Below are 57,671 nucleotides of genomic sequence, written 5' to 3'. Positions count from 1 at the left end.
ACGCCGTCGATCGGGGACACGTCATAGCCGGCAATGCCGAGCAGACGCTGGATGCCGGCGAGGCGGGCCTGCTCGTCATCATATTCCGCGCTTTCGGCGAGATAGGCGGTCAAGCTGCCGTCATCGCTTTTTGTCGGCGTCACCTGGGTGAACGCTGCCGGGGTCTGCCCGGCACGGCATTGCCGGGCGGCAGCGATCACGAAATTGTCGGTCGTTGCCACGCAGAGCTGGTCATTGCCGTTTGCGGCGATCGGCGATGCGCCATAGAGGCTGAGCGCGCGCGCGTGGAGCAGGATACGCTCCGCGGTCATCGCGCCCTGCAGCACCACGCGGCAGGTGGCCGGATCGAGCCTGAACCATCCCCGCGTCGCCGTCGCCGCCTTCTCATCGATGCCGATCGCAGCCTCGACGACGTAGCTCATGCGATTGCAGAGCTTGAGGTCGGCGCGGGCGGGCGTGGTGAAGGTGAGAAGAGGGAGGATGACGGCCAGGGCGAGCGCAACGCGAGTCCGGAGGGGTTTCGCTTGCCAACGAATCTCCCCGACGTCATGGCCTGGCTTGACCCGACCATCCACGCGTTTGTCTCCATCGGAGGGAAAGTCATGAATGCCCGGGTCGAGCCCGGGCATGACGATCTCCAAGGTTGCGACGGCCTTGCCCATCACTTGTGGATCAGCGTGCCCGTGCCCTGGTTGGTGAACAGCTCGAGCAGCACCGCGTGCTGCACCTTGCCGTCGAGAATCACGACGCCCTGCACCCCCTGCTCGAGCGCGTAGATGCAGGTCTCGACCTTCGGGATCATGCCGCCGGAAATGGTGCCGTCGGCGATCAGCTTGCGCGCATCCTTTACCGACAGCTCCGGAATCAGCTTCTTCGACTTGTCGAGCACGCCGGGCACGTCGGTGAGCAGCAGCAGGCGCTTGGCCTTCAGCGCGCCGGCCACCGCTCCGGCAAAGGTGTCGGCGTTGACATTGAAGGTCTGACCTTCCTTGGAGGTCGCGAGCGGAGCAAGGATCGGGATCAGCTCGTAGCCGATCAGCTGGTTCAGCAGCGTCAGGTCGACCTTGTCGGGCTCGCCGACGAAGCCGAGATCCACCACCTTCTCGATATGGCTGTCCGGATCGACCATGGTGCGTGTGGCCTTGACCGCGCGCACCATGTTGCCGTCCTTGCCGCAGAGGCCGACGGCCTTGCCGCCGGCTTCGTTGATGTAGCCGACCAGCTGCTTGTTGATCGAGCCGGCAAGCACCATTTCGACGATCTCGATCGTCGCAGCGTCGGTGATGCGCAGACCGGCGGCAAATTCGGAGACGATGCCGAGGCGTTTGAGCATGGTCGCGATCTGCGGCCCGCCGCCATGCACCACCACGGGGTTGATCGCGGTTTGCTCGAGCAGCACGATGTCGCGCGCGAAGGCCTTGGCGGTGTCCTCGTCACCCATGGCGTGGCCGCCATATTTGATGACGATGGTCTCGTCGTCATACTCCTGCATGTGCGGGAGCGCCTCGGACAGGATGCGGGCCTGATCGAGCGGGCTGATGGTGGTCGCGTCGGTCATGTCGGGGATCTCGGCTAGCGGGGCGTCGCCGCGCGTTCTATCCGATTGCCGCCTGCTGCGCAAAGCGCCGGATCAGGCGCGCCGGGGCCACAACGCGCAGATCGCGAGCGCAATCCAGCTCGCAATTTGCAGGCTGCCGCCGATCGGCGCCGCAAACGGAAACAGCCGGTCGCCGGCGAACTGTCGCATCAACAGGTCGCCGGCGAAAAGCGCCGGCCCGAGCGCGAAACCGAGGGCCGCGATCAGCCCGATGCGCCGATGAATGACGCCGCGCTCGGCCAGCGCGACGGTGCCGAGCAGAGCGCAGGCGTGGAACAGCAGCATCATGGAGGCGGTGGTGAGGCGGGATGCGTCGGCATCATGCGCGGCCTTGGCCGCGAGCGCCACGCCGGTGGCACCCATCAGCCCGGCCAGTGCGATCAGGAGACGCCAGAGCCGCGTCATGCGCCGCGCTCCTCCAGCAGGCGCGCCATTGCGGCGCGCAGCTCCGGCATGCCCGTTCCGGAGCGCGATGACGTCGCCAGCACCTGCGGGAATGCCGCCGGATGCTTGGCCAGCGCGGCCTCGGTCTCGGCGATGCGGGCGGCGAGCTCCGGCGGCTTGACCTGGTCGGCCTTGGTCAGGACCAGCTGATAGCTGACCGCGGACCGGTCGAGCGTCTTGAAGATCTCCTGATCGACCTCCTTGAGGCCGTGGCGGGCGTCGATCAGCACATAGACGCGGGCAAGCGAGGCGCGGCCGAGCAGGAATTGGTGGATCAGCTTGGTCCAGGACGCGACCTTGGTTTTGGCCGCGGCGGCGTAGCCATAGCCGGGCATGTCGACCAGGCGCAGCGGCGCATAGTCAGGTCCCTCGAAGAAGATCAGCTCCTGCGTGCGGCCCGGCGTGTGCGACGTCCGTGCCAGCGCGTTCTGGCCGGTCAACGCATTGATCAGGCTGGACTTGCCGACATTGGAGCGGCCGGCAAAGGCGATCTCGATCTGGCCGGACATCGGCGGCAGGCTCGCGATCGAGGGCGAGGCATGGGTGAACCGCCAGGCCTGCGCGAACAGCTTGCGGCCCTTCTCGATCAGGCGCTCGTCGGTGTCGTGGCTGGTGGTCATCAATGCTTTTGCCTCGTCATTGCGAGCGAAGCGAAGCAATCCAGGGTCACAAGGGAAGTCTGGATTGCTTCGTCGCTGCGCTCCTCGCAATGACGGCCGCGGCTCAAGCCGCCTTACTCGTCGTCACGCCGCTTTTTTTTTAAACGTGCCGCGGATGTTGTCGAACAGCTCCACCTTGACGCCATTGCGGCGCATGATGAAGCCCTGCTGCAGCACCGACAGCGTGTTGTTCCAGGCCCAGTAGATCACCAGACCGGCCGGGAAGCCCGCGAGCATGAAGGTGAAGATGATCGGCATCCAGTTGAAGATCATCGCCTGGGTCGGATCCGGCGGCGCCGGGTTCAGCTTCATCTGCACCCACATGGTGATGCCCATGATGATCGGCCAGATGCCGAGCGCCAGGTAGTGGCCGAACAGGGGCAGCTGGGTCGGATCAAACGGGATCAGGCCGAACAGCGTGAACAGATTGGTCGGATCGGGCGCCGAGAGGTCCTTGATCCAGCCATAGAACGGCGCATGCCGCATCTCGATGGTGACGAACAGCACCTTGTAGAGCGAGAAGAACACCGGGATCTGCAGCACGACCGGGAGACAGCCGGCGACCGGGTTGATCTTCTCCTTCTTGTAGATCTCCATCATCTCCTGCTGCTGCTTCATCCGGTCGTCCGGATAGCGCTCCTTGAGCGCCTGCAGCTGCGGCTGGATCGCCTTCATCTTCGCCATCGACGCGTAGGACTTGTTGGCGAGCGGGAAGAACAGGAGCTTCACCAGCACCGTCACCAGCAGGATCGAGATGCCGAAATTGCCGAAGAAGCGGAAGAAGAAGTCGAGCGCCAGGAACATCGGCTTGGTCAGGAAGTAGAACCAGCCCCAGTCGATCAGAAGATCGAAATGGTTCAGCCCGAGCTGCTGATTGTAGCCGCCGAGCCCGCCGATCGGGAAGTTGATGCCGACCACGCCGGCTTCCTTGGCACCGGCGAACAGCCGGGTGGAAACGCTGGCCGCGCCGCCGGCCGGCACGGTCTGCGGGGTCTCGACATAGTCGGTCTGGTAACGATGCTGGTTGTCGACCAGCTTCGACGAGTAGTTCGCCGTCAGGCGGGCATCCGTCATCGGCAGCAGCGCCGTCGCCCAATATTTGTCGGTGATGCCGAGCCAGCCATTGGTGACGTCGAACTTCGCCGCCTTGTCGTCGTCCATCTTCTTGTAGGTGTATTCCTGCAGTCCCTTCTCGCCGAGATAGCCGATCAGGCCTTCATGCAGGATGTAGTAGCCCGACACGTGCGGCGTGCCGTGGCGCGAGATCAGGCCGAAGGGATACAGCGTGACGGGCGCGCTGCCGGCGTTGGTGACCTCATCCTTGATGGTGAAAAGATAGTGCTCGTCGACCGAGATGGTGCGCTTGAAGGTCAGGCCGTCGGCATTGGTGGTGCTCAGCTTGACCGGGGTCGTCGGCGTCAGGGCGTTGGTGCCGTCCTGCTGCCACACCGTGTTCTGGTCGGGCACCTGGACCTTGGCGCCGGGCGCGCCGACCCAGCCGAACTCGGCGTAATAGGGCTCGGCGGTGTTGGACGGCGAGAACAGCACGATCGCGGGCGACTTCGGATCGACGGTCTCGCGATATTGCACGAACGCCAGGTCGTCGATGCGCGCGCCCTTGAGCGAAATGCTGCCGCTCAGCCGTGGGGTGTCGATCTTGACGCGGGGCGTGGCGGCGATGGCGGCGTCACGCGCCACCACGCCGGTGGCCGTGGTCGCCGCGCCGCCCGGTGCGCTCGGGCTGCCTGAGGCCGCGGCATTGGGCTGAGGGGTGGCAGACGGCGTGGCTTCGGGCTGCACCGCGGGCGCCTGCTTCTTGGCGAGCTCGGCCTGCATCTGGGCCTGCGCCCGCTGCTTCTCCATCTGCGGTCCGTTGTAGAAGACCTGCCAGAGGATCAGCACGAGGCCGGACAGAATGACGGCGAGGATTGTGTTGCGATTGTCGGTCATCGTTTTCTTATCGTCTCGTCGTTCAATCCGGTGTGCGGGAATGCGCGTCCGGTGCGGGAGCATGGCGCCGGTTCGCATCCGACGGTTTGCGCGGCTGCGGCTTGGCCTGCGGCCGGTCGAGGCGGCGGAGGGTCGTCTGGAGGTCGTCGAGCATGGTTTGGAAGTCGCGCGACAGCGCATCGCGGCGCCCGATCAGCACATAATCGCTGTGCGGCCGCATCGACAGGGGATCGAGCCGTTTCACAAGCTCGCGCAGCCGCCGACGGATGCGATTACGCTCCGTGGCGGTGCCATTGTTCTTGGTGACGGTAAAGCCGATTCGGACCGGGCCCTGGTCCGCGCGCTCACGGCGCTGAACCACGAACGCAGGGCTGTTCGCCCGCGCGCCATCGGCAACGGCGAGAAAGTCCGCCCGCTGCCGCAGCCGATCCATAATGGAAATCTCCGGGACGGAGGCCCTGGCTTCAGGCGCTCAGACGCTTGCGGCCACGTGCACGACGGGCGGCAAGAACCTTGCGACCGCCGGTGGTGGCGAGGCGAGCGCGGAAGCCGTGACGGCGCTTGCGCACCAGTTTGCTCGGTTGATAAGTCCGCTTCACGGTCGTTCTCCGCTGACGGGCAATTTGCCAGTTGACAATTTGCCTGCTTGAAATGTCGAGGATGTCCGGTGATGCTTCCTGGCCCAAGCGGGCCGCTGGCGGCCCTCAGATCGAGCCGCCCCGGGCGAGCCGGGTCATCGCGGACGGTTGGCGCGGCTTATAAGGGAGCGTCCTGCCTTCGTCAATCGCGGCAAGGCTTTTCCGAGGTCTTTAGAATTTGCCCGAGAATGTGCCGGGCAAGCGCAGGCCGCCGCTCAGTGATATATCGACAGCGCAGGAAATGCGCGAAAATAGCCCCCGCTCGAAGGGGTTTCTTCATCGGACATCGCATGGCTTCGGGTTCCATTGTGAATGGATCGGACCGGAACATGAGCGATCCGTAATTTGACCGGACTCCGGTGCAGTCCCATCTTGCAGTCACGTAAGGGTGGGGGTGCCTCTTACAGGGACGACACGTGTCAGAGAGCGACAACCAGCCGATCCTGGAGCGTCTGCGGCCGAAACGGTCGCGCCGGCTCGGCTTGTCCGGCAAGTTGCTCCTGTTAACCATTCCGCTGGTGATGATCGCGGAGGTACTGATCTATGTGCCCGCCATCGCCAATTTCTGGACCAACCGCCTGAACGATCGGCTGGCTGCCGCGAATACCGCCGCGCTGGTACTCGATGCTGCCCCCTCCGGTATGGTTCCAGATTCCTTGGCGCGCCAGATCCTGACCTCGATCAATGCCCGCGGCGTCGCCATCAAGATGGGCCAGCAGCGTCGCCTGCTTGCCAGTGCCGACCTGCCGGCGTCGATCGATCATGATTTCGACATGCGCGACATGACCGTGTGGTCGTCGATCGTCAACTCGCTGAAGATGATGACTGAGACCGGCGATCACACCATGCGCGTGATCGGGCCTGCGCCCGGGCGTGCGCAATTCATCGAGGTCGTCACCGACGAGAAGCCGCTGCGCCGGGCGATGTATCGTTTTTCCCGCAATCTGCTCGGCGTGTCATTGTTGCTCGCCGTTCTCACCGCGGCATTGGTCTATCTCGCCCTGCATTTCCTGTTTGTCCGGCCGATGCGTCGCCTGACAGCCAGCCTTGTCGGCTTCCACGAAAATCCCGAGAGCGTTGCGCGCATCATCGTGCCGAGCTCGCGCTCCGACGAGATCGGTGTTGCTGAGCGCGAGCTCGCAGACATGCAGCGCGATCTCGTGTCCATGCTGCATCAGAAGAGCCGGCTCGCCGCGCTCGGTCTCGCAGTTTCGAAGATCAATCACGATCTGCGCAACCTGCTCGCCTCCTCGCAATTGCTGTCGGATCAGCTTGCCAGCGTGCCCGACCCGCGGGTGCAGCGCTTCGCGCCGAAGCTGATGCGTTCGCTGGAGCGGGCGATCGCGTTCTGCCAATCGACCCTGTCCTACGGCAAGGTGCAGGAGCCGGCGCCCGATCGGCGCCTGGTCGCCGTCGAGCCCGTGGTCGCAGAGGTGCGCGAGACGGCCGGGTTGTCGCCGGACGCCTCGATCACCTGGGTCGCCGCGATCGAGCGCGGGCTCAAGATCGATGCCGATCCGGACCAATTGTTCCGCGTGCTGCTCAACCTGGTGCGCAACGCAGCGCAGGCCTTGGACAGCCTCTCCGGTGACGTCGGCGTCCGCCAGATCCGCATCACCGGTCGCCGGGAAGGCTCCGTGACCATCCTGGAGGTCTCCGACACCGGCCCGGGTGTTCCGGCCAAGGTCCGCGAGCATCTGTTCGAGGCCTTCCGCGGCGCTGGCCGGCCGGGCGGTTCGGGGCTCGGCCTTGCGATCGCGGCCGAGCTGGTGCGGGCCCATGACGGCGACATCCAGCTGGTGGAAGGCACGCTGGGGGCCACCTTCCGGATCACGATTCCCGATCGGCCGGTGGAGCTGCAGACGTTCTGGACCGAGCGCGCCAGCGCCTGAACCAGGCCCATCATTGAGCCGGTGCGCGGCAACGGGGCGGTCCGTCGGCCCGGCCGCTGGTTTCCTCCCCTTTTTGCAGGGATGGCGCGCAAGCCACCCGTCTCTCGGGGCATCATGGCGTGTGCATTCGTTCCAGGGCTCCGGGACCGTGAACTCCGGCCGACCGGCGGCCGCAGAACAATGGTCGTAAAATGTCCCCGTCAGCCTTGCCAAGCGGCCTCTGAGCCGTTAGTCAGGGGCCCTTCGCGAGGCCTGCCGGCTTTCTGCCGCTTCGGCCTTGTGGGATCCGTCCGTGATGGACTGACCGTCACGGATCGGAACCTGCCAGACGCGAAAACGCGCCCGTAGCTCAGCTGGATAGAGCATCAGACTACGAATCTGAGGGTCGGACGTTCGAATCGTTCCGGGCGCGCCATTCCGGTCCCAAACCACGAACGTTTTGGAGGGGGCTGGGTTTGCCGAGAATAGCCGCTCTGACGGCTTCCTTGCTGCCGACGATTTTCACCGATTTGTCACCGACAATGATAGCGCCGATCAGCGTGCGCAGATACGCCTTGCGCGCGGGCGTTTCGCCATTATCGAGGAGATCGGTCATGAGATTGCTGAACGCAGCAACCTTTTCAGGGTCAATGCTGGCCGATGGCAGCGCTTGCGATGCTGCGTGGTCATAGGCCGCTTGAGCCTTCTCGCGGTCGGCTTTGAGTTCGACGATTCGCTCGCGAAGAAGATCGTCGAGTTCGACGATGCCCTCCTCGATTCCGCGATAGAGCCGCTTGAGGCGATCTTCGGCATCGACGACCTGGGATTTCAACGAAGCGAGGCGGCGATCAACGGCGGCGGTGCGTTCCCGGCGCCGGGCGGCAATCGCGGAGAGCAGTTCGGTCAGACGCTCGGGCGTGAACATGTTCTCCTTGAGCGCCGTCAGAACCAGATCATCCAGGAAAGCCATCCGGATCGTGTTCCCCCGACAGGCCGTTGGTCCCTTCTGCGCACGGCTGGCGCAGGTGTAATAGGCGTAGATGCGCCCCGTGCTGGAGGTTCCGGTCCGCTGCGTCATCCCCCCGCCGCAATGAGCACATTTGGCAAGTCCGGTCAGAAGGATCGGACCAGTGACCACACGCGGGGCTGTGACCTTGGGATTATTGGCCACGAGGCGGGCCTGGACGCGATCGAACAGGTCTTGCTCGACAATGGTGGGAGTTGCGATCTCGACGATTTCCGAGGCGGGTTTACATTCGCCCGTCCTGGCGGACCGAACATTGTAACGCCAGCGGCCAACATAGACGGTGTTGGTCAGGATATGGTGCGCGGGACCGACGCCAAAGGTCCCGCCCGCCTTGGTCCGATAACCACGTCCGTTGAGCCATTTGACCAGTTGCTTGATGCCGAGCGGTGGGGTGCCGGTCCTGGTGTCACCTTCCGCGTAGAGGCGAAAGATGAGCCGGACGGTCTCGGCCTCGACGGGCTCGACGGCCAGGTGCTTCTTGATTTTCTGCCCCCGCCGCTCGGCTTCGACAATGGAGTAACCGAGCGGAGCTGAAGCGCCGTTCCAGAACCCTTGTTTGGCGTTCTCCTTCATCGCCCTCGTGACGTTCTTGCCGTTTTCCTTCGAGGTGTACTCGTCGAAGATGCCGATGATCTGGCGCATCATCTCCTGCGACGGATCGGTGCCAGTCGGCTGCGTCATCGAGACGACCTCAACGCCGTGACGGCGAAGCTTGCGGATCGTCAACTCCATCGTGGCCCCGTCGCGGAAAAACCGCGAAAAGGAATGCACGACGATGACATCATAAGGATGATCTGCGTCACAGGCCCGTTCCAGCATCGCCTGAAACACAGGCCGCCGATCGTCGGTCGCGCTGGCCCCGGGCTCGACATACTCATCGACGACAGTCCAGCCGCTCGACAGACAATGACGCGTGGTCAAGTCGCGCTGCGAAGGAATCGACACCTCGCCCTCCGCCTGCCGCCCGGTCGAGACCCGCAGATAAACAGCGGCTCTCAACGGCGCGGGACAGTCCGTTGCGGCAAGACTTGTTCTTGATTGCAAGTTCTGGGTCATTGACAAATCTCTACGGTCTCGCGCGATTTCGCGTGATCGCGCTGTTTCAATCTTACTATTGATCGGGCGGGGACGTCACGCCGCCATCAAGTCAAATTCCACATGAACGCGGTCATAGGGAAATTCAACGCCCCCACGTTCCGTCCGCTCCAAAATCCCCGCGCCCAGCAGCAGCGTCACGTCGGAATGAACCCCCTTGAAGTCTCGATCGACCCGACGCGCGACCTCCCGGATCGTCAGCGGGCCGGCTCCGGTCATCGCGCGCACGATCTCCATGCGCTTGGGCGCCAGCACCCGCCAAAGGTCGCTGACACTCTCGAATGAAATTCGGTCGTCGCCAGCCTTACGCTGCCCGTGCGCAGTCGCCAGGATGCGGCGCGTCAGGTCGTTTTGTGTCTCGACGCCCAGGATAACCGTCCGCATGCTCTATCTCCGTTTATTCACGTCGCGCCAAAAATCCGCCAGCAGCCGCTCCAGACCACGAAACGCATAAGGGCTTTCCTTGCCATCCAGGTGGCGATGATCGCCCTTGCCGCGCTCATTGTCGTAACGCACGCGGCAGACGCCGTTCACCACATAGGCGAGCCGGTATTTGTACTTGTGCGGACTGCCCGAGATGGGCTCGGGAACTTCCCACACAACCAGTTCGGCGAAGCCGGGGCTGACGACAAGCCGGGTTCGCGTGATCTTGCGCGCTTTGGCCATTGATGGAAATTCTTACATCAAAAGACTCGTGATGTCAATGAATACATCAAGATCTGACAATTCCGACGGATTTGTTTGTTTTCCGCGAGTGGAAGTATCGCCGTCCTGGGACCCATGCAGCCCATCGGGCGTCATCCCCGCTTCCGTATTAGAGGGTTCATCGGCTCATCGGGCACGGCGGTGCCGCTTCGTGGTGAGCGAGCACCCCCAAACAGCGCATCCAGTTGCTTGCCGAGCCAGGTTTCCAACACCTGGATCTCGGCGTCGGAAACGCGAAGAGAGCGGTCGATCTCGAATTCAACCGACCAGCCGGCCTCCTTGTCCAGATTTCTTCGTCGCCCTGTCGCCGGCCGCCGCGGTGGGCGAGCCGCTTTCCGCTCAACGGCCATATTCCAACCCGCGGTCAGGTGTGCGCGCGCTGGATCGCGGAGCGGCGCGGGCGGCCTCCTGCGCGGCAGGTGGCTTTGTGGGCGGCTGCATCGCCCGATCTGCCGATGGCCGGCTGTGAAGTCGGTCGGCATGTTTCACCGGGAGAGCGGCCTGTTCGATCACGGCGATCGTCGACGTCTTGGTGTGTCCGCTGGACAATCGCCCGGCGAGCTGCGCGCGCCGGTCTTCCGCGGATGCGGGTTCGGCCTGCTGTGTGCGATCCAGCGGCAGACGGGAAGAAAGAAGCGCCTCTATCTGGGAGCGATCGACGACGAGCCGGGTTTCGTCGCGGGCGCGGCTTGCGGCTACATAGGCGGCATGGCGATCGAACCGGGGATCGAGCAGGACGACCGCCCGATCGACGGTCATGCCCTGCGCGCCGTGCACGGTGCTTGCGTAGGCCCAGCCGAGCCTGGCTCGCCCGCGCTCGTCGGCGATGTCGGCGGGAACAAAGCTGATGCGGCGCCTGTCGATGACCGCCTCAATGCGGATGTTGCCGGGCGTACTCGGTTCTTTCGACGGATCGGGATGGACGGCGGTCACGGTCGCAACCGTGCCGTTGACGACACCAAGCTGATCGTTGCGGAGCTGGAAGCGGATTTGGTCGCCGGCCGCGATTTCGATGCGGGTTGTCTGACCCGATGGCGTGACCGCCTCGACGCTGGCTTCCGCGCTGTGAATGACGCCCTCACGTTTGAGTTCAGCGCGAACCGCCCGCGAGATATCCGCGACCTGCTTGTTGGTCCGGGCGATCAGGAGGGTGAAGCTGTCGGGATGCTCGGCTCTTGCATGGTTCCGGAGTTCGACGATCCGCTGCAGCGTAGCCCGGTAGGTGGGAGCTTCTTCGAAGCAGCCGTGCGCCTGGAATGCGTCAAGCGCCTCATTGGCCCGACCCGTGCCAAAATCCGTCACGGCCTGCCGCGCCCAGGCGTCACGCTGGCGGACAATGGTGTCAACGCGCGTGGCCTCGACACTGCGAACGACGAGATCGAGGCCCGGGCCCGCGCCGATCGCCTGCAATTGCCGGCGATCGCCGACGAGGATCGCCTTGGCTTGCGCGCGTTCGACCTCCGACAGCAGCGCATGCATCTCCCGCGAGGACAGAAGGCCGGCTTCATCCACGATGAGAACCGACTTGTCGTCAAGGAAGCGCTCGCCCTTCTTGAGGCGTTCGACCCAGGACGCGGTGGCCCGCGCTTCGATGTTCAGGTCCTGCTGAATGGCGCGGGCGACACGCCAGGCGGTGGCCGTGCCGATGACGCGATGCCCCGCCGCTTGATAGGCCCCGACGATCGGCGCGAGCGTCGTGGTCTTGCCTGAGCCGGGCGCGCCTTCGATGACGACGATGGCGTTTGGGCCGGTTGCGGCTTCAGCGGCGAAGGTCTGTTCGGCGCTCAACCCTTGCGCAGCGCTTCGCGCCTTGATGTCGGCAGGATCGATCCCGACCCCGCGCCGGTCAGCCAGTCTTGAGGCGGTCGCAACCAGATCACGCTCGATCGCGATCATCTCCGGCGTCGAATAGCGCACCTGACCGATAGCATCGCGGCCGATTTCGACGAATGTCCCGGAGGTGACAAGCTGATCGACCTCCCCGTCAACCCGCGACAGTGGCAGGCCGAGCCCGACACTTGCCGCGTGAACGGAGCGAACCAATTCGCGGCGGTCGACGACGCTTTCATGCTGCGTCAATTCTGCCGGCAATGTCGCCACCCGCTCGGCGAAGATGCGCCCGGCATCCCCGACGACAAACTCCCGGGCAGATCGCTGCTGGAGCGCCGCGCGGATATCACCGTCAAGACCGGCCGATTGCGCCGCCTCACGCCAGACGGTCTCGCGATCAGCGTCCAGCTCTTTCGCGTGGCGCGTTGATTTGGCGACAGCGGAGGCCAGCGCAGCCGATGAACCGCTGGTCGTGCCCGCCTCCGCCAGCTCCTTTTCGATTTCCTGCCGCCGCGCAGAAAAATAGGTGATGGCTTGGTCGCCGATGCCGGCCAGCTCGAACGTGCCGTTCCGCCCGACACGATCGATGCCGAAGCCGAGATCGGTCATCTCGTTTGCGAGGGCGGCATGATAGACAGCGCCGGCCGCCATCTTCCAGTCGCGCAAGACGGTGGAATGCAGTGCACCCACCGTGCCGTCGGCGCGTGTCGCCATGTTCAGGACGACGGCATGGGTGTGAAGGTTCGGATCACCGAAGAGGCGACCATCGGCATGCTCCGCCGGTCGGCTTTCGCCGTGCTGGAACAACGCGGCCGTCAGCGCGACCTTTTCGACGTATGCGCCATCTTTGCCGCGGCGCGCGTATATGGCTTCCTGCTCGATCGTGGCAAGGGTGGCACGGACGGCGCGCTCCTGGGCAGCTTCGAGGTTGCGCCGCAGATCCTCATCCGCGAATGCCCACGCCAGCGACACCGAGCGCGGCGCGGAAAATGTCAGGTCGAAGGCGGGGACACGCCGAATCGCCTTGCCGCCTGAGTTGGTGATGAGCGACTGCCCGTTCTCGCCGAGCCCTTCATAGAGGCGGGCGAATTCTTGTCGCTGGACCGTTGCTGCATCCCGCCGGCCGAGGTCGCCGCGCGGCGCATACCAGACGCCCTCCGGCTCTCGGCTGCCAAGATAGTATTCGGCGCCGCGCACATAATAGGCGCTGGACGCCGCAACATTCCACGTTGCAACCACTGACGCGGTCTCCAGAATCGAGGCCACTTCGATGCCGCGTTTTCCGGGGAAGGAATTGGATTCTGGCCCGACGATTGCTGTTTCTACTCAGAATCCAGAAACGCGGAAGAACAGTGCATCCCGTTTTCCCGGCACTCGCCAGATGCTCCTGCCGGTTTGCTAATGGCTCCGCCCTCGCGCGGGACAAGAAAATTCTTCGGCCTTTCGCGGCATAAACGGCCTCCTCCCCGAAAGCCGGGGCCCCTCCATTTATTCCACGGTGCCGAAGAGTTCTCTTGCCCTTGCTACCCCGCTGCTCGCCGCGAGGCAGGGGTGCAGCGCAGCGCTGCAACCCAAGCTCAAAGGAGCAAGATCATGTCTGCCAAGAATGTCGAAACCGTTGTCGAGAGCGGGACTGAGCGTTTCATTCCGCTCAACAAGCTCAAGAAATCCCCGAAAAATGCCCGCAAGACGCCGCACAGCGAGGCGTCGATTGAGGCCTATGCGGCCAGCATCGCCGCGAAGGGCATCCTGCAAAACCTTGTCGTCGAGCCGGAACTGGATGCGGGTGGCGCGGCCACCGGGTTCTATTTTGTCACCATCGGCGAAGGCCGCCGGCTGGCGCAGCTTCTGCGTGTCAAGCGCAAGGAGATCAAGAAGACCGAGCCGATCCGTTGCGTCATCGACACCGCCAACGATCCGCACGAAATCAGCCTCGACGAAAACGTCACCCGGGAAAACATGTTAGGTTCTGTGCTCGAACTGTCCTGTTAGAGTCGTGTGGCTGTCATCGTTATGGTTCATATGCGTGGGGCATTTTGAGGAGGGCACGTAGACGTCCGAGTCAAGCGTTCCCGCAGCGTAGCGAGGACAATGCTTGACGCGGCGGCGACACCACAAACTAGTCAAATGGTTGCAGGCGAAGTCCTGCAACCCTGCCACGTGGCGAACGGGAGAGCGCGAGGGGAACCCCTCGCATTCTAAACAAAAGAGTGCGCCGCAGGCGCTCCGCTTAATAACAGCTGGTTCGGGAAGCTGTCTTCTTTGTTGCTGTACAGGGAGTTGCGCCGAGCTCGGCGTCTTTTGCCGTTTCGGACGGCGAGGACCAAAGAGGACAGTATGGCGCGGATCATCAAGGCGGCGATGGGCTATGCCGCAATCCCGGCAGGCTTTCCGATTCTGGTGTCGGAGCGGATGGCGATCATCGAGCCGGCGTTTGCCTGGCTGATGGAGTTGGCGACCATACCGGGCCGCAGCCATGCGGCTGAAACGATTCGGACCTACGGCGAGCACCTGCATGACTGGTTCGACAGCCTGGAGCAATCCGGGCTCAATTGGCGCGGGGTCGGCGAGGCGGAGATTGCGGCCTGGCGCAACCGCATGCTCTCACAGCCGAGCCCGCATACGAAGCGGCCATACGCGCGGTCGACGGTGAATGATCGGGTTCGCACGGTCTGCCGGTTTTATGCCTGGGCGCAGGGACGCGGCTGGATCGAGGCCTTGCCGTTCCACTTTGTCGACGTGCGGGTGGGCTCTGGTCGGCGACAAGCGTTCCTTGCGCATGTCGATGCGCGTCCCGGTGTCGTGGCGGCAAACATCCTGACTGTTGCCGAGCATGAGCGCTTGCCGCGACCGTTGCGGGTCGATCAGTTGCGTCGGGTCTTCGCCCTGTTGGAGATGCCCTACCGCCTGATGGCGGAATGGGCGCTGGCGACGGGATTGCGGCGCAAGGAGCTTTGCGGCTTGGCTGTCTTCCAGGTCCCGGAGACAGCACATCTTGATGACGAGGATCATCCGCTAGTCGGCGTGCCCTTGACGATCACCAAGGGCGACAAGCCTCGCACGATCTACCCGCCGATCCGCTTGGTTGACCGCACGCAGCGCTATATCGACGAAGTGCGCACGCCGCAGGTACGGGCGTTGCGTCGCCAACGGTCAAATTATCGGTCGCCATCGGCGCTCTTCCTCAATCTTCAGGGGAATGCCGTCAGCAAGACGCGATTGACTGCGGTGTTTGCGGAAGCCTTCCGGGCTGCCGGTGTGGCGGGTTCATTGCATTGGTTGCGCCATACCTTTGCGATGACGATGCTGGTGCGATTACAGCGACAGGCATCGATCACGCCTGACCTCAATCCGCTGAAGATCGTCCAGGTCTTGCTGGGGCACAGTTCGATCCAGAGCACGGCGATCTACCTGCGCTGCGTCGAGCTCAATGCCCGGGAACTCGCCGACAGCATCGACTATCTCTATGGCGAGTTGATCCCCGATGGCCGGTAAGCGTGAGCGTATCGACCGGCGTCTATCGGCTGCGTCAGCGAAGGTGCTGGAGCAGCCGGCCGATGCCATTGCCGTCTTCCGCGACGGTTGGGGCGAGGTCGCAAAGCGCTACGATCTCGGCAAGCTTGGGTTGCCGACAGACGTTACGATGCTTCTGGCGGACGCCTTCCGCAATCATCATGCCGCATCGAGCTCCGAAACGCACCGTCATTGCTGGATGGCACTGCGTGTCTTCGCCCGTTTTGCGGTCGAGGACGGGCATGTTCTTTCTGCCGGGGATCTGACCACCGCAATGGTCGGGCGCTATATCGCCTGGCTGGATCGACAGATCGCGGGACAGACGAACAAGCCCTGGTCAAAGGGGGCGCGGGCGAATGTGCTGATGCAGCTTCGCCAGATGATCGACTGGACGAAGCGCCGGCATCCGTCGCGGCTGCCGTCCCGGATCGACTTCCCCTGGCGGGTCTGGCCGAACCGGACTGCCGACACCCGACCGCGTCTTGGCGGGGAGGATCTCAAGGCGATCCTACGCGCGTGCTATGAAGAACTCGACGAGGCGTGGGATCGCTTCGACACGGGGCGGACCATCCTCGCGACGAGCGGCCCGGCTGATGGCGTCGATCCCGAGCTTTGCGACATGGTCCGGGCGCTTGCTCGGGTGAATGACGGGGTGCTTCCATCGCGGACGCTTGCGATCCGCAGCCAGGTCAACATATCGGCGGTCAGCCGCCATGGCGGGCTTCGTCATCTTGGCGGTTATCTTCACTTGACCGGCGAAACGGTCGTCGCGTTCTTCATCGCCATTGCGATCCAAACGGCGGGCAATCCGGATGCGCTGCGGCTGATAACGCGCGATTGCCAAGTGGCGCATCCGCTCGACGAGCATCGCATCATCGTCGAATGGGCCAAGCCCCGGGCCGGTGCCAAGGTGAAGCGAGCGCAGCGGCGGTCCTTCGATCGCCGTCGGCGACATGCTGCGCCGAACCTGATCGACCGGTTGCTGGCGATGACGGCGCCGCTCGTCTCCCGGGCCAGCCGGCAGGACCGCAATCGCCTGTTCCTGGTCAAGAGCGAGAAGAAGGACGCGGTCACGCTCATTGCGGAGGCGACCTTGTCGCACGCCCTGAAGCCGTTCATCAAACGCTCCAATGCCCGGATCGCCATCTGGAACAAGGCTGCACCGGAGCGGGCACGTCAGCTCTTGCCGGACTTTGCCGCCGTTCTGCTGCGCGGCAGCGTCGCCACCGAATATTACAAGGCGTCTGGCGGCGACATCGTCGCGACACAGGATGTGCTCAACCATGCCCGCGCCGACACGACCGAGCTTTACATCAAGGGGCCGCAGACGCGCCGCATCCAGCGCGAGACAATCGCCCGATTGCAGGAGCTGATGCTCGGCTGGATCGTCGGCGCGAAGGCGAACTGCGAGAATCGGGCGCAGCGCGACCGGATTGCGCTGGCGAGCAATGCGACGGTTCCGTTCAGTCATGATTGCCTCAACCCGCTCGCGGGCACAGCACCAGACTCGATAGCAGGTCGGGTCTGCCGGCACTTCGGCGGATGCCTGCGCTGCCCGGGACTGGTCATCCCGATCGATGCGGAGCACATGGCGCGCATCCTTCAGGCGATCGGCGAACTGGAGCGCGCGCGTGAACGCATTGATCCGCGCCGCTTCGAGCTCCTGTATGCGCCGAGCCTGCGCATCTTGGTCGACGACATCCTGCCGGACTTCCCGCAAACACTGCGAGGTGATGCCGAACAACGAATGCTGGCTCTCGCACGGCTTCCGGCGCTGGAGTGAGCGATGACGGCTTCCACGGCGCGCAATCTTGTCGCCGCCGTCAGGCCGGCGCTTCGGATATCGGCGCGGTCCGTATGGTCCGATCAGGTCTGGCATCTCGACGGTCATCGTCCTGGCAGCAACCGCAGCGACTTCTCGCTCGACTGGGGTTTTGTTCTTGCTGACGACAGCCGGTTCAGTGATCCGCGATGGGCTGACTGGCGAGAGGCGGCGAAGCTGTTCCTATGGAGTCTGAAGCTCGATCCGCCTCCTGGGTACCGCAACGCTCATGAATCGACGATCGTCTCCGTCTTCAATAGGTTGCGGATGCTGATCCGCTGGATGGCGGCGCAGGGATATCGGTGCTTTGCCGATCTCGACCGCGACGCCTGCGACCGGTTCATGACGGTGATGGCGCAGCGTCCGGGCCACAAGCCTGGCAGTACGCTGAAGAGCACGACACTGGGAAACCATGCCAATCTGCTGACGCGCCTTTATCTGCAGGGAGCAAAGTTCCCGGAGATCGCAATCGCCGATCCATTCCCGGGGATCGCGCCGCCGTTCGTTCGCCGCGACCGGGGGTGGCTGCCTTATACGCCGGACGCGATCGCCGTGCCCCTGGTCTCGGCGGCGCTGCGGCTGATCGGGACGCCGGCCGACGACGTCATCGCTCTGCAGGCCCAGGCGCAGTCCGTCTATGACCATGCGCTCGCTAACGGGATCAGCCAGACCAAGGCCGGCTTCATCGTGACTGACGCGATCGCGCCGTTCACCTTCGCGACACTGCCTGGTGAGGAAACTGCCTGGCATGAAGCGCCCGTCACCAGCACCAAGCAGGTGCGCAATCTCGCCGATCGCATTTACGACGCCTGCTTTGTGGTGGTCAGCTATCTGGTCGGCGCCCGGATCTCGGAGATCCTCGGCCTTCAGGTCGGCTGCATCGAGCAGCATCCTGCCGACGACGGCAGCGAGAGCTTCGCCTATCTCGTCGGGCGGATTTACAAGACGGCGCGTGGCATCGATGGCGAAGCCCATCGCTGGGTTGCGCCGGCACCCGTCGAGCGGGCTGTCGTAGTCATGGAGCGGCTGACCGCCCGTCTTCGGGCCCAAAGCGGACGAGACGATCTCTTTCTGGCGATGGCTAGCAACGGCCTTATTGGTCCTGCGGCCCGCATCAACCTCCCCGTCGGCTCCACGATCATAAGGCGGCTGAATGATCTGTTTGCGCTGTTCATCGGCCTGCCGGACCACGAGGGCGAGCCCTGGCATCTGAACACGCATCAGGGCCGCAAGACGTTTGCCCGCTTCGTCGGCAAACGCGACCGGACCGGCCTGTATGCGCTTCAGGCCCACTTCGGTCATGTGACCCGGGCCATGACTGATCGCGGCTACGTCGGGACCGACTTCGCGCTCGACGACCTGATCGACCGGCATGCCCGGGAAGAAACCCGCGCCGCTCTCGAAGAAGTGCTGACGGCAACCGCCCTCGCGGGCAAGGGCGGACGGATGATCGCCGCCCGCTCCCAGTTCCGCGGGCGCACGCGCGACGGCGATGTCCAGGCCTATGTCTCCTTCCTGATGGAGGAGACTGATCTGCGGCTCGGCGTCTGCGATTGGGGCTATTGCGTCTACCGCGTCGAAACGGCTGCCTGCTTCGGCGATGAGAAAGGCCCCAACCCCGTTCTGAGGACCGAAAGTACGTGTCTCGCCTGCGCCAACTTCGCCGTCACCGCCAGGCACAGGCCTGTCTGGCAGGCCCGCCGCGATCGCAATACGGATCTTCTCGGCCATCCCGGCCTGGACCCGGTCAGCCGGCAACTCGCCGAAACCCGGATTGCCGAATGCGATCGCATCCTTGGTGAACTCGACCATGCAAAGGATGTTCGCCATGGCGCGTAAGACCAGCAAAATGCCGGCCCTCACGCCTGCCGAAAAGCGCCTGCGCAACACCCACTGCAAGCTGCGGGATGCTCTGGAGCGGCTGGTGAAGGGGCTGCCCACACACCCGGACCTGCAAAAGCGATCCTACCGCCTGACCGTCGCGACGCTCGCACGCGAAGCGCGCGTCGGCCGCAATGCGATCTACGCCAATCATCGATCGATCATCGACGAATTACGCCGCGCCAGTGATCGCAAGGTCGTTCCCGAGAAGCTCGCAGCCTGGGAAGACAAACTCGCCCAGCAGCGCGCTCTGATCCAGGTCTTGCAGATCGAGGAGCGGCGTATGGTGACGGAAAATGCCGTCCTGCTGAAGCGCATCCTCGACGCCGAAACGGAGGTTGAGCGGCAGAAGCGTCATAATGCCCGCCTGATCGCCGAACGCGATCGCGCCGTGAAACCAGTGCCGCTCACTCGCGGGCCAAAATCCTGACGTCGTCTACGACTGCCGGTTTGTGTCGGTGCGGTCGCCGAAGGACAATCGTCGCCCCATCTATTGCCTGCGACAATCATGCGCGGCATGATCTGCGGCATGCTTGACCCCTTCGATCCAGACAGCTTCATTGTGCGCGCCGAGGTTCATATCCTCGGCATCGAGCCCAAGATCAGCCGCATCCTCGAACTGCCAATCACTCTCAACCTAGCCCAACTCCACGAGGTGCTGCAGGCCGCCTTTGGCTGGACCGACAGCCATCTGCATCAGTTCAATATTGGCGGTCTCATCTACGGAGCTCCAGAGTTCGATGACGACGGTCTGTCCGACAGCAGGATCTTCGAGGCGACCGAGGTCAGGATGATCGACCTTCACTTTCCCGACGATCCCAGCGAAAACCCTCTCGCGATCCTCTACGAATACGACTTCGGCGACAATTGGCGTCATCTGCTGCGCTTGGAGCGCGTCGCGCGCGAGGAGAGTGCCCAATATCCTCGCTGTATCGCCGCCGCACGCTCAGGACCCCCCGAAGACGCTGGTGGGCCTTCAGGCTATGCCGACTTCCTCGAGGCCTGGCTCGACCCCGACCATGAAGAACATAAAGCGATGCAACGATGGGCTGGCCGCAAGTTCCACCCGGAGTCCTGCAATCTCGACGACATCAACAAGGCTATCGCCAAAGCACTACACGCATCAAAGGACGACTATCGCTTCCGTCGAGAAAGCCATCGTGATTGACACCAACCGGCTGCGCTTCAGTGCCAAAGAGACACCCAAAACGCAAGGCGCAGCCAAGAAGACTAAAGAATCAACGTCATCCAGCTAACAGGACACTTGACGCATAACCTAAGCGCTTCATCCCGCCGACCAGTTCGAGGCCTTCAAGAAGCTCGCGGACGAACGCGGTTTCGGTGCGGAGGAGATTGCTGCCCGGTTCGGCGTGACACCTCACGTAGTGCGGCAGCGCCTGCGCTTGGGTGCTGTCTCGCCCAAGCTGATGCAAGTCTACCGCGACGGCGATCTGGCGCTCGACCAGTTGATGGCCTTTGCCATCACCGAGGACCATGCCCGGCAGGAGGCCGCCTACGAGCGGCTATCCCATAACCGGGACGCCAGCACGATCCGCCGCTTGCTGACCGAAACTAATGTAGCCGCCACGGATCGCCGCGCGATCTTTGTCGGCGCGGAAAAGTATACAGAAGTGGGCGGCACGATCCTGCGCGACCTCTTCACCGAGGATCGCGGCGGCTATTTCGAGGACGTGGCGCTTCTCGATATGCTGGTCGTGGCGAAGCTTGGGCGCGAGGCCAACGCCCTGATGGAGGCTGAGGGCTGGAAATGGGCGCAGGTCTTTCTGGACTTCCCCCACAGCCACGGGCTGCGTCGGACCTATCCGCAAGCGGTAGAACTGTCGGCGGAAGATCAGGCCGCTCTGGACGCCGTCAGGTGCGAGTTCGACAGCCTGACGGCCCAGCATGAAAGCGACGAGGAACTGCCTGATGAGGTCGATGCACGCTTCGGCGAGCTTGAGGCCGAGATCGAGCGTCTTGAGGCCAAGCGTCAGGCCTACAATCCCGCCGACATTGCCCGTTGCGGGGCCTTTGTCATCCTCAATCATGACGGCACCGTGCGCATCGAGCGCGGTTTTGTAAGAGCCGAGGACGAGAAGCCAGACACGGAGGCAGTGAACGCGAGCGACGAGGGCGAGGAGGATGGCACCCTCGATGACGACGGCGGAACAGTCCCGAACGGTATGGCCCGGAGTGGGAATTTGGAAGGGGAGGACGAGGACGCCGACGATCACAAGCCGCTGTCGGACATCCTGATCCGCGATCTCACCGCGCTCCGCACCCTCGGGCTTCGCCTCGCTCTGAGCGAGCAGCCGGAGATCGCCGTCGTCGCTGTCACCCATGCGCTGTCGGCGCAAATCTTCTATCGCGGCGCGGACGCCCACGCTCTCGATATCCGCCCCGCAAGCACAATGCTGGCTTCCCATGCGGATGGTATCGAGGATACCAAAGCGGGGAAGGCATGGGCGGATCACCACGCCCGTTGGGCGGCGCAGATGCCCCGCGACGTGTGTGGCCTCTGGACGTTTATCGTGGAGTTGGACCCTGACAGCCGCATGGCTTTGTTCGCGCATTGCGCAGCGCTCACGGTCAACGCTGTAAAACTGCCGACGGAGCGCAGGCGCCGGGCGATGGCAACGGCGGACAGGCTGGCGGAGGCCGTGTCGCTCGACATGACCGCGCATTGGATACCGACCGCGCGGACCTATTTCGGTCGGGTCACCAAGCCGCACATTCTTGCCGCCGTGCGGGAAGCCGTCGGTATCGAGGCCGCTGACCGGATGGCGGACATGAAGAAGCAGGACATGGCGGAAGCTGCCGAACAGTTGGTGATCGCAACCGGCTGGCTGCCCGTGCTGATGCGGACACCGCGAACCGCGCAGGAGTGTACAGAGCAGCCACAGGCCGATCTCGTCACGGAGACAAACCCTGACGCGTATTCCGCCGCCGCCGAGTAATCGGCACGGCCGGGACCGCCACGCGGTCCCGGCTTCTCATCGCAAGGATGTCGAAAGTTTTTGGCCGCGCGCCTGATGGCGCGCGGCCAAGCTCATGATGCTCACGCCCACGACCGGCGCATTGTGGAAAGCCAGACACTTTCCGCTCAAGACTAATAAGGGGAAGGCGCGTTGTGGCCGGCGCCCGTGAATCCGTTCCGAAGGCGATGCGGCACATCAATCCAGTCGGATCAGTCGCCGTTGCGGCGGGACCAGATCAGCGTGAAGCAGGCGTCGACGCCCTGGCGTTCACCAGCGAGGGTAGCCTGTGACGGGCGTATCGAACGTCGCTGACATGGAGATTGCGAACTGGGCTTCGCCGGTCTTGGTCGGGGCGCGCCAATCGCGCGCCGCGATGCTCATTCATGCTCCGTCGTTCACTGCTTCGCGCCTTTGCTTTCGTTGATGCGCGGGTGCAAGTCCTTGTCCGAGCGGTGCTGCTGTGTCCTTGCGCGGCGACGATGGCCGCAGTCATGGTGGTCTCCATCGGTCTGTTTGATGGGCGCGTCCCACGCGACCTCGAATGGACGGATCAGGCCCGAGGGCCGGCTGCGCCTCGATCGCCTTCCCGCAACGGCTCGGCCTGCTTTTTTCCCCTGCCGCGAAGGGGCGGCATTCCTCGCGGGAAGACAAAAAAGCCGGCTGCCGCCGTCCTCCGCGTTGCTGCGGGCCTTGCGGCTGCGGGCCGATCGCTCCCCGGGCCAAGGACCGCCATCGAGGCTGCGATGGTCGCGGCCCGACAACAGCACGGAGACACCATGGCTACCATCGGAACCTTTACCGCGGCGGAAAACGGCTACACCGGATCGGTCAAGACGCTCACCCTCAACGTCAAGGCGAAGTTCGTCGCGACCGAGAAGGACAACGACAAGGCGCCCGATTTTCGCATCTTCGCAAGCTCCACTGTCGAGTTTGGGGCTGCGTGGAAGAAGACCGCGCGGGACAGCGATCGCGAATATCTCTCGGTCAAGCTCGACGATCCGAGTTTTCCGGCTCCGATCTATGCCTCGCTGGTGAAGGGTGAGGGCGACGACAGCTTTACGCTGATCTGGTCCCGCCGCAACGGCGATTGATCCCAAGGGATCGACTGGCCCCGCCTCTTCGGAGGCGGGGTTTTGGTGCGCTCATGGCCACAACGATGAAGAAGGAAGTGGGGGCAGGTCCGGCAGCGGCGTTCCATGTGTTCATGGCTGGGATTGTCCCACTCCTGCGCGCCTCTTCGCTACGCTGCGATTGGTGCCTTTTGGGATGTTGATACGGATTGTTGCAAGCATCGTATCGGCGGCGACACACGGTCGACGTAACAGTGCAGGGCCTCGGTTGCGAAACCCATCAAGAAATGTCGCGTACCAATGGACTTTGCCGAAGTGCTCCCGGATCCAGCCCGGCGTGACGCCGAGAGGCGATGGAACGCCCTTCGCATCTGCTCTTGTGTCCGAAAACCGCATCGTGATGCCACGACGGACGGTGGGACGCCGGTCGTTTCCAGCATCAGGCGCGCGCGCGAAACTCGAAGCAGTTCAATAGCTGCAGCCGGCGTTGCCGCGCACATAATAAGCGCTGGACGCCGCAACATTCCGCGTTGCAACCACCGCAATGGTCTCCGAACTCAAGACCATCGAGATGCGGTGTTTTCGGAGGATGGACTTGGATTCTGGCCCCACGATTGGTGCTTCTACTCAGAATCCGGAAACGCGCGGAACAACAGTGCATGTCGTTTTCCCGGCATTCGCCGGATGCTCCTGCCGGTGGCTTGCTAATGGCTCCGCCCTCGCGCGGGACAAGAAAATTCTTCGGCCTTTCGCGGCATAAACGGCCTCCTCCCCGAAAGCCGGGGCCCCTCCATTTATTCCACGGTGCCGAAGAGTTCTCTTGCCCTTGCTACCCCGCTGCTCGCCGCGAGGCAGGGCTGCAGCGCAGCGCTGCAACCCAAGCCTCAAAGGAGCAAGATCATGCATCACCATCTCGCCACCCGATTCGGCCGCAACGCCCACCAAATCAGCGGACGCGAAGCTCTCGACAACGAGACCCTGTACCGGCACGTCCCCGCCATCTTCGCCCGCGAGGCGCATGACAGCCGGTCAGAACGTTACGTCTACGTACCCACCATTGAGATTGTGGAGGAAGTGCGCCGCGAAGGATGGTTTCCGTTCTTCGCCGTGCAGGCCGTACCACGCGACGGTGACCGCCTCGGCCACGCAAAGCACATGCTCCGCCTGCGTCGTGATGGGGGCATCGGCAAGCCCGAAGCGGCCGAAGTCATCATCGTCAATTCGCATGACGGAACCTCGGCGTACCAGATGTTTGCGGGGTTGCTCAGGTTTGTTTGCACAAACAGCCTTGTCGCGGGCGAGCGCTTCGAGGAAGTTCGTGTGGCGCACAAGGGCAATATCCAGCACGACATTATCGAGGGCGTTTATACTGTTGCGGAAGACTTTCCGCGCCTCATCGAATCCGTCGAGACGATGAAGGAAACAAAGCTCTCGCGGGACGAGCAGACCGTTTTTGCTGAAGCCGCACTTGTCGCCCGCTACGGCGAGGACGAAAGCCCCGTTCGTCCGGACCAGATCATTGCGCCTCGACGCCGCGAGGATGTCGGGCAAAGTCTCTGGCTGACACTGAACGCAGCCCAGGAAAACCTCATTCGTGGCGGACTTCACGGCCGCCGCCAGACCACTGATGGCCGTATTCGCCGCGCGCAGACCCGTGCCATCAATGGCATCGACCAGAATGTCGGCATCAACCGCGCGCTCTGGACGCTGGCAGAGGGCATGCAGCGCCTGAAATCGGCCTGACCCGCAAGGCCGGGGAGCCGGACAAGGCTTCTCGGCTTTTGCCCCGTGCCGAAAAATTCTTGCCGGTCCGCACGCGGACCGGCAAAGAAGGTGCTGGGTAAAAAAAACCGCTCGCCGGGCTCCGCCCGGCTCGGAAAACACGGCTGCCAAAAATAGCATCGCCCCGACCGGACAGGACAAAGCGAGCGCCACATTGTGCGGCACTCGCTTGATCGTTCGTTCTTGCTTACGCGCTGGTCTTTGCCCAGGCGGCGTCCCTGTAGGCTTCGCGCCGTTTTCGCCATTGTGTGAACGGAGTTTCGACGACGGCAGGATTGCCGAGACCGAAAACCAGGGCGCGAACGACAAGGAAACCGTCAACGATGCGCACGCCAAGCTCATCGTCCAGGTAGTTTGGCTCGATCACATCGATTTCATTCTCGTGGCGGATTTTCTCAGGTTTGTCCCTGCTGGTGGCAACCCACGTTTCGATCGTTCGGCGACCCGCATATTTGCCGACCACGCGTTCGCGTGTTTCGGAAGTGCCGAGTCTACAGACGACCTTGATCTTGAAGCGCGCTTCGAGCGTTGCCGCATCGTACCGCTGGTAGAGCTTGAGGATCTGTTCCCAGTCCTGCGTCGCCACGATCGCCGCTACGCCTTTTTCCCGGCCGACATTGAGCAATTTGGGAAACTGTTCGAGACGGCCCAGAACCGGAAGTTCATCCAGGATCAGGTGCAACCACGGGCAATCCCGTTTGGGCGTGGACGGGCTGAGCAACTTGCCGCAGACGACATCGACAAGAAGGCCGCTGATCGCGGTCGAGAGAAGCGGATATTCGGCATTGTGCTGAAGAATGATCGTTCGCGGCAGACGGGACTGCTCGGAAAGCCAGTCGCGGACGCTGAAACTGCACTCCTTGTTCGATGCCTCCGCCTGTGCGAGCGGCCGGATCGTCGTCAGGGCCGCGACCCACAGCGTCAACATGAGGCTCAGAGTGGTTCTGTTGGCCACCCCATCGGCGTCGATTTCGATGAGGTGGACACTCGGTGAGTGCGCGGCCTCAAGAGCCGCGCGCAGCTCTTTCGGGCTTTTGAATACGAACTTGAACAGATCGGCCCATCCCCAATCGGTTTTGCGCTCACGTTGCAACGCCTCGATGGCTCCCGACAGGATGGCCTTGGCGCCATTGGACCACATCGATTCCAGTTCTGAACCCGACGGCACGAGCTTTTCCGCAACCTCGCGCGCGCCTTGCGCATTGATTACGTCGCGGCCGATATCCCAGGTCCATCCTCTTGCGTCATGAGGCGCCACCAGAAGAATCTCGTCAATCGGAGCGCAGGCAAGAATGTCCCCCTTGGCGTCGTGAATGATCGACCGCTCCCCACGTGCCAGAATCTGTTCCGCCCAGCCACGGATCACGGCGCTCTTGCCCGAACCTTGGTCACCGATGACGAGAATGTTGGAAGCTTCCGCGACAGGCGTGAGCTGAACGTAAGGTGCAAGCCAGAGCGAATCCGGTTGCGGTATCCCCGTCACGGCAACGGCCTTCCGCAACGAGGCTCGCCCCTCCGCGCCGAATTTCGGCCACAGCCCCCGGATGGTGCGGACGGTCTCCCTGGGCGAGGTGTGCTTCCAGCTCCAGATTGCCGCAAGGGTTGCCGCGATTATCGTGCAGCCAAAAAACAGGCAGAGCCGGAGATAGAACGGCGGCCAGGCCAACCACCCCCGAAGGTTCGCTGTGCGGCAATCGAAATCGAAGACCTGCAACGGCCCCGGTCCGCAGTGGCGGTGGAAACCTTCATCCCAGACCGTTCTCCAGAAATAAGCCGGGGTGATGTTCGGATTGTCAAATGGGGCGAGAAGGGTGATGATGAAGAAGCTAAAGACCATGACACCGCATGCCACGAGTAGCGCGGCTGCCAGTGCGGGGCTTGGGGATTTCTTGACCTTGATGGTTGTCACTGTCCTGTTACTCCACAAATTTGAGAAGGATCGAGCCGATGACGGCAAGGGCAAAGCCCGCAGCCCATCCACGCACGACAGCACGGACCAACCAACGGGGTTCGCGGCATCGCAAAATCGTCCAGCCGTAATCCCTTCCAGCCTCCGGGTCGGAGGAGGGTTGGATGTTCGGGGCGGGCTCTACTTCTTGCCAATTCGGAAACGGGTTTTGATGGCCGAGGCTCGACAGGAACGCCGCGAGGCCCTCTTCTCCGAGGCGCTCCAGCGAGCGTAGGTCGAATTCGTCCGCGCCCGTCTCGAATTGCGAGGCCAGCCGCTGTGCGGTTGCCCACCGCTCACGGCTGCCTTCGTCGATGGCGCGTGACGCCGCCGCTCTGAAACTCTCACTCTTCATCGACTGTCTCCGTCGTCTTGAAGGCACGGTCGAGTTCTGCGAATAGCGCCACCAGCCACTGGGCAACGTCACCGCGTGCGATCTTGGCTTCCGCGCGTGGCAGGCCGCTCAATTGCATGGCTGCCGGCGTTTCGAGGTCCACGACATCGATGAACCGGGAGCCGGCCGCCTCGAAATACCGCCATGAGCCGCCGGGAATGGCGCCCATCACTATGAGCGTATTTCTCTCCGCAGCAGGCTTGAGCTTATCGGCCCACTCCTGCCAGGCAGAGGAGGCCGGATGCAGATCGGCGATGCGGCCATCGCGCTGGTTTTCGGCAAGGATGATGTCCGCGCGAGGGATGGCCGTCGTCAGGCGTTCGACCGTCCAATGCGCCTGTCGCATCGATTCTGCCTCGGCCGTGAATGGTATGAAGACGACCGGATGGAAACCGAATTCGCCAAATTCTTCGTCCAGGTCGACCAGAGCCGCCCATTCGGAGAACCGGCCAACCTCGCCGGCGCCAATGTCGACGAGGATCGGAGCGGCCGTCTCCGCTTGCGTGACGGCGTCCAGCACCGGGCTGAACCGCGCCAGCTCCTTGCCGGGATCCGCACGCGCCGCCTTGGGATCGGATGCAATCGTGATGACGTCCTGGCCCAGCGCCGCCGACAACCGCTTTTGACGGTCGATTTGAATAACGACCGGCGAGTATCCCGCGATCGTCAGTTTGTCAGTGATGGCCAGCGCCAGCGTCGATTTGCCAACCCCGCCTTTTTCGTTGGCGACAACGATGGCCCAGCGCCTCTTGTCTGTCTCTGTCATGGCTTGTTCCTTCGTCCCGGTTGATCGCGGGGCGAAGGAAGAAGCCATGGAATCGAACAGGCCGGACGGATTCTGAGTCGGCTTCCGGAAAAAATTCAACGCGCGAGGTACGCCGCGCACTGATCTTCATAATTCTTGTACGCGTAAAGCAGGAATTCCCGCCCGCTCATCAATTCGGGGTGCCGACGTTCGCTAAACATCTCGGGCTGCTCTTCAAGATGCTGCCGGCTGCGTTCGATCCGTTCGATGAACTGCGCAGGAGACAACGGTGCGGATTGCCTGCGAGCGATCCTCCCAATGTCCCGGACGAATTCAAAGCCCTTCAAACTCGCCAGCCGATGGAACATCAGCTTTGGATCGAAATCCCCGGCATAGACCGCGGGAAAGATCGCCCCGGCATCGATCGGGTGGTTGAAACCTGCGGCCACCGCCGCTTGCTTCGGATCGAGAAACCCATCTCCGTCCGGCTCCCGCCGGATGCTCTCACTGATTTCGCTTTCAATAAAGCGAAACTCCTTCGCCCGCTCGCGGCACATGTTGAGCGCGACAAACTGAGTCTTCTGAAAACGGATTTCCTCCTCGATCACATCCTGGCGCTGGCCGCGAAAGCCCTCCGCCCAGGCGGCGATCTCCCGGCGCAGCCGTTTGCTCGGGTACAGGCATCGCAGGAACTTCTGACGCTGCCCGTTGCGCCAGGCCGTATCGATGAGGCGACGGCGGCGCTTCCCGGTGGTGCGATGATCGCGCTCGGGCCAGGGAAGCGGCAGTAACTCCTTGTCGAAGATGAAGTTCTGCGCCGCCTCCTGATCCGCCCAGTTACGGACATTCTTCCCATCGCGCAGCGGCACAAGATACCGAAGGCGCTCGAAGATCACGAAGACGTTGACAGCGAAGGCGTCCTTGATCTGCTTCTCGATATCGTCGGCAACCTGGCCGCCGCTTGACCGCTCAGGCCGCATGCCGACCATATTTGCTCGAACCAGCAGCGGCTCACCCCGGTCAAACCGTTCCCGTTCCTCGGGCGTTGCCTGGATCGGGAGGGGATCGTCGAGGCTATCGACAATCATCCCTTGCAGACTTTGAGCCGGCCAGCCAGCCGCTATCTTCATCTTCAGCGGAACCTGCGGCGGATAAGCGGCCCTTCCCTCGCGTATGGCCTCCCCGCTCACCGCGACGACCGGCCGGCTGAAGTCGAGATACCGTTGGAACGGTGTGTCCGAAAGCAACAGCTTGCGCAGCTTGTTCCTTTCGATGTCCGAAGTCGGCAGGTCTGCCGCCATGCTTGTTTCCTTGGTCATCGGCGCCGCAAAGGCTAACAAGCTCATCGGCAAGAAGATGGATTCTGAGTATCCGGCTGGTAACGTTCCTGTGAGCTGCGACCTTGAGCCTATCCGCCTCGCAACTTAGCCACACGCGAAAGCTTGTCCTGGATCGAACGCGAACCAGCCGTCGGCTGGTCTGATTTCGGCACGGCGACCGGTTTGACGGTAACCGTTCTCCCGGCCCGGGGCTCGGCTGTTTCACCGGTCATGGATCGGGATGACGCCGTTTCCTCTCGTGCGGCAGTCCGCTGGCGCGTGCTGTCTTCCACAGGCCGGCCTGTTGACGCGGACGCATTCCCCTTGATCTGCCGCGATACCGCACCGCGCAGACGATCGGCCGAGAAAGAACTCCCATCGGCACGCCGTATGCCGGCCGCAGCAAGCGCACGCGCGATCTGTGACCAAGTGAATCCCTCATCCCGGAATTCCTCGAACAGGCCGCGATGCCGCCGCACCGCACGATCGAGCGGTATAGGGCCGAGCGGTCCCTTGAAATTGTCAACGAGCGCCTTCAGCCGTCGCTGCAAGTTAGAGTTCATCGCGTTACCCGAAGCAAAATGAATCCAGACGAATTTTGGAAGCTCATGCAGGATCAAGTGCAACCACGGGCGATCTTCGAGCCGTTTTCCGCCCTCTGAGCTTGGCTGTTTTGCCGATTTGGGGCGTAGAACGCGTCCGGCCCACCGAGACCGCCGTTCGCTGTGGCGCACGATCTTTCTTCGGCGGGTCTTGTAGCACGGACGCTTTTTCCCGCATCTGGCGCGACACCGTCCCACGCAGGTGATCAACTGAAACCATCTCCCCGTCGGCGCGCCTGACCCCGGCCGCCGCTAGGGCCCGCGCCAGCTGCGACCATGTACATCCCTCGCGTCGCAACTCCTCGAACAGATCGAGATGTCTTCGCAAGACCCGATCGAGCGGAATGCGTCCGAGTGGTCCCCGCAGATCGTGAGCAACCGCATTTAGCCGTCGTCGCAGGTTCGAGTTCATGATGGTTTCCGACGCGTTCCTTGAACCCCGAGGCTAGCAAGCCCTCCAGGGAGCAGATGGATTCTGAGTATTCGCGCGTAACGTTCCTGTGAGCCAGGTCCCCAGGAATCCCGCGCCTGACCGCTACGCAGACGATCGGCCGAGAAGGCCCCCATCGGCGCGCCGTATGCCGACCGCAGCAAAGGGATGCGCGATCCGTGACCACGTGAATCCCTCATTCCGGAATTCCTGGACAGGCCCGAGATGCCGGCGCACCGCACGATCGAGCCGTAGGGGATCGACCGGCTCCTTCAGACTTCGAGTTCGTCGGCAAGTGCTCTCAAACACCGCCGCAGGCTCGAGTCCGCGGGTTCCGACGCAAACTGAACCAAGACGAACCAAGATCACCCGATGAGAAGCGCGTCAAATTGCTTCAAAATGATCTCTTCACACCTGTGCATCGGTGGATGGCGCCCGCATGGCAAGAACTTTTTCGACGCTCTGACAATTGGTGGTCGGGGTGCGGTCATCGGTCCGGCCTCATCGAAGCGGATTCCTGGTCCGCGGGCTCTAATGGTAGTCCGCGGATCGAGTCCCAGCCACTATGGCGCGCTTGATGCGCATGCACAGGTACGGGTTGTCCCGATCCTCGGTCTCGACCGGTTGCCATTACGTCGTCGTCGCTCTCACCAATTCGATGATCCCACTCGGCAGCTGACTTTCTTTTCCTTCCCGGCCGCTTCTCCTTACGCGATGGCGGAGGCTTCCTGGCGGAATGCCTCGCCTCGGCTCATCACCGCCCACGCGATCCTCGCCATCTTGTTGGCCACCGCGATCGTGACCACGCGCGCCGGACGCCTTTGGAGGAGCGCGTTGATCCAGCCGGCAAGCTCGGGCTTGTTACGGCAATAGCGAATCACGGCGGTGGCGCCAAGCACGAGCAGCTTGCGCAAATACGCGTCGCCTTTTTTCGAGATCTTTCCCATATGGACCTTGCCACCGGATCCGGACTGCCGTGGGACAAGCCCGATCCACGTTGCCAGATGCCGCCCGGATTTGAAGACTTTGATGTCTCCAATGGTGGCTGTAATTGCGGATGCCGTGATCACTCCGATGCCGGGGATCGTTTGCAGTCGCAGACTGACCTCGCTGGCGCGGTGCGCTACTCGAATGGCGTTCTCGATCGTTTGTACGCGTGTCTGCACATCGTCGATCTGGCCCATGATCAGCTCGACGCAGCTGCGGACCGCATCGGGGAGGACCGCTGGGGTCGCGCCTTGGGCAAGCGCATGCAGCTCCGGGATGCTCCAGACTCCCTTGGGCGCGACCAGTCCGAACTCAGCGAGCTGGCCACGCAACGAGTTGATCAGCGCTGTACGCTGACGGACCAGCAGCTCTCGTGTCCGATGTAGCATTAAGCCCGATTGCTGCTCAGCTCTTTTGATTTCGACAAATCGCATTGTGGGTCGGGCTACCGCTTCACAGATCGCCTCTGCACCCACTGCGTCATTCTTGCCGCGCTTAACGTACGGTTTGACGTAGCCCGCTGGCATCAGCCGGACGTCGTGCCCGAGTGCCGTCAGCTCGCGACCCCAATGATGGGCGGTGCCACAGGCCTCGATGCCGGCCAGGCTACGCGGCAGTCCTTTGAAGAACTCGAGTACTTCCGAGCGACGGAGCTTCTTGCGAACCGCGACCTTGCCAGTCGCGTCGACACCGTGAACCTGGAAAACGTGCTTGGCGAGATCAAGTCCGATTGTCATAGTGGGCATCGTGGATGGCTCCCTTTAAGTGAATCTGACAACGACTCACTTTGGCACATCAGATGCCGGTAGCGGACGCCATCCACACCATCACTGTGGATGACACCCACATGGCCGAGCTTTTCTAACGTCATAGCATTTGGTCGTTGCGGTCATCTGTCCGGCCTTTGCTTGTGGTCTGTTCTCACAACATGGCCTCGATGGTTGTCCGCTGATCGGGCCCCCGTCATCGTTGACGGACTCAATGTCCGTGCAACTCAAAGTCCGTGCACAGGTTCGAAGTGTCCTGATCCTCGGTATGTCGAGCGGATGCCATCAAGGGTCATTGCCCTTGTCCAACTCGGCTTTCGTTTGTCGAGACGCTATTGATGGGGTCACCGCAAGGCCTCATTGCCAAGCCCCACCACGTGATTCTGAACGTCTGTTCCCCAAAAGGTGCTACCTGCTCTGCAGGATTGCCCTGACAATGCGTGCCAAATTGTTGGCAACCGCGAGAGTAACCAGTGGACCGGGCGCATGGACGCATTGACTAAATCGCACTTGCCTTGCCGCAGCCGCAATTGTCGGCGCGCTGAATTGAAAAGTCTGCTAAGTTTCGAGGTCGCAAGGTCGAATGGGGCATACGAAACTTCGGTTTTATGGGACGGAGAAAGTCAAATGCCGGCATTTGAACGCATTCCGTTAGATCAGCGCCTGCGAGATCTTCCATGCGCGTGACCTTGCTCCCTCGCTCACTACTGGCGTGCCTACTCACACGCATTTACAAGCGGGGCTATCGGCGAACGATACGGATGGGAAGTTGGTGGGAGCCGCTTTTCCAAGAAGCCTCGCCGAAACCTGGAGAACGAATTCTGGAAATAAACGCGGACAACTGCGGTACCGTTAAAATGATTGGGGCATTGTATCGGCAGAGCGCTCGATGGAAGCGAGGATGTCATCGGCGGACTTGGTCCATCGGAACGGTTTGGGATCGGCGTTGTGCCGCTCGATGAACGAAGTGATGTCAGCCCTGAGGGCGGCGACACTGCGATAGACACCTCGCCTGATCTTCTGATCGGTAAGGAGCGCGAAGAAGCGCTCGACCTGATTGAGGCATGACGAACTGGTCGGGGTCAGGTGCACATGCCAACGCGGCCTTTTAGTCAGCCATTTCCGGATCAGCGGGGTCTTGTGGGTGGCGTAGATATCCATGACGAGATGGACGTCGAGTTCGCGCGGCACGGCGGCCTCGATCTCGTCCAAGAACTTGCGGAACTCGGCGGCACGGTGCCGTCCGTAGCACTTGCCGATGACCCGTCCGGTCGCAATGTCGAGGGCGGCGAACAGCGATGTAGAGCCGTGCCTTTTTGTAGTCATGGCTCCTTCGGGCTGGCTGGCCGGGACGCATCGGTAACATCGGCTGAGTGCGGTCCAGCGCCTGGATTTGAGACTTCTCGTCCACACACAGAACGATGGCGTGCTCCGGCGGCGAGACGTAAAGGCCCACGACGTCGCGCACCTTGGCCACGAAGTTCGGATCGGTTGAGAGCTTGAACGGCTCCAGCCGGTGCGGCTGGAGCCCGAAGGCCCGCCAGATGCGTTGCACCATCGACACCGAGAGGCCACTGGCCTTCGCCATGTCGCGAGAACTCCAATGGGTGGCGTTCTCGGGGCAGTTTTCCAGCGTCCTCACGGCTTCGATAAGGGTATCGTCAATGGTGCGCGGTGCCCCGGAGCGCGGCTCGTCGTTCAGCCCGTCCACGCGCCGCTTCACAAAACGCCGCCGCCACTTGCCCACGGTCTGCCGGTCCAGCTCCAGCTTGGCCGCCACCTCCGTGTTCTGACCTCCTGCAGCGCAGGTCAGCACAATCCGGGCTCTCAGAGCCAGTGCCTGCGCCGTCTTCCGCCGCGTCGTCAGCGACTCCAGCTCGGCACGCTCCTCATCGCTCAATGTCAGGGGGGGCAGTTGCTGGACCGCCATTAGATGCTCCGTCGCTGTTTGCTTCCCTCTTGGCACAGCGATGCAAATCTACTGCGAATCTACGATTGCGAACTTGTGACTTGGGACACTAGCGCCTGCACAGGCAGGACGGCTGTTCTACTATGCATTTGACCTCCTCTGGCGGGATGGAAACGTCCGCAAACATCCGCGGATCGAACGCAAGCAACAACTCCTATTCCACCTACTCGGCGCAACGACATCGAGCTGCCGTTCTTATATTCCAAACACCTCGTGGTGACGGCTAACATTATCACCAGGCGTCCTGCAGCAGAATGTCTTTAACCACTGGCGCGTGCATGACTTCCCCACACATGCCGAGAAGGCTGTGAATGAGGCGGCTGTTCCTCAAGACAAACTCATGGGCGCACTCATTCATGAATTCGCCCTGGGCGGTTACCGGGATTGTAGTCAGTCTTATCGCCTGACGGGGGAGTAGACCGTTTACGCGGTTGCGTGGCCAGCCCGAGCGTCCATAGCCTCAGATGCTCCAAAGCCCTACCGCCTGTTGTCGCGATACGCGAGCAGGCGCAGCGCGTTGACGACGACCACCAGCGTCGAGCCCTCGTGAACCGCCACCGCCGGGCCGATGCCGAGGCCAAGGACCGTTGCCGGCACCAGCAGCCCGACCACGCCGAGGCTGATGAACACATTCTGGAGGATGATCCCGCGGGTGTGGCGGCTGAGACCCACCGCGAAAGGCAGATGGCTCAAGTCGTCGGCCATCAGCGCAACATCCGCTGTCTCCAGCGCGACGTCGGAGCCGGCCGCGCCCATCGCGATGCCGACCGTCGCGCTCGCCATCGCCGGCGCATCGTTCACGCCGTCTCCGACCATGGCGACCTTCTGTTCGGCGCGCAGCTTCTTGATCGCCTCGACCTTGTCCTCCGGCATCAGGTCGCCCCAGGCCTCGTCCAGCCCGACATCCTTGGCGATCGCCTCGGCGACCTTCTGATGGTCGCCGGAGATCATGATCATCCGCTTGATGCCGAGCGCGTGCAGCTGCGCAAGCGCATCGCGGGCGGCAGCGCGCGGCGTATCCATCAGTCCGATTGCGCCGAGTTCGTTGCTGCCATGGCGGACGACCATCGTGGTGCGGCCGCCTTCGCGCAATTTCGCGATTGCTGCCGCAGAAGCTTTGCCCAGTGCGGCGATGCCGTCGGCGCCGAACATCTCGGCCTTGCCGATCCAGACCGGCTTGCCGTCGAGCGTCGCGGTCACCCCGCGTCCGGTGAGGCTCTTGAGATCATGCGCCTGCGGGACGTCGCGCCGGCCCAGGCGCTCGCGACCGTCGCGCGCAATTGCAGCCGCCAGCGGGTGGTCGCTGAGCTGCTCGACCGCGACGGCGACCCTGAGCAGATCTTCTTCCGAAACTCCTTCTGCCGGGACAATATCGGTGATGCGTGGACGGCCTTCCGTCAGCGTGCCCGTCTTGTCGAAGGCGATCGCGCTCAGCGAGCCAAGATTTTCGAGCGGCGCGCCGCCCTTCACCAAAACGCCACCGCGTGCCGCTCGCGCAACACCGGACAGCACCGCGCTCGGAGTAGCGATTGCGAGCGCGCAGGGACTGGCCGCCACCAGCACCGCCATGGCGCGATAGAAGCTAGCGCTGAATGGCTCGTCGATTACCACCCACGCGAACAGCAGGATGAAAGCGAGTGCCAGCACTGCTGGCACGAAAAGGCGCTCGAACTTGTCAGTGAACCGTTGTGTTGGTGATTTCTGCGTCTCGGCCTCGCTGACCATCTGGACGACTTTGGCCAGTGCGGTCTCGGTGGACAGGCGCGTCACCTCCACCTCGATCGCACCCGCGCCATTGATGGTTCCGGCGAACACGCGCGAGGAGGCGCCCACCGAATTGGGTCTGGCGCGCGCCGTTGCGGCATCCTCGACCGGGCGCTTGTCGACGGGGATGCTCTCGCCGGTGACCGGCGCCTGATTGACGCTCGACTCGCCCTTCACGAGAAACCCGTCGGACGGCAGCCGCTCGTTGGGGCGCACGAGGACCACGTCGCCGACCACGAGGTCCTCGACGGGCACCTCGCGGGTCTCGCCGTCGCGGCGTACGGTGGCCGTTCGCGGGGCGAGCTCGGCCAGCGCCTCGATCGCCTGCTTGGCTCGTCCCATCGCGTAATGTTCAAGCGCGTGGCCGAGGCTGAACAGGAAGAGAAGCAGCGCGCCCTCCGCGAAGGCGCCAAGTGCCGCAGCGCCGGCCGCCGCGACCAGCATCAGCGTGTCGATCTCGAACTTCTTCAGGCGCAGATTGTCGATCGCCTCGCGCAGCGTGTAGAAGCCACCGAAGAAATAGGCGGCGATGTAGCAGGTGATCGGCAACCAGCCGGGGGCAGCGGGCAGGAGCTTCTCGATCGCGAAGCCGATCGCAAGCATAGCGCCGCATGCGAGGGAGAAGATCAGCTCGGTGTTGAACCCGAGAACACCGCCATGCGCGTGATCGTGCTCCTTCTCTCCCCGTGCGTGGCTGTGCTCGCCATGGTCATGACCTGCATGAGCATCGGCCACTTGGTCTTTGTCGACGCGATCAGGCTTCGCAGCCGGCCGGCGGGCGGCGATGGGTCCGGTCACCGTGACCCCCATCCCGGAGAGCGCATCGCGGATGGCCTGCTCGGAACCTCGGGTCCGGTCGAACTCGACACGCACCAGCCCGCCGGCGCTCGCTTCCGCCTCCAGCACGCCCGGCACTGCACGCAGACGATCAGCGACCGTCCGCGCCCTACGCTGGTGAGCGATTCCCTCGACCTGCCAAAGGACATGGCCGAAACGCTCGGTGATCCTGGCTCCGGCGCTTGCCACGAGCTCGCGAATGCGTGGAAGCGGTACGGCGCTTGGGTCGTAGTGGATGCAGAGCTGAGCGGGCTCGCCGGGGCCGGCGGCGGCGACATGAACCTCCTCGACCCCTTCGCGGCCCTGGATCTCCGATGTCAGCCGAGCTACGCACGCGTCATCGGTGTCGGGGACGCCCGGCAGTAGGATCGGAATGTCCAAGCGAAGTTTTTCGGTCACCCTCACGTCCTTCTTTACTTAAAATGCTTCTAAGCTAAGATCGCACCCTCTGGTAACCGCGACCTCACTATTATTCATTATTTTGCACGAGGGAGACAAAAGAAGGCGACCGGGATCTTCTGACGAGCAGATCATCCGTGCAATCACATTCTAGGCCATCATGCCGTCTGGATAGCTGTAAAGTTGCACTGGGTTTCACCGAACCTCCGCCGATCGTACGCGGCTCGTCAGCAGCGAACGGCGCGCCGCTGGACCGACGCCGCGGGCTCCGGCCGGAGTGGCTCATGCCAGAGACTCAGTCTCTTGCGGCCGAGAAAATTTCGCGGCGCCTGGGCGGAATCCTGGCAGCGAATGCGTCCCCCGCCCTGTCAGGATCGTGCGGCCAAGCGCGCGCTCGCATCGTCGCTTGGCGATGTTATGGTTTAACTACGACAGGTCCATGTCCGAGAGGGACCGAGGCTCTCAAGGTCGCAAGATGATGCGCCTGCAAACCAACATTCGCGTCCCCGGCCTGAACGGCCGTGAAGTGACAGACTTTCATGTTGAATTGCGACGACGCCAGCTATCAAGCCTGGTGGCCCGGGGTTCACTTGCAGTTTCACACCGTGCGCCGGGTCACGGGAGATGTCGGAAACGTGGTCTACATGGATGAGTATGTTGGCCGGTTTCGGCTGAGATTCCACGCGATCGTGACCGTCGTTGTTCCGGGAAAGGCGATCACTTGGCAATTCATAAAGGGCGTACGGCTGCCCGGAAAACTCACCCTGCGCCTCGAAGATCAGGCAGAGGGCGTCGCTCTCTCCCACGTGGTCGAGGTCGGATTTCGCGGTGCCGGCCGCGTGATCGATGCTGTTTTTCGCTTCTGGCTCACCCGCGAATTCGCAAATGCGTTGGACGAACACGTGCGGACCGAATTTCCGAAGCTACGCGACTTGCTGCGTTCGCGGGCGGCAACGCCCGGTAACGCATAGCACGAAGGCACGCTCCATTCGACACCGTGGAATTCGATTACCGGCATCACAACAATAGGGCAAAGGCGTAGCACAGCCGGGCGCGATGCTCTGTTTGTTGGTATTGCGGACGATCACGTCGCTTGCAGCGCCGGGCGATGAACAGTTCTACGAATGATCTTCTCTAACGACGTTGAGTGTATGAAGCGCGATCATCCGCTCTTCATTGGTGGGTATGACGAGGACGGCGACGGGGCTGTTGGCCTCGCATATGCGCAGAGCGCTGCCGAGATTGGCCGATTCGTCGATCCAGAGGCCGGACCAGGCGAGCCGCTCGCAGATCCGGCGGCGCACATCGGCGTGGTTCTCTCCGATGCCAGCGGTGAATACGAAGGCGTCGAGCCCTCCGAGCGAGGCGATGAGGCCGCCCGCCTCGCGCGCGACCCTCCAGCAGAAGAGTTCGATTGCTTCTTCAGCCTCGGGGCCGCTGTTGTCAGACAGCGTGCGCATGTCACTTGAGATTCCAGACACGCCCAGCAGTCCCGACTTGCGGTAGAGCAGGTCCTCGACATCCGCCGCGGACATGCCAAGCTGTGTCTGGAGATGAAGGACAACGCCAGGATCGATGGCTCCGCAGCGTGTTCCCATCATCAGGCCGTCGAGTGCGGTGAAGCCCATGGTGGTGTCGATGCTTTTGCCGTCGCGCATCGCGCACAGGCTGGCGCCATTGCCGAGATGCGCAGCGATCATGCGACCGGCGGCAAGCACGGGATCGATCTCGCGCAGGCGCCGGGCGATATATTCGTAAGACAGACCGTGGAATCCGTAGCGCCGGATGCCCTGCTCATGGAAGGCGCGCGGGAGGGGCAGGCGCGCGGCGACCGGCGGCTTGTCGTGGTGAAACGCCGTGTCGAAACAGGCCACCTGCGGAAGGCCCGGGCGGAGCTGCGCAATCGCACGGATGGCGGCCAGATTGTGCGGCTGGTGCAGCGGGGCGAGCGGGTTGAGCTTTTCCAGTGCATCAAGGACTGCGTCGTCGACGAGACGCGGTGCGGCGAACTCGGTCCCGCCGTGGACGACACGGTGGCCAATCGCGATCACCTGGCGGTCACCCAAACGTTCCGCCGCCCAAGCGAAGATGTCCTTTAGCAGTTCGGCGTGGCTCAGCGATGCGCCGTCCGGCCAGTCACGCTCCAGCACGATATCGCCGTCGGCTGAGCGGACCCTCAGGCTGGGTGCGATGCCGATCCGCTCGATCTTGCCGCCGGCTGACAGCATGGGGTTATTAGCCCCGTCGAGCGTGAACAGCGCAAACTTGATGCTCGATGAGCCTGAGTTGAGACTGAAAATGGCTTTCATGCGCTGGCCGGCAGTCCTGGAGCCGCCTTGGTCGCCGTGCGCGCCATCAGCACGGCGACCGCGCAGGAGGCAAGGCGCGTGCGCAGGCTGTCGGCGCGGCTGGTGAGGATGATGGGGACGCGCGCACCCAGGACGATACCGGCGGCAGATGCATCGCCGAGAAAGGTCAGTTGCTTCGCGAGCATGTTCCCGGCCTCAAGATTGGGCACGACGAGAATGTCGGCTTGGCCGGCGACGGGAGAGACAATGCCCTTCTCCTTCGCGGCCGCTGCACTGATCGCATTGTCGAGGGCGAGCGGCCCATCAAGAATGCCGCCGGTAATCTGCCCGCGATCCGCCATCTTGCAGAGCGCGGCTGCATCGAGGGTCGAGCCTATGGCCGGATTGATGGTCTCGACGGCAGAGAGAATGGCCACTTTCGGCTCCTCCACGCCGAGCACATGGGCAAGGTCGATCGCGTTGCGGATGATGTCGGCCTTTTCTTCCAGCGTCGGCGCGATGTTGATCGCGGCGTCGGTGATGATGAGCGGCACCGGATGGTCCGGCACGTCCATGACATAGGCATGGCTGATCCTGCGTTCGGTGCGAAGACCGGTGGTGGAGACGACCACCGCACCCATCAGTTCGTCGGTATGGAGCGATCCTTTCATCAGCAACCGCGCTTCGCCGGCGCGCACCAGCGCGACCGCTTTCTCTGCCGCGTCGTGGCTGTGGGCGGCCGGCACGACGCGCAGCGCGGCGATGTCCTTGCCGGCCTCCTCCGCAGCCTTCCTGATCCTCGCTTCAGGCCCGACCAGGATCGGCGTTATCAGGCCGGCCTCCGCCGCCTCCACCGCAGCCGTGATAGCCGCGGCGCTGCAGGGATGCGCGACGGCGGTCGCCACCGCTTCGCCCCCCGTCGTCTTCTCCACGAGACGGCGATAGCCGCGATGCTCGGCCAAATGCACATCAGGCAGTGCGATGCGGGGACGACGCACCTTGTCCTTCGGCGCCTTCACCTCCGCGCGCCCGGAGATCACCTCCTCGCCGTTCTGGTTGACGCAGCGGCAGTCGAACACGACGACGCTGTGCTCGGGCCGTTTCTCGGCGACGGTCACGCTCGCGGTGATCGTGTCGCCCAAGCCCACCGGCCGGATAAAGCGCAGCGACTGGCTGAGATAGACAGCGCCAGGCCCCGGCAGTTCAGTGCCGAGTACCGCGGATATCAGGCCGCCGCCCCACATTCCATGCGCGATCACGCGGCGGTATATGTCAGTGGCCGCGAAGTCGGCGTCGAGATGGGTCGGATTGACGTCGCCGGAGACGAGCGCGAACAGCTTGATGTCCTCCTCGCGGAGCGTCCGGGTCATGCTCGCTGTGTCGCCGACCCGGATTTCATCGAATGTCCGGTTCTCGATCATCCCCTCATCGGCCATCGCTCAACGCTCCAGCACATAGTGGCCGGGCGCGTCGGCGATGATCGGATAGTTCTTGTCGGGCGCGCCCATCGGCGGCGCCGTTGCGGCTTCGCCGGAATGCCGCTTGAGCCAGTCGCTCCAAGCCGGCCACCAGCTTCCTTCAAAGAGTTGGGTCCTGGTCAGCCACTCATCCGGATCGAGCGCCGGCCCGTCCGCCTCGCGGCGGAGCAGTCGATAGGAACGACGCGGTCGCCCTGGCTCCGACACGATGCCGGCATTGTGGCCGCCGCTCGTCAGCACGAAGTCGATCGCCGCGCCGGTCAGGCGATGGATCTTGTGCACCGATCGCCACGGCGCAACGTGATCGCGTTCCGTGCCCACGACGAACATCGGCTGGCGCATGGCGGAGAGACTGATCGTGCGTCCATCGACCTTGTAGCGGCCCTCGGACAGATCGTCCCCGAGAAACAACTGGCGCAGATACTGGCTGTGCATCGCAGAGGGCATGCGTGTGCCGTCGGCGTTCCAGGCCATCAGATCGGTCATCGGCTCGCGCTCGCCCATCAAATACGTGGTGAGCAAGCGCGACCAGACGAGATCGTTGGAGCGCAGGATCTGGAACGCGCCGCCCATCTGGCTGCTGTCGAAATACCCTCGACTCCACATCAGGCTTTCCAGGAGGTTAAGCTGCCCCTGGTCGATGAACAGGCCAAGTTCGCCCGGTTCGCAGAATTCGGTCTGGGCCGCGAGCAGGGTCACGCTCGCGAGCCGCTCGTCCCCATCGCGCGCCATCGTCGCGGCGACGATCGACAGCAGCGTCCCACCCAGGCAGTAGCCCACTGAATGGACTGAAGCGGCGCCAGTGATCGCGCAGATGGCGTCGAGAGCGGCCATCGGTCCGAGCCGACGATAGTCCTCCATGTCGAGATCGCGGTCTGCGCTGCCCGGATTGCTCCATGAGATCATGAAGACAGTGAAGCCCTGTCCGGTCAACCAGTTAACCAGCGAGTTCCCGGGCGAAAGGTCGAGAATATAGTACTTCATGATCCAGGCCGGCACGATCAGGATCGGCTCCGGCCGCACCATATCGGTCGTCGGCGCATACTGGATCAGTTCCATCAGCCTGTTGCGGCAGACCACCTTGCCACTGGCCGTGGCGACGGACTCACCGACTCGAAACGCTTCCGCGCCAGCTGGCGGCTGACCGCGGACCATCCGCCCCATGTCGTCCATGAGGTTGCGCACCCCATCGATCAGGCATCGCCCGCCGGTGTCCAGGATGCGCTGCTGGAGGACTGGATTGGTGGCGAGAAAATTGGTGGGCGCCACCGTGTCGAGCCATTGCCGCACGGTGAACGCCACCATGTCTTCATGATGCTTGGTGACGCCCGCGACGCCAGTCGTCGCCGCGTGCCACCATTGCTGGTTCAGCAAAAAGGCTTGCGAGATTAGATTGAACGGGGGCGTAGCCCAGGCCGTGTCCGCGAAGCGGCGGTCCTGCGGCAGCGGCTCGATCGCGCGCTCAGCGTCGTTCTTCGCCGCGCTCCTGGCTGCATAGTCAGCCAATCGGAGGCACTTGCGCATTGCTTTCGCGCCGAGCTGCAACTGCTTGCCCGGCGAAACGGCGAGATGCAGGCCCCAGTCGGAAAAGGCCTGGGCCACCGTCACCGGAGAAAGCCCGAAAGTCACTTGCGCGAAGGCAGCCGTCGTCGCGCGATCCAACGTTTCTGACAATCCATCCAGCGGATCGGTCGCAGTCTGCGAGTTGACCTCAGGCATTCGTTTCCATCTTTTTGCGATTCCAGGAGTTGGGCACTGAAGGAGAGTACAGCTGCCGACCACCGAGAGGTGGCAGGGTCAGAATGCAGCCAGCGAGCGCTCCTAACCTTGACATGGCTCAATGATGAGCGGTCATTCATCGATGAAGGTAGCAAAGATGATGGTCCGCTATCCCACAGGCAAGTATCCGCCAATGACTTATCAGTTAGACGAGATGATCGGCCCTTCGCAGCCAGCCGTCAGTTCGTGCTTAGAGCCTGCCGCCGGCTTGTTTGCCCCACTATCATCCGGCTCAGTCGCAAAGCAGGGAGTGACGGCCGAAATCGGTCGGAGCTGCGTCCTGTGCTTTGAGCCGCGCACTCCGGCTGGAGTTTCGCCGGGGCGGCATACGATCTGTAAGAGCAAGATTCAACGCGGCGAGCAACATTGAAGAATGGGAGTGATGCCATGAGCTTTTGCGACATCGTTGTCGATGCATGCCCTCGCAGCGACCTCTATCAAACGCTTGATCGAGCTCGCGACATGGCTAGGGAGTTCGGTTCTAACCTTGCGGTGGTTTCCTATGCTTGGCCCCCTCTGTCGATGACGGAAGCGCTGGCTCCCAACGTCTTCTCCGTCCAGGAGCAGACCCGAGCCATGGAAGATGCTCTGGCTGCCGCCCGGAGTGCGTTCGACAAGGTGTTTGGAGCGAACCCGAAGGGGGTCGAGTGGCGTTCAGGCATCCGCGAGCCGACTAAAGCGGTGCGCGACCATCTGCTGGCTACCGATCTGCTAATCACGAGTTCGTCCGAGGCCGACGCCTGCGTCTTGCCAGATCCGGCCGACCTCGCTCTCCGCTCCGGTACTCCAGTTCTGCGTCTTGGACGAAAGACCGCAAGCACTTGCTTCCCAAACGTGTTGGTGGCTTGGAAGGACTGCTCGCAAGCCCGCCGGGCCTTGCATGATGCGCTCCCTCTGCTTGAGCGTGCCCAGAGCGTCGCGGTCGTCGGTGTCGGGGACGAGGTGTCCGCCGACCGGCTTGAGGCGGTGGCGGAGCACCTGCGCCGTCACAAGGTGAAGGCTCGCTATTGGCACCTCCCTCGCTCGCAAGACGATGTCTGCGCGGATCTGCTCGGTCAGGCCGAACGCGAGGGTGCGAACCTCATCGTCGCCGGGGTTTACAGCCACGGCGCTCTGACCGAACGGGTGCTCGGCGGTGTCACCAGGGAAATGCTGAAAAGCACGGAAATGTCCTGGTTTCTGGCACATTGAGGATCGTGGACTGGCTAAAGGATAAAAGGGGATAGTTCGCCGTCAGGGGATGGGGCGGCATTCTTGCCTGCAGAGCGATATGTAATCGGCCGTGGTGATCGACGGGTTGCTATCATCGACGCTTTTGACGCTGATACTGCTGCCGATCCTTTATCGTGGCGGCGCTGCGAAGGGGCCACATGACGGGTGAACCGTTTGCCTGACACTGATCACTGCCGAAGCTTCGCGAGGGACTGTCCGATCATCTCAGCCTAGTTTGAGCGCGTCAGACTCAGCCAGTCTTCTTGATGCGACAAGCGATGCAACCAAGACCGCGGAAGAGAGCGTAGCGGCGAAACCTGCGATGGCTGCGGCGAAGATGATGCCGATCTCGCCGAACCGATCACTTGCAGCGCGGCCGATGCGACGAGATGACGGAAGAGTTAGCAGAATGACGTGAATCCCGATGCCGGATAGCGCTGTACTCGAAATGAAGCCTGAAACCAGTGCCGAGAGAGGAAGTCCAAACCTGCTCGCTGACAGCTATGATTAGTATGACGACAACCCAATCGCATGAGGATTGAGCGCAGCGTCGGAGCCCATGGACAATTAGGTACGAGGGGCAGGACAACCAGTGTTGCTCCTGCGAATAGCAGGGGGTTCTCTAGGTAGTTTTCCGCCAGGATGTCTCTGGCGACGATGAACCAGAGATTTGGCCGCGAACACGGCAATGATCGCTCCGAGCCCGCCGGCAAGCGCCGGATGTTGCATCGAAGTCCACCGAGCAATACGGTCGTCGTCGACGCGATCACCGGGATCCTCTTCATGCCGTCGCCAACAACGAGTGCGATAAGGGCACCTCCGGTTGTGATCACGAGCATTATCTGGCGGCCGACAAGTAAGCTGATGGTACCGGGAAGCGAAGTAACAGCGAACGTTCTACGGGGGGCGAACGTACTGGCCCGGAACACTTGCGACGTTCCCGCTCCGCGATCCGGAGGCCGGGCCCCAAATCGCGACGGCGAGGTTGAGGGGGGGGGATCGACGACGGTCGTTCCTCCGCTTTCTGACATTGAAAAGCCCCCTTGGAGGCCTTTGATATCAGAAGTCCATTTCAGGTAATTGCCGCCGTCGCAATCCGACTTCGAGCGTACTCGTTTGGCGGTCGGCCGGTAGCGCGCCCGGGACGTGACTAAATCAGGTCGACTCAGTTGACTGTCAGCGCCTACCATGGTGGCAGTGGCCGTTCAGCGTTCTCAGTGCAATCAGATGGGAGTCGAAAATCGGTCCTCGACGCCCGCGCCTGGTTAACAGGAAGCCGATATGCGAACCTTCGAAGACAGAGTTTTCGTCTCTTTGGTCGTTACTGGATCACTTGCCTTCGGCTGGATTCTCTGGCCATTTTACGGTGCAATTCTCTGGAGTGTGGTCGCGGCGGTTGTGTTCGCCCCGTTGTACCGGCGATTGTCGCAGGCGATGCAGCAGAGGCACAGTCTTGCAGCGGCCGCGACGGTCATGATTATCGTGACCTTGGTAATTCTGCCCTTGACGCTGCTGAGCGTGACACTGGCGCGAGAAGCATCCAACGTGTACGGACGGGTTCAGTCCGGCGAACTAGACCTCGTTCGGTCATTCCAACAGATTCTGGACGGATTGCCTGACTGGATGGCTCGTGTGCTGGATCACTTTGGCCTTGCGATCCTGGGCGGGGTACAGGAGAAGTTATCCAGCGTCCTCTTGAAGGGTAGCCAATTCCTTGCCGCGCAGACTCTCGATATCGGTCAGCGCACGTTCGGCTTCCTTGTAAACCTCTTCGTCATGCTGTGCCTCCTGTTCTTTCTGTTTCGCGATGAGAATACACTGTCCAAGCGCGTTAAGGACGCCATACCGCTACGCCCCGAACGACTAGATGCCCTCCTGCTCAAATTCACCATCGTTATCCGCGCGACGGTCAAGGGAAACCTGCTCGTCGCTCTCCTGCTAGGAGCCCTCGGCGGTTTGATGTTTTCGCTTCTGGGCATAAACGCGTCGCTGCTATGGGCGGTTTTGATTGCCTTCCTGTCCTTGTTGCCCGCGATAGGATCTGGCTTAGTCTGGGTGCCGGTAGCGGTTTATCTGCTTGCAACCGGCGCCATCTGGCAGGGCGTCGTCCTGATCGTCTATGGTGCCCTCGTCATTGGTCTGGTGGACAACCTCCTGCGGCCGATGCTCGTGGGTAAGGACACCAAGATGCCTGACTATGTGGTGTTCTTCTCGACGCTAGGCGGGATCGAAGCTTTCGGTATCAATGGCTTCGTCATAGGTCCCGTGATCGCGGCCATGTTTATCGCAGCTTGGGAAACGTTTTCGGTGTTGAGACAAAGGAATGACGACGCAATCGCGTGAGGTATTTCGGCGGCTTGCCGAAAATGTCAGTTAGGTGGTAGCTGACGTCCGATCGCCATCTGGTTCATACCTGCCAACAAAGCACCTGATGAGTGGCCCAAAGAACAATAAGGGCGTGGCGACGATTGACAAGCTGCGGTCTGGTCTGGGCCATGCGCGAGACCACAAGGATATCTCTCCCGTCCTCGCCGAAATCGGCAAGCTTACTCCGATCTTCGGTCGGCTCGAATCAATGGGGATGACGGCCAATTTCGTCGTCCGCCTGCGCACGACGCAGGACGTGCTGCGCAGGTCGATGCTGCGCATTTTCCAGACCCAGCGGGTCGAGTTCGTTTCGTCGGTCACGCGCTGGTCCAGACGCCGGTGTTCTCGATTGTCGCCATGATGCTGTTCCTGAAGACTGAAGGCGACCCGGCATCGGCCATCATGTTCGGATTCATCTCCCACATGTTCGTCTACGCGCTCTACCCGTCCGCCTGCTCGAGCAGCCGTTTGCCAAGGGACACGGGTCTGTGGACGATGTCAGTTTCTTCCTGCTGGCCGAGCTCGAGGTGGGCTTGCGCAGATCGATGAACGAGCACGCCTCTTTGCATCCAGTCTCAAACGCAGGGAGTTGAAGTCATGCACGGTGGAGGTGCCGCAGGAACCGCGGGCGGGCAACACGCGGGGAGGTTGGAAGGCCGAAGTCGTGGGAGGTCTGGTCACGGGCAGCCTGACGCTACTTGCCGACGCAGCGCACATGCTCACCGATGTCGGCTGTCGACCAGCAATCCGGCGCGCCCTCGAACAAAGGGGCGAATTGCAGAAATCACACTTGTGCATCTGTGGATGACACCCACATGGCAAGAACATTTTTTAACGTCATGGCATTTTTGGTCGTTGCGGTCATCTGTCCGGCCTTTGATTGCAGCTTATCAGAGCCGCATGGCCTTGATGGTAGTCCGCTGATCGGGCCCCAATCATCGTTGACGGACTCAAAGTCCGTGCACAGGTTCGGGGTGTCCTGATCCTCGGTGTGTCGACCGGATGCCATCACGTCGTCATTGCCCTCGCCAAACTCAGTGTTCGTTGTCTTGAGCGGTGTTCAGGCGGTTGCATTTGCTAAGCGATCTTTTTTCAGGCGATTCCGAACGGTCGTTCTCGGAAGGTGCCCCCACGCTGCATGATTGCCCAGACGATACAGGCGAGCTTGTTGGCGACTGCGACGGTGACAACGCGCGCCGGCCGCCGGGCGAGCAGCGCATTGACCCATCCAGCTAGGTCGGGCTTGTTGCGCACGTAGCGAACAACGGCTGTGGCGCCGAGCACAAGGAGCCGCGTAGGTACGGTTCGCCCTTCTTGGAGATGCGGCCCAATGCCATTTTTCCACCGCTGCCATTCTGTTCCGGGACCAGCCCGATCCAGACCGCAAAATGGCGGCCCCGACTTGAACGCGCTGGCATTGACGATGGTTACCACCAGCGCGGTCGCCGTGATGATCCGACTCCGGGAATGGTTGCGAGCCGCCGGCTCAGTTCGTTGCCGCGATGACGGGCAAGGATTGTTCGTTCGATGGCTTCGATTTTCGACTGCAGCTCCTGGATTTGCATCAAGATCAATTCGGCGCAGGCCCGGGCCGGCTCCGGAAGTTCCGTGCCCTGGGCGAGGGCCTCGAGCTCCGGAATGCGCCAGACTCCTTTGGGAGCGATCAAACCAAACTCGGCAAGCTGCCCCGCGATGAATTGACCAGCATGGTACGCTGGCGAACGAACAGATCCCGGGTGCGATGTAGCATCAGAATCGACTGCTGTTCGGCGCTCTTGACCGGCACGAACCGCATCGTCGGCCTTGTGACTGCCTCACAGATCGCCTCAGCGTCGACCTCGTCGTTCTTGCCGCGCTTGACGTAGGGTTTGAGGTAACCGGCCGGCATCAACCGGATATCATGACCGAGGTCCGTCAACTCGCGTCCCAATAATGGGCAGTTCCGCACGCCTCCATGCCGATCAAACAGGGCGATAGTTTCTCTAAGAATGCCTTTAATTCAGATCGTCGGAGCTTCTTGCGAATGACGACGTTGCCCGCAGCGTCGATGCCATGCACTTGAAAAACGGGCTTGGCGAGATCAAGGCCGCTGATGGTTGGATGCGTTGTGGATAACTCCCCTCGCTGTTGCCTCTGCAACAAGTTTGGCAAATCTGATGCCGGGAGTGGGTGTCATCCACGCATCATCATTAATGCGGAGGTAAATAGAGTAATAGGTGGTCGCTCGATCTTCGATGCGTCAAACTGGGCAGGCAGCACGTTCCAGTTTGCGGGCAGAATGAGCGCAATGGCGGATGCGCTGCGGGTGGCGGCTCGACGACGCCAGACGCCAAAATCCATGATGTTTGGAGTTGGAAACAGAAGGTATCCCCGGCCGGCGGGGCGCCAGCCGGGATGCATGCCGTTAGGTTTACTTCCGCCCTTCGTGCTCCCAGTGAGCGGTGATATCCGCGCCGGATTTTGTAAGGTGCACATGTTGGTCAACGTGGTCGATCCAGGCGACCGGGATGAAGTGATGATGGTCGCCATCCGGGGAACTTTGTTTGGTCAGCTTGATCTTGTCGGCGCCCTCCAGATGGTCGACCTTGCCGACGGTCTTTTTGTCGGATGAAATGACGTCCATGTGCTCTTTGATTTGCGAAGTGTCCGGCATAATAATCTCCTATGAGTGTAGAAATCAGAAACGCGCCACGAGGGTTAAGGTTGCTTAATCGATTAGCCGTTCTATCCCCGCGCAGATCAGCGCCAACGCTCCGAGCCGTCCAAGGGTGAATGTGCCCGGTTGGTTTTATACCCTGATCCCAAGCGTCGCCGTCGTTCTGGGGGCTGCCGTCGCGCTGTGGCGGCAGCCGACGCCATCGATCGCCGCTGCGATTCAGCATTTCGCGGCGGGCGTCGTTTTCGCCGCCGCGGCCGGGGAACTCCTCCCGGACATCAAACATCGCCAGTCGGTCTGGGCGGTCATCCTTGGAGGAGCCGCGGGCATCCTCCTCATGCTCCTGATCAAGCGTCTGGGCAAAAAAGCCAAAGGCACCCTTGGCGTGGTGATCATGGTGGCGGTGGATATCTTCATCGATGGATTGGTCCTCGGCATCGGATTCGCGGCCGGCGCCAAACAGGGTTTCCTCCTTACGGTAGCGCTCACGATCGAAGTGCTTTTTCTGGGGCTGTCGCTCGCCGGCGAATTGTCGGAAACCGTCCGGCAACCGATGAAGGTTCTCGCGATCATTACTGGCCTCGCTGTGCTGTTGCCGATCGGGGCGGCCGTCGGCATCCCTGTCAGTCATCTGCCCAATTTCTGGATCGCGGCATTCTTTTCGTTTGGTTTGATAGCGCTACTATACCTCGTCACCGAAGAGCTTCTGGTGGAAGCTCATTCGGCTCCGGAGACACCGTGGGTAACCAGTCTTTTTTTCGTGGGTTTTCTGCTGATTCTCCTGTTGGACGAAGTCGCCGGTTGAATGCCAAACTTCCTTCTTCTTGGGAGAGACAGTGCAGACAAACCCTTTTCAAGCGTGGCTGGCCAAGGTCGGATGGGAGATTGCGGTCGCGGTGGCTCTGGCGGCGGCGCTCGCTATCAGTACGGGAGCCACGAGCACGCTTTTCTTTCGCTATTTAGTCGTCCGTGAAGAATTCCGAAGCCGTTGATTTGGAATCCGGAAACGGCATTTTGCCGTAACTGGATTTGCCGGAAAACAGGCCTTTGGAACGGGATTCCTTGCAAACTTAATTTGTGATTCACTCGCCTTTGACTGCTTTGGCGAGGGGATCAGATGCGGCCACGGGAGCGGAGCGAGACGGGAGAGCAGGACCTTTTCCGGTCCCGGCTCGATCAGATCATCGACATGAAGCATCCGCTGGGGCGGACGGTGGATTGGGGGGTCCTGGAGGAGCGTTTCGGCGAGGTTTACACCGATGATCCCGGCCGGCCGCCGCTGCCGACGCGCCTGATGGCGGGGCTGGCAATCCTCAAGCACACCTACGACCTGTCCGACGAGGTGCTGTGCGAGCGGTGGGTCGAGAACCCCTATTACCAATACTTCTGCGGAGAAGAGTTCTTCCAGCACCGGCTGGTGTTCGACCGCTCGTCGCTGACGCGCTGGCGCAACCGGATGGGCGAGGAACGGCTGGCTGCGCTGATCCAGGAGAGCCTGTCGGTTGCCACCAGGACCAAGGCGATCAAGCCGTCCGAGCTGTCGCGCGTGATCGTCGACACTACGGTTCAGCCCAAGAACGTGATGTTCCCCACCGATGCGAAGCTTCTGAACCGGGCGCGCGAGAAGCTGGTGCAGCTGGCGAAGCTTCACGCGGTGCCGTTGCGCCAGTCCTATGCGCGGGTGGGCAAGTTCGCCCTGATCCAGCATCAGCGCTATGCCCACGCCAAGCAGTTCAAGCGCGCCAACCGGGCGCTCAGGAAGCTGCGCACCTATCTCGGCCGCGTCATCCGCGATGTCGGCCGCAAGATCGAGGGTAGCGGCGCGCTCGAAGCGGCGTTCACAAAGCTGCTGGCGCTCGCGCGGCGCGTGCGCGATCAGAAGCAGCATCAGCGCGGGCCGAAGGTCTATTCCCTGCACGCGCCGGAAGTCGAATGCATCGGCAAAGGCAAGGCCCACCGGCCTTACGAGTTCGGCGTCAAAGTCTCCGTCGCCACCACGATCGGCCACGCCAAGGGCGGCCAGTTCGTCACCCATGTGAAGGCGCTGCCCGGCAATCCCTATGACGGCCATACACTGGCCACCGTGATCCCGGACATGGAGGCGCTCATCGGCAACGTCATCGCGCGCCTCCTCGCCGACAAGGGATATCGCGGTCACAATGCGCCGCCCGATTACAGGTTCAGAGTCTTCATCTCCGGCCAGAAGCGAGGGGTAACGCCGAGGATCAAGCGCGAACTGCGCCGCAGGGCCGCCGTCGAACCCGTCATCGGCCATCTCAAGGCCGAGCACCGCATGGGCCGCAACTATCTCTGGTTCCGCCAGGGGGATGCCGCCAACGCCGTCCTCGCCGCCGCCGGCTACAACTTCGGCCGCCTCATCCGCTGGCTCGGCCTTTTGCTGCGCCTGTTCCTGACCGCACTCTTCCCCGGACTTTCGTTCAATCCAGTCTGAGAGCGGAGTTCTTCACCGACGACTATTTAGCGGGCGTCAGCGGGCTCGGATCTCTTGTGAAGGCGGCGGTAGCCATCGGCCGCGGGCGTCAGCTCACGGAGCGCCTATCCGAGTGGGACGAGGCGATCGTTCTCGCCACGATGTCCGCCGGCGCGCATCTGATCGCCGGTCACTTGGACACTACATGAAGTACGTGACCCCCATGGCGACCGCGGCCGCTGCCATGACAGCGGTCGCTATCCATCCCAGCCCGGTCAGCCAACCGCCGATCGTGAATTCGCCCATGATCTTCGCGTTGGCCACCATCAGCATCATCAGCCCCATCACCGGCACCGCCACGATACCGTTGATGACCGCGCACCAGTACAGCGCCTTGATGGGATTGATCGGCGCAAAATTGAGGAGGATGCCCACGAGGGTCGCCATGACGATCGTCGCGTAGAAGGCCTTCGCTTCCTTGGGCTGTCGCGTAAGCCCGATCGGCCATTTTCGGGCTTCGCCAATGGCGTACGCTGCGGAGCCGGCGAGGACGGGAATCGCCAGAAGTCCCGTGCCGAGAACGCCCAATGCGAACATTGTCGCGGCGTAGTTGTCTGCGATCGGACGCAACGCCTCGGCAGCCTGGGCGGAGGTCTCGATGTCTGTCACGCCGGACACGTTAAGCGTGGCTGCGGTCGTCAAGATGATGGCCAGCGCGATGAGGTTTGAAACGCCCATGCCGATCAGGGTATCGAGTTCGATCCGCTTGATGGCGTCGGGGCCTTGTTCTGGCGCCCGTTTCAGGACCTGTCGTTCAGGAACGGCGCGGATGTCCTCGGCCTCCTGGGACGCCTGCCAGAATAGAAGGTAAGGGCTGATCGTCGTGCCAAAGACCGCGACGATGGTCTGAATGTATTCGGTCTTCCATGTAATGGACGGCCACACGAATTGGCGCAGCGCTTCGCCCCAATGGACGTCCACCATAAACAACGTCGCCACGTAGGCGAGCAGCGCGAGCGTCAGCCATTTCAAGTAGGATACGTACCGGGTGTACTGCAGCAGGACCTGCAGCCCGATGCAGACGACGCCGAATAGTGCCACATAGAATGTTTTCGAGCCCCCGAGCACCAGACTGGTGGAGTCGGCCATGGCACCGAGGTCGGCGCCAATGTTGATGATGTTGGCCGCCGCCAGCAGCGCCACGAAGGTCTGCAGGAGCCAATTGGGGTAATGCTGACGCAGGTTGCCTGCGAGGCCACGACCCGTCGTCCGTCCGATCCGTCCGCTGATCATCTGGACCGCCGCCATGAGCGGATAGGTCAACAGCATTGTCCAGCTCAGGGTGTATCCGAACTGGGCGCCGGCCTGGCTGTAGGTGGCAATTCCGCTGGGATCGTCGTCGGAGGCGCCCGTGATCAGCCCCGGTCCCAAGGTGTCCAGAAGGCGTGGTTTGCTGGTTCCGACGACCGGGCTAGGCAGTGTCCGCACGCTTTTTTTCGTCGAACTCATCCCGCAATGCCCCTAAATCCTAAAAAGCCAAAAATTGGCGTTTGATTGCGCGCGGGTTGCGCCCGAGTTCCCGGGAAGTCAGTAGACGGTTTTTGGCCAGGGCGCCGGTTTAGCGTACAGGGGCCATTAGGTTCCGGCGATTCGCCCGGCTAAGCGCAAGGCTGCATTCGATGTCACCCACACAAAGAGCCTTCTTCGTCATCGGAATTCTATTGACGACTGCCTTGGCCGCGACGGTAGCCGGTATTCTTCTGCATCGTGCGTTTCCGGATCATCCCTGGGTCACAATAATCGGACCCCTCGGCGCAGCAGGGACGATCATCGGGTTGGCCAAAATCCTTCGGCGCAGGTAACAAGCGCCTGTTGCCGCACAATCAAACCCGGCCAAACTGCAGGTCAGGCCGTCATGGAGATGAAGCACACAATGTCCGGCATCAATTTCGGCTATTCGGATTACCATGCGCTTGTTCAATGACTTGATATTGGCCCCCATCAGGCGCCACTTTAGCAAGCGCAATTTCAGGACTGCGGACGAGCACTTACCGTCCAACTCACTTTGGAACTAAAAGTTTCAACTCAGCGATGGCTGCGCCGTGCACGACTTCCTCCGGCCCACAAGTAGAAATCAGCCGCTGCAAAGTTTCACGGGCTTGATCTCGCTCACCGTTGTGAAGCGCGAATTCGCCGGTGAAAAATCTGGCCTCACAATCCCGTTTGGTCTTCTCGCCGGGAACGCCCTGGAGGGCCGCCGCTGTTACGGATTCCGTTTTCTCCGTCCCAAGGTAAAGCCCAAGCACTGCAAAGGGCCACTCATTGCGCGTCACCTTTTTGGCGGCTTCGGCAACCTCTTCTCGATCGTCTTCGCCCTTATGAACACGAGCAATATGTGCCCAGATGATCGGATATGGATTATTCGGGCGAAGTCGCGCCGCGGTCTTGAAGTCGGCAATGGCGCTATCCAATGCGCCCGCGATCAAATGCACCCGCCCTCTGCCGAGGAAGATAGCCGCATTGCCCGGATGGAGTAATAAAGCCGAATCGAAGTCGGTGAGCGCGTTTTCGTATCTTTCCATAGTCAGGTTGATTGTGGCGCGATTGGTCAGCGCCGTCACATCTTTCGGATTAATTCGGATCGCGGTGTCGAGATCGGACAACGCTGCTTTGAAGTTTCGAAGCATGAGATGTAAAACCGCCCGGTTGACGTATGCGTCCGAGAACAGCGGTTGTAACGATATGGCCTGGTCATAGTCCGCAATTGCGCGTTCTCTTTCTTGCTTCAGCGCGTAAGTGTGGGCTCGGTTGTAATAAGCCTGCGCATAATCCGCTCGGAGGCCAATCGCCCGATCGAAATTGACGATCGCCTGATCGAGGTCGCCCAAACGATCATAAACGTTGCCGAGATTATTAAAAGCGAGCGGGTCTGTCGGAGTTAACCTGGAGACCGTCAGAAAATCTTGCAAGGCTCTCTGATATTCACCTTTGTCGCCCCAGATCACCCCCCGATAAAGATACAGGTTGGGAAATTCCGGGATAAGGACGATGGCCGCGTCGAAGTCGGCGAGAGCACGATCGCGCAGCCCCAGCGACTCGTACGAAGCGCCGCGGCTGTACAAGAGGAACCCGCGCTGCTTGTCTTCCAAAATCCCCTGCTTGAGAGCGTTATCGAATAGCCGGATTGCAAGCTCGAATTCACCCCGGTCCTTTGCCAAAAATCCTGCTTGTGCGAGATCAAGCGCGCTGCGCTGCGCAAAGCTCGGTGACGCTAAACAGGCCGCCGTTACCGACGCGGCGACGAGCAGCAAGTACCGAAATTGTTTGAATGAAATCTTCATTGATCGATTCTTCCGCACGCTTGCCGAAATCACATCCTTTGAAAGCACGTCAGAAGGTGCTGGCATCATATCAAACGTGTCAATCCGGGAAATGGGCGTTTAGGCCCGCGCTGGGCAGGTTTGCGCGCCAGCCGATGAGCAGGCAATCTTGACCTCCGTTTGCTTTCTTCGGCGGCGTTTCCAACGAATTTGGGCATTCGACGACGTGTGACACTCGTGCGCTTGCGGCAGCAGCGTTGCCATTGTGGTGGCGTAGCTTGGGAAGCACCTTCCGAGATTGGACTCTAACACCGTTATTCGGCGTGTCGCGCAGCTCTAGCTCTAGGCAATCATTCCTGCGTTTTCTCGGAATTGCGGCCAGAATTAAATTTCATAGTACACTTCGAATATTCTCTTGCAATTAAGAATGAGTTGCAACTAAGTTGTGTGGCCAATGCGGACTTTCGGCCTCTATCTGTTGCGCTGCCGCAACCGAAGCGCCCTGTCCGAGGGCGTCCGATGTTGGGCATTAAAAGCTGTTACAAACGGCCGTTAAAACCGTGCCAATGGATTGTTACGTGAAAAGAATCTCGACATTCGTCGGCGCGATATGCGGCGTTTTGACCGCCAATTCTTGGGCATCAGCCGAAAGTGGGCGCGTACCACTTCCCGTTCAAGCTTCGGTTTCCAGTATATTCGATTGGACCGGCTTCTATGTTGGAACTCATTTCGGTTATGCTGCGGGGGCCTCCAACTGGTCGGCAACGCAAGCTGACGGATCTGCGCCGCGCTTGATGGGCAGGCTTGATTTTTACCCTCAGTACGACGCGTTCAAGGGGACTGGTAGCTTTTCGAGCGGTCTACAAGCTGGCTATAATTACCAAGCTGCATCACGGTTGTTGCTAGGCGTTGAGGCCGATATCTCATTTCCAAACAGCGTTTCAGCCACCCAGACATTTTCGACTACACTTGGCGATCAAGCGAGCTACGGAGAAACAGTGCTTCACGCCGGGAGCGTCCGCGGGCGTGTCGGCTACGCGTTTGACAACTGGTTGGTTTACGGCACCGGCGGTTTTGGCTGGAGCTTCGATCAATTCACGCGCACGCAGCTGATGGGCAGCCCAATGGGTGGCAGCGCGGTGCCCGGAACGCTCGAAAAACATTCACTATGGCGGCTCGGCTGGGTGGCGGGTGCCGGTGTCGAGCTTCCGGTCGCGCCAAGCTGGACGGCGAAATTGGAATATTTGCTGTCCGAATTTGGCGGTCAGTCGATATCATTTCCCGCCGGAGCCCAAAAATTCGAAGGGGATTATGCTTCTCACAGCATCCGTCTCGGTCTGAATTATCAACTTCGTGACCCCGGCAAAAAAGACGTGGCTTCGGCAAATGGAATTTCCGCGCTTGAGACGGAGAATTTCAGCCTTCACGGCCAGACGACTTTTGTCGGCCAATACGCCGCTCCTTTTCGGGCACCGTATCGCGGTCCGAACAGCCTCGCTCCGAATTCAGCACGCGAGACCCTGGATATTACGTTTTACGCAGGTATGCGGCTGTGGGAAGGAGCAGAACTGTGGATCAACCCTGAGATCGATCAGGGGTTTGGCCTCAGCAACACGCTGGGAGTTGCCGGTTTTCCAAGTGGTGAGGCCTACAAAGTCGGCGCTGAATACCCGTACACGCGCCTCCAGCGGATGTTTGTCAGGCAAACGATCGACCTCGGTGGCGAGAAGCAAAAAGTCGAATCGAACTTCAATCAATTTGCCGGCTCGCAGACCGCCGACCGTTTGGTCATCACGATCGGGAAGTTTGGCGTCGGCGATGTCTTCGATACCAACAAATACGCGCACGATCCCCGGACCGACTTCCTGAACTGGTCGATTATCGACAGTGGCGCCTTCGACTATGCGGCGGATGCCTGGGGCTACACTTACGGTGCTGCTGCCGAATGGTACCGCGGAGCCTGGACATTGCGTGCAGGATTATTCGATCTCTCCAAGGTGCCTAACAGCACCGAGTTGGATCCGCGATTTTCGCAGTTTCAGGCGCTCGCCGAAATCGAACATCGTCATGAACTCTGGGGGCAGCCCGGCAAGATCGCGGTCACCGGCTTCCTCAGCCGGGGACGCATGGGAAGCTTCGATGATGCAGTGCGACTGGCCCAAGTCACGAATCAGCCCGCCGACGTTGCAGCTGTCCGGCGTTACAGAAGCCGAAGCGGTATCAGCATGAACCTTGAACAGCAACTCATGCCAAACGTTGGTCTGTTTGCACGTGCCGGCATAGCCGACGGCAAAGTGGAGCCGTATGAGTTCGCCGATATCGACAAAACGGTTGCCGCCGGCTTGTCCGTATCTGGCGATCTTTGGGGACGAGCCGGTGACACTGCCGGAATTGCCGGTGTCTTGAACAGTATTTCAAAATCGCATCAAAGCTATTTCAATGCCGGAGGGCTTGGCATTCTCATTGGGGACGGTCAGCTCCCCAATCCAGGTCTGGAAAAGATCATCGAAGCCTATTACAGCTTGGCCGTTACGCCGGCGTCACGCCTGACATTCGATTATCAGCTCATTGCAAACCCGGCCTATAACCGTGACCGAGGTCCGGTTTCCGTGTTTGGTACACGCCTTCACGCTCAGTTCTAGCGATCAATAAAGCTCCTGATAGCGATGTCAGATGAGCTCTGGACCAGACACCCACTGCGCAGGAAGTTGGAATTGTTGCGGCGCACACAGAATCGAGCTTTTTCTTTCCGTCTGGCAGTTCGTTGCGCGCGCATCAGGCTGGGTTTCCCTCATGGAGGGGGCGTGTGGCCAATTTTCACAGGTTTGACGGCGATCGCGGCGAGGATTGTCCTGCCTTTGATTTTGCAATCAACCGCAAGCCTTCACTCGCCCGTTTAACCCTCGTGGCCAAATTTGAATTCCCTAGTGGCCTGTTTTGGGGTAGGAAAGTGTTCGTTGGTTAGCTTGCGGAGGCTCCAATGTGTCGCATCCGCTTCCTAATGTTGGTAATCGCGCTCACGGCCGCAACTTGCTCGAATTGCCAAGCCATCGGGTCCTTTCAGACCAAGCCGGCGTTTCCGAAGGTGGTGATGGCCGGTGTTGCACCTCCACCACC

General features: G+C 61.8%; 40 protein-coding genes, 1 tRNA gene and 4 pseudogenes (1 of these 45 cut by a window edge). 19 read left to right on the top strand and 26 right to left on the bottom strand.

Annotated elements, in window-relative coordinates:
- The 7 genes from BBTA_RS34295 to rpmH all read right to left on the bottom strand — a co-directional run.
- Positions 1-575: the 5' portion of a DUF1036 domain-containing protein gene (locus BBTA_RS34295; RefSeq protein WP_041751747.1), read on the bottom strand. It extends 490 nt beyond the left edge of the window; only the first 575 of its 1,065 coding nucleotides appear in the window; it begins with the start codon at positions 573-575; its stop codon lies beyond the left edge, outside the window.
- A gap of 86 nt (positions 576-661) precedes the next feature.
- Entirely contained in the window at positions 662-1,558 is an 897-nt protein-coding gene (gene argB, locus BBTA_RS34290) for an acetylglutamate kinase (RefSeq protein ID WP_012047096.1), read from the bottom strand.
- A 72-nt stretch (positions 1,559-1,630) separates the two neighbouring features.
- Positions 1,631-2,002, bottom strand: coding sequence for a DUF423 domain-containing protein (locus BBTA_RS34285; protein WP_012047095.1), 372 nt, complete (start codon positions 2,000-2,002; stop codon positions 1,631-1,633).
- Positions 1,999-2,661 carry a ribosome biogenesis GTP-binding protein YihA/YsxC gene (gene yihA, locus BBTA_RS34280; RefSeq protein WP_012047094.1) on the bottom strand — a complete coding sequence of 221 codons (663 nt, stop codon included), beginning with the start codon at positions 2,659-2,661 and terminating at the stop codon, positions 1,999-2,001. Before yihA ends, BBTA_RS34285 begins: the two co-directional genes overlap by 4 nt.
- A gap of 123 nt (positions 2,662-2,784) precedes the next feature.
- The gene (gene yidC / locus BBTA_RS34275; protein ID WP_012047093.1) at positions 2,785-4,650 is read right to left on the bottom strand and encodes a membrane protein insertase YidC; all 1,866 of its coding nucleotides are present in this window, start codon (positions 4,648-4,650) and stop codon (positions 2,785-2,787) included.
- Between the two features lie 22 nt (positions 4,651-4,672).
- Entirely contained in the window at positions 4,673-5,083 is a 411-nt protein-coding gene (gene rnpA / locus BBTA_RS34270) for a ribonuclease P protein component (RefSeq protein WP_012047092.1), read from the bottom strand.
- A gap of 31 nt (positions 5,084-5,114) precedes the next feature.
- Entirely contained in the window at positions 5,115-5,249 is a 135-nt protein-coding gene (gene rpmH, locus BBTA_RS39330) for a 50S ribosomal protein L34 (RefSeq protein ID WP_006609582.1), read from the bottom strand.
- 455 nt (positions 5,250-5,704) lie between these two features.
- On the opposite strand from rpmH, the gene BBTA_RS34260 reads away from it, so the two are divergent.
- A complete protein-coding gene (locus BBTA_RS34260; RefSeq protein WP_012047090.1) occupies positions 5,705-7,180 on the top strand; it encodes a sensor histidine kinase in 1,476 nt (491 codons plus the stop codon).
- Positions 7,181-7,518: 338 nt separating this feature from the next.
- Positions 7,519-7,595, top strand: a tRNA-Arg gene (locus BBTA_RS34255).
- Here the strand turns inward: BBTA_RS34255 and BBTA_RS39325 are convergent.
- The 4 genes from BBTA_RS39325 to mobF all read right to left on the bottom strand — a co-directional run bounded on the left by BBTA_RS39325 (position 7,551) and on the right by mobF (position 13,055).
- Positions 7,551-9,242: a recombinase family protein gene (locus BBTA_RS39325; protein ID WP_080890937.1), complete on the bottom strand. Its 1,692-nt coding sequence runs from the start codon at positions 9,240-9,242 to the stop codon at positions 7,551-7,553. The two genes, BBTA_RS34255 and BBTA_RS39325, sit on opposite strands and share 45 nt — an antisense overlap.
- Positions 9,243-9,317: 75 nt before the next feature.
- A complete protein-coding gene (locus tag BBTA_RS34245) occupies positions 9,318-9,665 on the bottom strand; it encodes a transcriptional regulator (RefSeq protein ID WP_006022509.1) in 348 nt (115 codons plus the stop codon).
- A gap of 3 nt (positions 9,666-9,668) precedes the next feature.
- Positions 9,669-9,947: a DUF6516 family protein gene (locus tag BBTA_RS34240; RefSeq protein WP_006022510.1), complete on the bottom strand. Its 279-nt coding sequence runs from the start codon at positions 9,945-9,947 to the stop codon at positions 9,669-9,671.
- A gap of 378 nt (positions 9,948-10,325) precedes the next feature.
- Positions 10,326-13,055, bottom strand: coding sequence for a MobF family relaxase (mobF, locus tag BBTA_RS34235; RefSeq protein ID WP_006022512.1), 2,730 nt, complete (start codon positions 13,053-13,055; stop codon positions 10,326-10,328).
- A gap of 354 nt (positions 13,056-13,409) precedes the next feature.
- On the opposite strand from mobF, the pseudogene BBTA_RS34230 reads away from it, so the two are divergent.
- From BBTA_RS34230 to BBTA_RS34190, 9 genes and pseudogenes are all read left to right on the top strand, one after another.
- A pseudogene (locus BBTA_RS34230) lies at positions 13,410-13,778 on the top strand (ParB/Srx family N-terminal domain-containing protein); the annotation flags it as partial.
- A gap of 375 nt (positions 13,779-14,153) precedes the next feature.
- A complete protein-coding gene (locus BBTA_RS34225) occupies positions 14,154-15,311 on the top strand; it encodes a tyrosine-type recombinase/integrase (protein WP_011931087.1) in 1,158 nt (385 codons plus the stop codon).
- Positions 15,301-17,112, top strand: a complete 1,812-nt coding sequence (locus BBTA_RS34220) for a hypothetical protein (protein ID WP_011931088.1) — start codon at positions 15,301-15,303, stop codon at positions 17,110-17,112. The genes BBTA_RS34225 and BBTA_RS34220 overlap by 11 nt, the downstream gene beginning before the upstream one ends.
- 3 nt (positions 17,113-17,115) lie before the next feature.
- On the top strand, positions 17,116-18,990 hold the full coding sequence (locus BBTA_RS34215; protein ID WP_011931089.1) for an integrase: 1,875 nt from the start codon (positions 17,116-17,118) through the stop codon (positions 18,988-18,990).
- The gene (locus BBTA_RS34210) at positions 18,950-19,462 is read left to right on the top strand and encodes a hypothetical protein (RefSeq protein ID WP_244424522.1); all 513 of its coding nucleotides are present in this window, start codon (positions 18,950-18,952) and stop codon (positions 19,460-19,462) included. The genes BBTA_RS34215 and BBTA_RS34210 overlap by 41 nt, the downstream gene beginning before the upstream one ends.
- A gap of 87 nt (positions 19,463-19,549) precedes the next feature.
- Complete coding sequence (locus BBTA_RS34205) at positions 19,550-20,200, top strand: plasmid pRiA4b ORF-3 family protein (RefSeq protein ID WP_041751295.1); 651 nt, start codon at positions 19,550-19,552, stop codon at positions 20,198-20,200.
- A gap of 259 nt (positions 20,201-20,459) precedes the next feature.
- The gene (locus tag BBTA_RS34200; RefSeq protein ID WP_371260220.1) at positions 20,460-21,989 is read left to right on the top strand and encodes a chromosome partitioning protein ParB; all 1,530 of its coding nucleotides are present in this window, start codon (positions 20,460-20,462) and stop codon (positions 21,987-21,989) included.
- A gap of 797 nt (positions 21,990-22,786) precedes the next feature.
- Positions 22,787-23,101, top strand: coding sequence for a DUF736 domain-containing protein (locus BBTA_RS34195; RefSeq protein ID WP_006022515.1), 315 nt, complete (start codon positions 22,787-22,789; stop codon positions 23,099-23,101).
- A gap of 879 nt (positions 23,102-23,980) precedes the next feature.
- Positions 23,981-24,823 carry a DUF932 domain-containing protein gene (locus BBTA_RS34190; RefSeq protein WP_006022516.1) on the top strand — a complete coding sequence of 281 codons (843 nt, stop codon included), beginning with the start codon at positions 23,981-23,983 and terminating at the stop codon, positions 24,821-24,823.
- 226 nt (positions 24,824-25,049) lie between these two features.
- On the opposite strand, the gene BBTA_RS34185 is transcribed toward BBTA_RS34190, so the two are convergent.
- The 8 genes and pseudogenes from BBTA_RS34185 to BBTA_RS34155 form a co-directional block, all read right to left on the bottom strand.
- Positions 25,050-26,771 (bottom strand): type IV secretion system DNA-binding domain-containing protein, encoded by a 1,722-nt coding sequence (locus BBTA_RS34185; RefSeq protein ID WP_006022517.1) that lies wholly within the window; start codon positions 26,769-26,771, stop codon positions 25,050-25,052.
- A gap of 7 nt (positions 26,772-26,778) precedes the next feature.
- Complete coding sequence (locus BBTA_RS34180; RefSeq protein WP_006022518.1) at positions 26,779-27,165, bottom strand: hypothetical protein; 387 nt, start codon at positions 27,163-27,165, stop codon at positions 26,779-26,781.
- Positions 27,155-27,970, bottom strand: a complete 816-nt coding sequence (locus BBTA_RS34175) for an AAA family ATPase (RefSeq protein WP_012047083.1) — start codon at positions 27,968-27,970, stop codon at positions 27,155-27,157. Before BBTA_RS34175 ends, BBTA_RS34180 begins: the two co-directional genes overlap by 11 nt.
- Positions 27,971-28,065: 95 nt before the next feature.
- Positions 28,066-29,250, bottom strand: coding sequence for a hypothetical protein (locus tag BBTA_RS34170; protein WP_006022520.1), 1,185 nt, complete (start codon positions 29,248-29,250; stop codon positions 28,066-28,068).
- Positions 29,251-29,357: 107 nt separating this feature from the next.
- Positions 29,358-29,888: a hypothetical protein gene (locus tag BBTA_RS40460; RefSeq protein WP_024921865.1), complete on the bottom strand. Its 531-nt coding sequence runs from the start codon at positions 29,886-29,888 to the stop codon at positions 29,358-29,360.
- Positions 29,889-31,007: 1,119 nt separating this feature from the next.
- The gene (locus BBTA_RS34165; RefSeq protein ID WP_006022522.1) at positions 31,008-32,033 is read right to left on the bottom strand and encodes an IS110 family transposase; all 1,026 of its coding nucleotides are present in this window, start codon (positions 32,031-32,033) and stop codon (positions 31,008-31,010) included.
- An 873-nt stretch (positions 32,034-32,906) separates the two neighbouring features.
- Positions 32,907-33,984 (bottom strand): annotated as a pseudogene (locus BBTA_RS34160) (IS630 family transposase).
- 516 nt (positions 33,985-34,500) lie between these two features.
- Complete coding sequence (locus tag BBTA_RS34155) at positions 34,501-37,023, bottom strand: heavy metal translocating P-type ATPase (protein ID WP_006022526.1); 2,523 nt, start codon at positions 37,021-37,023, stop codon at positions 34,501-34,503.
- 539 nt (positions 37,024-37,562) lie between these two features.
- Here BBTA_RS34155 and BBTA_RS34150 point away from each other — a divergent pair.
- A complete protein-coding gene (locus BBTA_RS34150; protein ID WP_006022527.1) occupies positions 37,563-37,994 on the top strand; it encodes a hypothetical protein in 432 nt (143 codons plus the stop codon).
- Positions 37,995-38,141: 147 nt separating this feature from the next.
- On the opposite strand, the gene BBTA_RS34145 is transcribed toward BBTA_RS34150, so the two are convergent.
- Genes BBTA_RS34145 through BBTA_RS34135 form a run of 3 tightly spaced genes read right to left on the bottom strand, consistent with a single transcriptional unit; the run spans position 38,142 to position 42,508 of the window.
- Entirely contained in the window at positions 38,142-39,332 is a 1,191-nt protein-coding gene (locus BBTA_RS34145; RefSeq protein WP_006022528.1) for an acetate/propionate family kinase, read from the bottom strand.
- Positions 39,329-40,747 carry a bifunctional enoyl-CoA hydratase/phosphate acetyltransferase gene (locus tag BBTA_RS34140; protein WP_006022529.1) on the bottom strand — a complete coding sequence of 473 codons (1,419 nt, stop codon included), beginning with the start codon at positions 40,745-40,747 and terminating at the stop codon, positions 39,329-39,331. Before BBTA_RS34140 ends, BBTA_RS34145 begins: the two co-directional genes overlap by 4 nt.
- Positions 40,748-40,750: 3 nt before the next feature.
- Positions 40,751-42,508, bottom strand: a complete 1,758-nt coding sequence (locus BBTA_RS34135; RefSeq protein ID WP_006022530.1) for an alpha/beta hydrolase — start codon at positions 42,506-42,508, stop codon at positions 40,751-40,753.
- Between the two features lie 447 nt (positions 42,509-42,955).
- Between BBTA_RS34135 and BBTA_RS34130 the strand changes: the two genes are divergently transcribed.
- The 4 genes and pseudogenes from BBTA_RS34130 to BBTA_RS41490 form a co-directional block, all read left to right on the top strand.
- Complete coding sequence (locus tag BBTA_RS34130; protein ID WP_006022531.1) at positions 42,956-43,759, top strand: universal stress protein; 804 nt, start codon at positions 42,956-42,958, stop codon at positions 43,757-43,759.
- A 1,302-nt stretch (positions 43,760-45,061) separates the two neighbouring features.
- Positions 45,062-46,123 (top strand): AI-2E family transporter, encoded by a 1,062-nt coding sequence (locus tag BBTA_RS34125; protein ID WP_006022533.1) that lies wholly within the window; start codon positions 45,062-45,064, stop codon positions 46,121-46,123.
- A 115-nt stretch (positions 46,124-46,238) separates the two neighbouring features.
- The gene (locus tag BBTA_RS41495; RefSeq protein WP_012047075.1) at positions 46,239-46,508 is read left to right on the top strand and encodes a hypothetical protein; all 270 of its coding nucleotides are present in this window, start codon (positions 46,239-46,241) and stop codon (positions 46,506-46,508) included.
- Positions 46,509-46,744: 236 nt separating this feature from the next.
- A pseudogene (locus BBTA_RS41490) lies at positions 46,745-46,880 on the top strand (cation transporter); the annotation flags it as partial.
- A gap of 359 nt (positions 46,881-47,239) precedes the next feature.
- On the opposite strand, the pseudogene BBTA_RS34115 reads toward BBTA_RS41490, so the two are convergent.
- Both BBTA_RS34115 and BBTA_RS34110 read right to left on the bottom strand, forming a co-directional pair.
- Positions 47,240-48,241, bottom strand: a pseudogene (locus BBTA_RS34115) (IS110 family transposase).
- Between the two features lie 316 nt (positions 48,242-48,557).
- A complete protein-coding gene (locus BBTA_RS34110; protein ID WP_006022536.1) occupies positions 48,558-48,800 on the bottom strand; it encodes a DUF2171 domain-containing protein in 243 nt (80 codons plus the stop codon).
- A 121-nt stretch (positions 48,801-48,921) separates the two neighbouring features.
- Here BBTA_RS34110 and BBTA_RS34105 point away from each other — a divergent pair, with 121 nt between their 5' ends.
- Positions 48,922-49,608 (top strand): ZIP family metal transporter, encoded by a 687-nt coding sequence (locus tag BBTA_RS34105; RefSeq protein ID WP_371260219.1) that lies wholly within the window; start codon positions 48,922-48,924, stop codon positions 49,606-49,608.
- A gap of 312 nt (positions 49,609-49,920) precedes the next feature.
- Positions 49,921-51,255, top strand: coding sequence for an IS5 family transposase (locus BBTA_RS34100; protein ID WP_006022538.1), 1,335 nt, complete (start codon positions 49,921-49,923; stop codon positions 51,253-51,255).
- Between the two features lie 180 nt (positions 51,256-51,435).
- On the opposite strand, the gene BBTA_RS34095 is transcribed toward BBTA_RS34100, so the two are convergent.
- Positions 51,436-52,743 (bottom strand): NRAMP family divalent metal transporter, encoded by a 1,308-nt coding sequence (locus BBTA_RS34095; protein ID WP_006022539.1) that lies wholly within the window; start codon positions 52,741-52,743, stop codon positions 51,436-51,438.
- A gap of 551 nt (positions 52,744-53,294) precedes the next feature.
- On the bottom strand, positions 53,295-54,575 hold the full coding sequence (locus BBTA_RS34090) for a tetratricopeptide repeat protein (RefSeq protein WP_006022540.1): 1,281 nt from the start codon (positions 54,573-54,575) through the stop codon (positions 53,295-53,297).
- Between the two features lie 545 nt (positions 54,576-55,120).
- Between BBTA_RS34090 and BBTA_RS34085 the strand changes: the two genes are divergently transcribed.
- The gene (locus BBTA_RS34085) at positions 55,121-57,196 is read left to right on the top strand and encodes a carbohydrate porin (protein WP_049795435.1); all 2,076 of its coding nucleotides are present in this window, start codon (positions 55,121-55,123) and stop codon (positions 57,194-57,196) included.
- Positions 57,197-57,671 lie beyond the last annotated feature (475 nt).

The sequence above is a fragment of the Bradyrhizobium sp. BTAi1 genome (assembly GCF_000015165.1).
GTDB classification, from domain to species: Bacteria; Pseudomonadota; Alphaproteobacteria; order Rhizobiales; family Xanthobacteraceae; genus Bradyrhizobium; species Bradyrhizobium denitrificans.
This window is presented reverse-complemented; position numbering and strand designations above follow the sequence as displayed.

Excerpts from the sequence above, each read along its gene's own strand:
- BBTA_RS34140 (WP_006022529.1), bottom strand. The coding sequence starts at position 40,747 with ATGGCCGATGAGGGGATGATCGAGAACCGGACATTCGATGAAATCCGG.
- argB (WP_012047096.1), bottom strand. The coding sequence starts at position 1,558 with ATGACCGACGCGACCACCATCAGCCCGCTCGATCAGGCCCGCATCCTG.
- BBTA_RS34245 (WP_006022509.1), bottom strand. The coding sequence starts at position 9,665 with ATGCGGACGGTTATCCTGGGCGTCGAGACACAAAACGACCTGACGCGC.
- BBTA_RS39325 (WP_080890937.1), bottom strand. The coding sequence starts at position 9,242 with ATGACCCAGAACTTGCAATCAAGAACAAGTCTTGCCGCAACGGACTGT.
- BBTA_RS34240 (WP_006022510.1), bottom strand. The coding sequence starts at position 9,947 with ATGGCCAAAGCGCGCAAGATCACGCGAACCCGGCTTGTCGTCAGCCCC.
- rnpA (WP_012047092.1), bottom strand. The coding sequence starts at position 5,083 with ATGGATCGGCTGCGGCAGCGGGCGGACTTTCTCGCCGTTGCCGATGGC.
- BBTA_RS34170 (WP_006022520.1), bottom strand. The coding sequence starts at position 29,250 with ATGGCGGCAGACCTGCCGACTTCGGACATCGAAAGGAACAAGCTGCGC.
- BBTA_RS34145 (WP_006022528.1), bottom strand. The coding sequence starts at position 39,332 with ATGAAAGCCATTTTCAGTCTCAACTCAGGCTCATCGAGCATCAAGTTT.
- BBTA_RS34225 (WP_011931087.1), top strand. The coding sequence starts at position 14,154 with ATGGCGCGGATCATCAAGGCGGCGATGGGCTATGCCGCAATCCCGGCA.
- yidC (WP_012047093.1), bottom strand. The coding sequence starts at position 4,650 with ATGACCGACAATCGCAACACAATCCTCGCCGTCATTCTGTCCGGCCTC.
- BBTA_RS34190 (WP_006022516.1), top strand. The coding sequence starts at position 23,981 with ATGCATCACCATCTCGCCACCCGATTCGGCCGCAACGCCCACCAAATC.
- BBTA_RS34125 (WP_006022533.1), top strand. The coding sequence starts at position 45,062 with ATGCGAACCTTCGAAGACAGAGTTTTCGTCTCTTTGGTCGTTACTGGA.
- BBTA_RS34200 (WP_371260220.1), top strand. The coding sequence starts at position 20,460 with ATGCAAGTCTACCGCGACGGCGATCTGGCGCTCGACCAGTTGATGGCC.
- BBTA_RS34180 (WP_006022518.1), bottom strand. The coding sequence starts at position 27,165 with ATGAAGAGTGAGAGTTTCAGAGCGGCGGCGTCACGCGCCATCGACGAA.
- BBTA_RS34135 (WP_006022530.1), bottom strand. The coding sequence starts at position 42,508 with ATGCCTGAGGTCAACTCGCAGACTGCGACCGATCCGCTGGATGGATTG.
- BBTA_RS34100 (WP_006022538.1), top strand. The coding sequence starts at position 49,921 with ATGCGGCCACGGGAGCGGAGCGAGACGGGAGAGCAGGACCTTTTCCGG.
- BBTA_RS34215 (WP_011931089.1), top strand. The coding sequence starts at position 17,116 with ATGACGGCTTCCACGGCGCGCAATCTTGTCGCCGCCGTCAGGCCGGCG.
- BBTA_RS34150 (WP_006022527.1), top strand. The coding sequence starts at position 37,563 with ATGTTGAATTGCGACGACGCCAGCTATCAAGCCTGGTGGCCCGGGGTT.
- BBTA_RS34085 (WP_049795435.1), top strand. The coding sequence starts at position 55,121 with ATGGATTGTTACGTGAAAAGAATCTCGACATTCGTCGGCGCGATATGC.
- BBTA_RS34095 (WP_006022539.1), bottom strand. The coding sequence starts at position 52,743 with ATGAGTTCGACGAAAAAAAGCGTGCGGACACTGCCTAGCCCGGTCGTC.
- BBTA_RS34090 (WP_006022540.1), bottom strand. The coding sequence starts at position 54,575 with ATGAAGATTTCATTCAAACAATTTCGGTACTTGCTGCTCGTCGCCGCG.
- yihA (WP_012047094.1), bottom strand. The coding sequence starts at position 2,661 with ATGACCACCAGCCACGACACCGACGAGCGCCTGATCGAGAAGGGCCGC.
- BBTA_RS34175 (WP_012047083.1), bottom strand. The coding sequence starts at position 27,970 with ATGACAGAGACAGACAAGAGGCGCTGGGCCATCGTTGTCGCCAACGAA.
- BBTA_RS34110 (WP_006022536.1), bottom strand. The coding sequence starts at position 48,800 with ATGCCGGACACTTCGCAAATCAAAGAGCACATGGACGTCATTTCATCC.
- BBTA_RS34220 (WP_011931088.1), top strand. The coding sequence starts at position 15,301 with ATGGCCGGTAAGCGTGAGCGTATCGACCGGCGTCTATCGGCTGCGTCA.
- BBTA_RS34205 (WP_041751295.1), top strand. The coding sequence starts at position 19,550 with ATGATCTGCGGCATGCTTGACCCCTTCGATCCAGACAGCTTCATTGTG.
- BBTA_RS34130 (WP_006022531.1), top strand. The coding sequence starts at position 42,956 with ATGAGCTTTTGCGACATCGTTGTCGATGCATGCCCTCGCAGCGACCTC.
- BBTA_RS34195 (WP_006022515.1), top strand. The coding sequence starts at position 22,787 with ATGGCTACCATCGGAACCTTTACCGCGGCGGAAAACGGCTACACCGGA.
- BBTA_RS34165 (WP_006022522.1), bottom strand. The coding sequence starts at position 32,033 with ATGCCCACTATGACAATCGGACTTGATCTCGCCAAGCACGTTTTCCAG.
- BBTA_RS34285 (WP_012047095.1), bottom strand. The coding sequence starts at position 2,002 with ATGACGCGGCTCTGGCGTCTCCTGATCGCACTGGCCGGGCTGATGGGT.